The organism is Leifsonia sp. A12D58 (assembly GCF_047530025.1).
Lineage (GTDB): Bacteria > Actinomycetota > Actinomycetes > Actinomycetales > Microbacteriaceae > Cryobacterium.
Window position 1 is genome coordinate 458103 of sequence record NZ_JBLJAT010000002.1, and the last position, 56212, is coordinate 514314.

General features: G+C 62.8%; 57 protein-coding genes and 1 pseudogene (1 of these 58 running past the window's edge). 28 read left to right on the forward strand and 30 right to left on the reverse strand.

Annotated features, from left to right (window positions below; all coding sequences use genetic code 11):
* Together ACMT3I_RS08010 and ACMT3I_RS08015 are read right to left on the reverse strand one after the other, a co-directional pair.
* On the reverse strand, positions 1-1104 hold the 5' portion of the coding sequence (locus tag ACMT3I_RS08010) for an MFS transporter (protein WP_414803941.1). The gene continues 381 nt to the left of window position 1, outside the view; 1104 of the gene's 1485 nt are visible here — the first part of the coding sequence; its start codon is at positions 1102-1104; the stop codon falls past the left edge of the window.
* On the reverse strand, positions 1104-2141 hold the full coding sequence (locus ACMT3I_RS08015) for an alcohol dehydrogenase catalytic domain-containing protein (RefSeq protein WP_414803942.1): 1038 nt from the start codon (positions 2139-2141) through the stop codon (positions 1104-1106). The genes ACMT3I_RS08010 and ACMT3I_RS08015 overlap by 1 nt, the downstream gene beginning before the upstream one ends.
* A 141-nt stretch (positions 2142-2282) precedes the next feature.
* Between ACMT3I_RS08015 and ACMT3I_RS08020 the strand changes: the two genes are divergently transcribed.
* On the forward strand, positions 2283-2780 hold the full coding sequence (locus tag ACMT3I_RS08020; protein ID WP_414803943.1) for a DUF427 domain-containing protein: 498 nt from the start codon (positions 2283-2285) through the stop codon (positions 2778-2780).
* 53 nt (positions 2781-2833) lie between these two features.
* Here the strand turns inward: ACMT3I_RS08020 and ACMT3I_RS08025 are convergent, their stop codons facing one another.
* Complete coding sequence (locus tag ACMT3I_RS08025) at positions 2834-3436, reverse strand: DUF1349 domain-containing protein (RefSeq protein ID WP_414803944.1); 603 nt, start codon at positions 3434-3436, stop codon at positions 2834-2836.
* A 319-nt stretch (positions 3437-3755) separates the two neighbouring features.
* On the opposite strand from ACMT3I_RS08025, the gene ACMT3I_RS08030 reads away from it, so the two are divergent.
* Both ACMT3I_RS08030 and ACMT3I_RS08035 read left to right on the forward strand, forming a co-directional pair.
* On the forward strand, positions 3756-5966 hold the full coding sequence (locus ACMT3I_RS08030) for an NADP-dependent isocitrate dehydrogenase (RefSeq protein ID WP_414803945.1): 2211 nt from the start codon (positions 3756-3758) through the stop codon (positions 5964-5966).
* 103 nt (positions 5967-6069) lie between these two features.
* Positions 6070-6261, forward strand: a complete 192-nt coding sequence (locus ACMT3I_RS08035) for a TetR/AcrR family transcriptional regulator C-terminal domain-containing protein (RefSeq protein WP_414804039.1) — start codon at positions 6070-6072, stop codon at positions 6259-6261.
* A 31-nt stretch (positions 6262-6292) separates the two neighbouring features.
* On the opposite strand, the gene ACMT3I_RS08040 is transcribed toward ACMT3I_RS08035, so the two are convergent.
* A complete protein-coding gene (locus tag ACMT3I_RS08040) occupies positions 6293-6610 on the reverse strand; it encodes a carboxymuconolactone decarboxylase family protein (protein ID WP_414803946.1) in 318 nt (105 codons plus the stop codon).
* Between the two features lie 285 nt (positions 6611-6895).
* On the opposite strand from ACMT3I_RS08040, the gene ACMT3I_RS08045 reads away from it, so the two are divergent.
* From ACMT3I_RS08045 to ACMT3I_RS08055, 3 genes are read left to right on the forward strand one after another with little or no spacing between them, the layout of a single operon-like run.
* The gene (locus ACMT3I_RS08045) at positions 6896-7690 is read left to right on the forward strand and encodes a potassium channel family protein (protein ID WP_414803947.1); all 795 of its coding nucleotides are present in this window, start codon (positions 6896-6898) and stop codon (positions 7688-7690) included.
* Positions 7687-7884: a hypothetical protein gene (locus tag ACMT3I_RS08050; protein WP_414803948.1), complete on the forward strand. Its 198-nt coding sequence runs from the start codon at positions 7687-7689 to the stop codon at positions 7882-7884. Before ACMT3I_RS08045 ends, ACMT3I_RS08050 begins: the two co-directional genes overlap by 4 nt.
* A 25-nt stretch (positions 7885-7909) precedes the next feature.
* Positions 7910-8209: a DUF5652 family protein gene (locus ACMT3I_RS08055; RefSeq protein WP_414803949.1), complete on the forward strand. Its 300-nt coding sequence runs from the start codon at positions 7910-7912 to the stop codon at positions 8207-8209.
* A gap of 22 nt (positions 8210-8231) precedes the next feature.
* On the opposite strand, the gene ACMT3I_RS08060 is transcribed toward ACMT3I_RS08055, so the two are convergent.
* Positions 8232-8678: a MarR family winged helix-turn-helix transcriptional regulator gene (locus ACMT3I_RS08060; RefSeq protein WP_414803950.1), complete on the reverse strand. Its 447-nt coding sequence runs from the start codon at positions 8676-8678 to the stop codon at positions 8232-8234.
* Between the two features lie 172 nt (positions 8679-8850).
* Between ACMT3I_RS08060 and ACMT3I_RS08065 the strand changes: the two genes are divergently transcribed.
* Positions 8851-10485, forward strand: coding sequence for a DHA2 family efflux MFS transporter permease subunit (locus ACMT3I_RS08065; protein ID WP_414803951.1), 1635 nt, complete (start codon positions 8851-8853; stop codon positions 10483-10485).
* A 228-nt stretch (positions 10486-10713) separates the two neighbouring features.
* A complete protein-coding gene (locus tag ACMT3I_RS08070; protein ID WP_414803952.1) occupies positions 10714-11082 on the forward strand; it encodes a DUF898 family protein in 369 nt (122 codons plus the stop codon).
* Positions 11083-11172: 90 nt separating this feature from the next.
* Here ACMT3I_RS08070 and ACMT3I_RS08075 read toward each other — a convergent pair whose 3' ends face one another.
* From ACMT3I_RS08075 to ACMT3I_RS08090, 4 genes are all read right to left on the reverse strand, one after another.
* Complete coding sequence (locus tag ACMT3I_RS08075) at positions 11173-11379, reverse strand: hypothetical protein (protein ID WP_414803953.1); 207 nt, start codon at positions 11377-11379, stop codon at positions 11173-11175.
* 183 nt (positions 11380-11562) lie between these two features.
* Positions 11563-12000 (reverse strand): VOC family protein, encoded by a 438-nt coding sequence (locus ACMT3I_RS08080; protein WP_414803954.1) that lies wholly within the window; start codon positions 11998-12000, stop codon positions 11563-11565.
* 74 nt (positions 12001-12074) lie between these two features.
* Positions 12075-12572: a DUF1801 domain-containing protein gene (locus ACMT3I_RS08085; protein WP_414803955.1), complete on the reverse strand. Its 498-nt coding sequence runs from the start codon at positions 12570-12572 to the stop codon at positions 12075-12077.
* 212 nt (positions 12573-12784) lie between these two features.
* Complete coding sequence (locus ACMT3I_RS08090) at positions 12785-13720, reverse strand: patatin-like phospholipase family protein (protein WP_414803956.1); 936 nt, start codon at positions 13718-13720, stop codon at positions 12785-12787.
* A 345-nt stretch (positions 13721-14065) separates the two neighbouring features.
* On the opposite strand from ACMT3I_RS08090, the gene ACMT3I_RS08095 reads away from it, so the two are divergent.
* Positions 14066-14539 (forward strand): DUF1990 family protein, encoded by a 474-nt coding sequence (locus ACMT3I_RS08095; protein WP_414803957.1) that lies wholly within the window; start codon positions 14066-14068, stop codon positions 14537-14539.
* 136 nt (positions 14540-14675) lie between these two features.
* Here the strand turns inward: ACMT3I_RS08095 and ACMT3I_RS08100 are convergent, their stop codons facing one another.
* The 4 genes from ACMT3I_RS08100 to ACMT3I_RS08115 form a co-directional block, all read right to left on the reverse strand.
* Positions 14676-14996, reverse strand: coding sequence for a nucleotide pyrophosphohydrolase (locus ACMT3I_RS08100; protein ID WP_414803958.1), 321 nt, complete (start codon positions 14994-14996; stop codon positions 14676-14678).
* Between the two features lie 52 nt (positions 14997-15048).
* The gene (locus ACMT3I_RS08105; protein WP_414803959.1) at positions 15049-15822 is read right to left on the reverse strand and encodes a PspA/IM30 family protein; all 774 of its coding nucleotides are present in this window, start codon (positions 15820-15822) and stop codon (positions 15049-15051) included.
* Positions 15819-16436, reverse strand: coding sequence for a hypothetical protein (locus ACMT3I_RS08110; protein WP_414803960.1), 618 nt, complete (start codon positions 16434-16436; stop codon positions 15819-15821). Before ACMT3I_RS08110 ends, ACMT3I_RS08105 begins: the two co-directional genes overlap by 4 nt.
* Positions 16437-16663: 227 nt before the next feature.
* On the reverse strand, positions 16664-17602 hold the full coding sequence (locus tag ACMT3I_RS08115) for a patatin-like phospholipase family protein (protein WP_414803961.1): 939 nt from the start codon (positions 17600-17602) through the stop codon (positions 16664-16666).
* 753 nt (positions 17603-18355) lie between these two features.
* Between ACMT3I_RS08115 and ACMT3I_RS08120 the strand changes: the two genes are divergently transcribed.
* From ACMT3I_RS08120 to pdxY, 5 genes are all read left to right on the forward strand, one after another.
* Complete coding sequence (locus ACMT3I_RS08120; protein WP_414803962.1) at positions 18356-18742, forward strand: hypothetical protein; 387 nt, start codon at positions 18356-18358, stop codon at positions 18740-18742.
* A gap of 152 nt (positions 18743-18894) precedes the next feature.
* Positions 18895-19428 carry a hypothetical protein gene (locus ACMT3I_RS08125; RefSeq protein ID WP_414803963.1) on the forward strand — a complete coding sequence of 178 codons (534 nt, stop codon included), beginning with the start codon at positions 18895-18897 and terminating at the stop codon, positions 19426-19428.
* A 131-nt stretch (positions 19429-19559) separates the two neighbouring features.
* A complete protein-coding gene (locus ACMT3I_RS08130; RefSeq protein ID WP_414803964.1) occupies positions 19560-20027 on the forward strand; it encodes a VOC family protein in 468 nt (155 codons plus the stop codon).
* A gap of 127 nt (positions 20028-20154) precedes the next feature.
* The gene (locus ACMT3I_RS08135; RefSeq protein WP_414803965.1) at positions 20155-20508 is read left to right on the forward strand and encodes an iron chaperone; all 354 of its coding nucleotides are present in this window, start codon (positions 20155-20157) and stop codon (positions 20506-20508) included.
* Positions 20509-20664: 156 nt separating this feature from the next.
* Entirely contained in the window at positions 20665-21516 is an 852-nt protein-coding gene (gene pdxY / locus ACMT3I_RS08140) for a pyridoxal kinase PdxY (protein WP_414803966.1), read from the forward strand.
* A 278-nt stretch (positions 21517-21794) separates the two neighbouring features.
* Here the strand turns inward: pdxY and ACMT3I_RS08145 are convergent, their stop codons facing one another.
* Both ACMT3I_RS08145 and ACMT3I_RS08150 read right to left on the reverse strand, forming a co-directional pair.
* Positions 21795-22640: a CPBP family intramembrane glutamic endopeptidase gene (locus tag ACMT3I_RS08145; RefSeq protein ID WP_414803967.1), complete on the reverse strand. Its 846-nt coding sequence runs from the start codon at positions 22638-22640 to the stop codon at positions 21795-21797.
* A 201-nt stretch (positions 22641-22841) separates the two neighbouring features.
* Positions 22842-23498: a histidine phosphatase family protein gene (locus ACMT3I_RS08150; protein ID WP_414803968.1), complete on the reverse strand. Its 657-nt coding sequence runs from the start codon at positions 23496-23498 to the stop codon at positions 22842-22844.
* Positions 23499-23693: 195 nt separating this feature from the next.
* On the opposite strand from ACMT3I_RS08150, the gene ACMT3I_RS08155 reads away from it, so the two are divergent.
* From ACMT3I_RS08155 to ACMT3I_RS08165, 3 genes are all read left to right on the forward strand, one after another.
* Positions 23694-24278: a TetR/AcrR family transcriptional regulator gene (locus tag ACMT3I_RS08155; RefSeq protein WP_414803969.1), complete on the forward strand. Its 585-nt coding sequence runs from the start codon at positions 23694-23696 to the stop codon at positions 24276-24278.
* 79 nt (positions 24279-24357) lie between these two features.
* The gene (locus ACMT3I_RS08160; protein ID WP_414803970.1) at positions 24358-25029 is read left to right on the forward strand and encodes a type 1 glutamine amidotransferase domain-containing protein; all 672 of its coding nucleotides are present in this window, start codon (positions 24358-24360) and stop codon (positions 25027-25029) included.
* On the forward strand, positions 25026-25331 hold the full coding sequence (locus tag ACMT3I_RS08165) for a DUF1330 domain-containing protein (protein WP_414803971.1): 306 nt from the start codon (positions 25026-25028) through the stop codon (positions 25329-25331). Before ACMT3I_RS08160 ends, ACMT3I_RS08165 begins: the two co-directional genes overlap by 4 nt.
* A 125-nt stretch (positions 25332-25456) precedes the next feature.
* On the opposite strand, the gene ACMT3I_RS08170 is transcribed toward ACMT3I_RS08165, so the two are convergent.
* A complete protein-coding gene (locus ACMT3I_RS08170; protein WP_414803972.1) occupies positions 25457-26188 on the reverse strand; it encodes a TetR/AcrR family transcriptional regulator in 732 nt (243 codons plus the stop codon).
* Positions 26189-26271: 83 nt separating this feature from the next.
* Here ACMT3I_RS08170 and ACMT3I_RS08175 point away from each other — a divergent pair, with 83 nt between their 5' ends.
* From ACMT3I_RS08175 to ACMT3I_RS08200, 6 genes are all read left to right on the forward strand, one after another.
* Positions 26272-27453, forward strand: coding sequence for an FAD-dependent monooxygenase (locus ACMT3I_RS08175; RefSeq protein ID WP_414803973.1), 1182 nt, complete (start codon positions 26272-26274; stop codon positions 27451-27453).
* 115 nt (positions 27454-27568) lie between these two features.
* A complete protein-coding gene (locus ACMT3I_RS08180; protein ID WP_414803974.1) occupies positions 27569-28012 on the forward strand; it encodes a hypothetical protein in 444 nt (147 codons plus the stop codon).
* A gap of 2 nt (positions 28013-28014) precedes the next feature.
* The gene (locus tag ACMT3I_RS08185; protein WP_414804040.1) at positions 28015-28491 is read left to right on the forward strand and encodes a pyridoxamine 5'-phosphate oxidase family protein; all 477 of its coding nucleotides are present in this window, start codon (positions 28015-28017) and stop codon (positions 28489-28491) included.
* A gap of 166 nt (positions 28492-28657) precedes the next feature.
* On the forward strand, positions 28658-29488 hold the full coding sequence (locus ACMT3I_RS08190; RefSeq protein ID WP_414803975.1) for an endonuclease/exonuclease/phosphatase family protein: 831 nt from the start codon (positions 28658-28660) through the stop codon (positions 29486-29488).
* A 32-nt stretch (positions 29489-29520) separates the two neighbouring features.
* Positions 29521-30147, forward strand: a complete 627-nt coding sequence (locus ACMT3I_RS08195; RefSeq protein ID WP_414803976.1) for a hypothetical protein — start codon at positions 29521-29523, stop codon at positions 30145-30147.
* Entirely contained in the window at positions 30144-30713 is a 570-nt protein-coding gene (locus tag ACMT3I_RS08200) for a dihydrofolate reductase family protein (protein ID WP_414803977.1), read from the forward strand. Before ACMT3I_RS08195 ends, ACMT3I_RS08200 begins: the two co-directional genes overlap by 4 nt.
* A 136-nt stretch (positions 30714-30849) precedes the next feature.
* On the opposite strand, the gene ACMT3I_RS08205 is transcribed toward ACMT3I_RS08200, so the two are convergent.
* The gene (locus tag ACMT3I_RS08205) at positions 30850-31965 is read right to left on the reverse strand and encodes a hypothetical protein (protein WP_414803978.1); all 1116 of its coding nucleotides are present in this window, start codon (positions 31963-31965) and stop codon (positions 30850-30852) included.
* Between the two features lie 257 nt (positions 31966-32222).
* On the opposite strand from ACMT3I_RS08205, the gene ACMT3I_RS08210 reads away from it, so the two are divergent.
* The 4 genes from ACMT3I_RS08210 (at position 32223) to ACMT3I_RS08225 (ending at position 38831) form a co-directional block, all read left to right on the forward strand.
* Positions 32223-34124: an ABC transporter ATP-binding protein gene (locus ACMT3I_RS08210; protein ID WP_414803979.1), complete on the forward strand. Its 1902-nt coding sequence runs from the start codon at positions 32223-32225 to the stop codon at positions 34122-34124.
* A gap of 145 nt (positions 34125-34269) precedes the next feature.
* Positions 34270-34731: an SRPBCC domain-containing protein gene (locus ACMT3I_RS08215; RefSeq protein WP_414803980.1), complete on the forward strand. Its 462-nt coding sequence runs from the start codon at positions 34270-34272 to the stop codon at positions 34729-34731.
* A gap of 243 nt (positions 34732-34974) precedes the next feature.
* Positions 34975-37407, forward strand: coding sequence for a DUF262 domain-containing protein (locus tag ACMT3I_RS08220; protein WP_414803981.1), 2433 nt, complete (start codon positions 34975-34977; stop codon positions 37405-37407).
* 419 nt (positions 37408-37826) lie between these two features.
* A complete protein-coding gene (locus tag ACMT3I_RS08225) occupies positions 37827-38831 on the forward strand; it encodes a hypothetical protein (protein ID WP_414803982.1) in 1005 nt (334 codons plus the stop codon).
* 1425 nt (positions 38832-40256) lie between these two features.
* Here ACMT3I_RS08225 and ACMT3I_RS08230 read toward each other — a convergent pair.
* The 3 genes from ACMT3I_RS08230 to ACMT3I_RS08240 are packed head-to-tail and all read right to left on the reverse strand — an operon-like array spanning position 40257 to position 42002.
* Complete coding sequence (locus ACMT3I_RS08230; RefSeq protein ID WP_414804041.1) at positions 40257-41057, reverse strand: HAD-IIB family hydrolase; 801 nt, start codon at positions 41055-41057, stop codon at positions 40257-40259.
* A gap of 10 nt (positions 41058-41067) precedes the next feature.
* Positions 41068-41502 (reverse strand): riboflavin kinase, encoded by a 435-nt coding sequence (locus ACMT3I_RS08235; RefSeq protein WP_414803983.1) that lies wholly within the window; start codon positions 41500-41502, stop codon positions 41068-41070.
* Positions 41499-42002, reverse strand: a complete 504-nt coding sequence (locus ACMT3I_RS08240; protein ID WP_414803984.1) for a flavin reductase family protein — start codon at positions 42000-42002, stop codon at positions 41499-41501. The genes ACMT3I_RS08235 and ACMT3I_RS08240 overlap by 4 nt, the downstream gene beginning before the upstream one ends.
* Positions 42003-42106: 104 nt before the next feature.
* Here ACMT3I_RS08240 and ACMT3I_RS08245 point away from each other — a divergent pair, with 104 nt between their 5' ends.
* The gene (locus tag ACMT3I_RS08245) at positions 42107-42727 is read left to right on the forward strand and encodes a PadR family transcriptional regulator (RefSeq protein WP_414803985.1); all 621 of its coding nucleotides are present in this window, start codon (positions 42107-42109) and stop codon (positions 42725-42727) included.
* On the opposite strand, the gene ACMT3I_RS08250 is transcribed toward ACMT3I_RS08245, so the two are convergent.
* From ACMT3I_RS08250 to ACMT3I_RS08295, 10 genes and pseudogenes are all read right to left on the reverse strand, one after another.
* Positions 42717-43598, reverse strand: coding sequence for a ribokinase (locus tag ACMT3I_RS08250; protein ID WP_414803986.1), 882 nt, complete (start codon positions 43596-43598; stop codon positions 42717-42719). The genes ACMT3I_RS08245 and ACMT3I_RS08250 overlap by 11 nt on opposite strands.
* On the reverse strand, positions 43598-44953 hold the full coding sequence (locus tag ACMT3I_RS08255; protein WP_414803987.1) for an NtaA/DmoA family FMN-dependent monooxygenase: 1356 nt from the start codon (positions 44951-44953) through the stop codon (positions 43598-43600). The genes ACMT3I_RS08250 and ACMT3I_RS08255 overlap by 1 nt, the downstream gene beginning before the upstream one ends.
* 57 nt (positions 44954-45010) lie before the next feature.
* Positions 45011-45862, reverse strand: a complete 852-nt coding sequence (locus tag ACMT3I_RS08260) for an ABC transporter permease (protein WP_414803988.1) — start codon at positions 45860-45862, stop codon at positions 45011-45013.
* Positions 45855-46676: an ABC transporter ATP-binding protein gene (locus ACMT3I_RS08265; RefSeq protein ID WP_414803989.1), complete on the reverse strand. Its 822-nt coding sequence runs from the start codon at positions 46674-46676 to the stop codon at positions 45855-45857. The genes ACMT3I_RS08260 and ACMT3I_RS08265 overlap by 8 nt, the downstream gene beginning before the upstream one ends.
* A complete protein-coding gene (locus ACMT3I_RS08270; protein WP_414803990.1) occupies positions 46673-47782 on the reverse strand; it encodes an ABC transporter substrate-binding protein in 1110 nt (369 codons plus the stop codon). Before ACMT3I_RS08270 ends, ACMT3I_RS08265 begins: the two co-directional genes overlap by 4 nt.
* Before the next feature lie 2117 nt (positions 47783-49899).
* Positions 49900-49974, reverse strand: a pseudogene (locus tag ACMT3I_RS08275) (hypothetical protein); the annotation flags it as partial.
* 464 nt (positions 49975-50438) lie between these two features.
* On the reverse strand, positions 50439-51611 hold the full coding sequence (locus ACMT3I_RS08280) for a TIGR02391 family protein (RefSeq protein WP_414803991.1): 1173 nt from the start codon (positions 51609-51611) through the stop codon (positions 50439-50441).
* A gap of 85 nt (positions 51612-51696) precedes the next feature.
* Positions 51697-52662 (reverse strand): hypothetical protein, encoded by a 966-nt coding sequence (locus ACMT3I_RS08285; RefSeq protein ID WP_414803992.1) that lies wholly within the window; start codon positions 52660-52662, stop codon positions 51697-51699.
* A 1001-nt stretch (positions 52663-53663) separates the two neighbouring features.
* On the reverse strand, positions 53664-54215 hold the full coding sequence (locus ACMT3I_RS08290; RefSeq protein ID WP_414803993.1) for a hypothetical protein: 552 nt from the start codon (positions 54213-54215) through the stop codon (positions 53664-53666).
* Complete coding sequence (locus ACMT3I_RS08295) at positions 54212-55786, reverse strand: hypothetical protein (RefSeq protein WP_414803994.1); 1575 nt, start codon at positions 55784-55786, stop codon at positions 54212-54214. The genes ACMT3I_RS08290 and ACMT3I_RS08295 overlap by 4 nt, the downstream gene beginning before the upstream one ends.
* Positions 55787-56212: the final 426 nt, after the last annotated feature.

The following is a 56212-nucleotide window of genomic DNA, read 5'->3' on the forward strand; positions in this document are numbered from 1 at the left end:
AAGATAGTTGGCGTCGGGGGTGATGCGGCTCAGCCAGATCATGCCTATCAAGGTGAGTGCGATGCCCGTCACGAGCGGTGCTGCCTGGCCGACGCGTGCCACGATGCGCGGGATCAGCATCGCGACGGCGAAGTTCACGACGGTCATCGGCAGGAACCCGACCCCGGCCTGCAAGGGAGTGAACCCGAGTACGTTCTGCAGGTACTGCGTGGTGAAAAAGAAGAAACCGATCATCGCGCCCATGTAGAGCATCCGCCCCAGATAGCCTCCGGTTCGGAGCCGGCTGGCGAACAGCCGCAGGGGCAGAATCGGCTGCGCCACTCGTGACTCGTTGATGATCAACGCCACCAGCAACAGCAGGCCGATGATGCCGAAAACCAGGGTGAGAGGCGAGGTCCAGCTTGCTTCAGCAGCATGGATGATCGCGAAAACGATCGCCCCAACGCCGAGGGTGGCCGTGAGCGCACCGACGATGTCAAAGCGGCCCCTCACTCGGATCGTCTCTGGAAGAAAACGCGGGGCGAGCAGGATCATCGCGAGGCCGATCGGCACGTTGATGAAGAACCCCGCTCGCCAGGAGATGAGTTGGGCGAATGCCCCTCCGACGACCAGGCCGAGGCTCGCTCCGATCCCCGCGGTCGCGCCATAGAGCGCGATCGCGCGGGCCCGCTCCCGGCCGGCGGGGAACGTTGCGGTGATCAGCGAGAGTGAGGTGGGGGCAACGATGGCCGCGCCGATTCCCTGCAGGGCGCGGGCGCCGATGAGCCACCACGCCGAATCGGCCAAGCCGACGAGCAGGGATGCAACGGAGAAGATGATGAGCCCGGCCACGAACACGGTTCTGCGGCCGAGGAGGTCTCCGGCGCGGGCGCCGAGCAGCAGCAGGCCGCCGAACACGAGCGTGTAAGCATCCTGCACCCATGACAGCTCTCCCTGGCTCAAGCCGAGATCGGCTTCGAGGCTGGGCAGCGCGGTGAAGATCACCGAGTTGTCCAGCAGGATCATGAAGTAGCTGAGCAGGATGATCGCGAGGATCGCGCCCTTATGGCGGGCGACGCCGGCACCCTGTCCTGCGCCCTGTTGGATGGCCTGCTGCGTCGTCATCAGAAGCTCACAAGCACCTTGAGGGCTTCGCGCTCATCCATCGCACGGTAGCCGGCCGGCACGTCGTCGATCCCGACGGTGCGGTCGAAAACCTTGCCAGGGTTGAGGCGACCGTCAAGCACGTCACGGAGGGCGTCTTCCATGTACGCGCGCACCGGGGCGGGGCCGCCGGTGAGGGTCACGTTCTTGCCGAACAGGGAGCCGAACCCGATGGGGGCCTCTTCGTACTGCGGCACCCCGACGCGGGAGATCACTCCGCCGGGGCGGACCACACCGTAGGCCTGCTCGTACGCCGGCATGTGACCGACAGCCTCGAGCACGATGTGGCTGCCTTCGCCATTGGTGAGGTCTCTGACCTTGGCGATGCCTTCTTCGCCGCGCTCGGCGACGACATCCGTTGCCCCGAACTCAATGCCGAGGTCAGTGCGGGACTGGTGGCGGCCCATCAGGATGATGCGTTCAGCGCCGAGCTGGCGGGATGCCAGGACAGCGGAGAGCCCTACGGCGCCGTCGCCGATCACCGTCACCGTTTTACCGGCTTCAACACGGCCCATGTGGGCTGCGTGATAACCGGTAAGGTACACATCGGAAAGTGCCAGCAGCGACGGATACAGCGCTTCGTCAACAGGGCCGGGCACCTTCACCAGTGAGCCGTCTGCCTGAGATACCCTGACCGCTTCGGCCTGGCCACCACCGATGCCGTTGCTGCCGTACCAGCCGCCGTGGATGCAGGAGGTCTGCAGGCCTTCGCGGCAGAATACGCAGGTGTTGTCCTGGAAGGCGAAGGGCGCGATCACGAAGTCGCCCTTCTCCAGCGTTGACACGTCGGAGCCGATCTCTTCGACGACACCGATGAACTCGTGGCCCATCGGGATGCCGCCGGTGCTGTTTGGCATGCTGTGGAACGGATGCAGGTCGGAGCCGCAGATGCAGGCGCGCGTCACGCGCACAATCGCATCGGTGGGCTGCTGGATGACGGGGTCGGCAACGCTCTCAACGCGAACATCGCCGGCGCCATACATGAAGGTGGCTTTCATAAAATCCTCTGTGTCGGATGTCTCGGGGCGGCGGTGTCATCCGCTCCCCTATCCGTCAGACGTGCTTCTGGGATTCGGCGGGAGTCACTGTCGTATCAGGTACTCGCAGACCCTCCCAGAATCCGCGGCTAGCCTGAGGCCATGAATCCGCCACGTATGAAGCACAGCAGGATCGAGCCAGGGCCGGGACAGGAATCCGTCTGGGACTACCCCCGGCCGCCGCGCGTCGAACGGGTGAACCAGCGGGTCACGATTGATGTCGACGGCCAGCGCGTTGTCGACACGAGCGACGTTGTGCGCGTTCTCGAGACGAGCCATCCGCCGGTCTACTACCTGCCGCGCAGTGCATTTGCGCCTGGCGTGCTGCAGCCGGCACCAGGGCAGACGTTCTGCGAGTTCAAGGGCGAGGCGCACTATCTCTCCGTGGGCAGCGTCGACGGCGCTGCGTGGTTCTATCCGAAGCCGACACCGGGGTACGAGCACCTCGCTGACCGGGTCGCGGTGTACCCGGGTGCCATGGACCGTTGCACCGTGGACGGCGAAACAGTCACGGCCCAGGAAGGCGACTTCTATGGAGGCTGGATCACCTCGCGGATCGTTGGCCCGTTCAAAGGGGCAGCCGGAACGTGGGGCTGGTGAATCGCCAACGCGACATCACTGACCGGCGCTGACGCACCAGGCCCTGAGCTGAACTAGCTTCCGTCGCGGAAATCCGCCACGATCTGTTCCGACAACGTCACGTGGTCAAACGTGGCGATGCAGCGATCGCCGAATGGGGCCTGGGCGAGGAATCCCACCGAGAATGGGTTGTCACTCGTGAGCCGGAACAGCCGCACAAAGCGCCAGGTTTCGCCGTCGGCGGAGTCGTGGAAGACCCACCCGTCCCCGGTCCGCGTCACCCGCAGGTAGGCGGAATCCGCTGCCACAACGGATGAATTGCAGTCGTCGGAGTATCCGTTTGTGACGACGCTGACGATCATCCGCTCGCCCTGTGGGGAGTACTCGAAGCAGAGCTTTGCCCAGTGGTCGGCATCCGCCCAGATGGCGAGGGCGCCGGCATCGAACGTGGTGCGTTCGTGGTCGATGGTCACGCGTGCGGAGAGGGCGAATTGGGCCGGTGCGTCGAACGCGAGCGCCGTTGCCCGGTGCTGCCCTTCGCCACCCAACGCATCATTCGACCAGTCAACGCCCGCGGCGGCCGTCAGTTCGATCGCGCCGCTTTCGGTGTCGAGCGTCGCGATTCCTGGTTCGCCAGTCCAGGTCAAGGGCGGCAGAAAGGGATGAAAAGTGTTCACCGCGTGATACTACCGAGAGGCGGCCGCGTGACCTGGGTTTTCGCGCTGGCGTGTACACCGCGAACGTTCGCCCGAGGCCTCCACGTCAGGACGGCGCCGGCAGCGGAGGGTGGCCACAGCCCTGGGTGCCCCGCTTACGGTGAGCGCCTTGAGGATTTCGGCCTCAAGGGTGTCGCTCACGCGTAGTCCTCAAACTGCCACGTGAAGTGGCGCTCGCCGAGGCATAATCCCCAGCCCGTCGCCACCCCTTCCCGCCAACCCCTGTTATCTTGATATCGAGACAAGTTCGCCACACGCAACGCCAAGGAGCTGCCCCACGATGGCCAAAATCATCTACACGTACACCGACGAGGCGCCAATGCTGGCGACACACTCGTTCTTCCCCGTTATCAGCGCGTTCGCGGGCACCGCTGGTGTCGAGCTTGAGACGCGCGATATCTCCCTCGCCGCTCGCATCCTTGCTGCGTTCCCCGAGTTCCTGAGCGAGGAGCAGCGGGTCAGCGACGCGCTCGCCGAGCTCGGCGCCCTCGCCACCACACCTGAGGCAAACATCATCAAGCTGCCGAACGTCTCGGCATCTGAGCCGCAGCTCAAGGCCGCCATCGCGGAGCTCCAGGCCAAGGGCTACGGCCTGCCGGACCACCCCGATGACCCGCAGACCGACGCCGAGAAGGACATCCGCTCCCGCTACGACAAGATCAAGGGATCAGCGGTGAACCCGGTTCTCCGCGAGGGTAACTCTGATCGCCGCGCACCGGCATCCGTCAAGGCGTACGCGCGCAAGCACCCGCACCGCATGGGTGCGTGGACCACGGACTCGAAGACCAACGTTGCCACCATGGGCCACGACGACTTCTTCTCCAACGAGAAGTCGGTCATCATCGACGCGGACGACGTTCTCCGTATTGAGCACGTGAACACGGCTGGCGAGGTCACCACGCTGCGCCCCGGCCTGAAGGTTCTGGCCGGGGAGGTCATCGACGCAACCTTCCTTGACGTCGCGAAGCTGCACGAGTTCCTCGCAGAAGCCATCAAGCGCGCCAAGGATGAAGACGTCCTGTTCTCCGTGCACCTGAAGGCAACGATGATGAAGGTCTCAGACCCGATCATCTTCGGCCACGTCGTGCGCGCCTTCTTCCCCACCGTGTTCGAGACGTACGGCGCAGACCTCGAGGCCGCCGGTCTCAACCCCAACAACGGCCTGGGCGGCATCCTCGACGGTCTTGACGCCCTGGAAAACGGCGCAGAGATCCGTGCCGCGTTCGAACAGGGCCTGAAAGACGGCCCTCGCCTCGCCATGGTGAACTCCGACAAGGGAATCACAAACCTGCACGTGCCGAGCGATGTGATCGTCGACGCATCGATGCCAGCCATGATCCGCGCCTCTGGCCACATGTGGGGAGCGGATGGCGCAGAGCACGACACCATCGCGGTCATCCCCGACTCAAGCTACGCCGGCATCTACCAGGCCGTGATTGAGGACTGCCGCGCGAACGGCGCATATGACCCGACCACGATGGGCACTGTCCCCAACGTCGGCCTCATGGCCCAGAAGGCCGAAGAGTATGGCTCGCACGACAAGACGTTCGAGATCGCGGAGGCCGGTACCGTCCGCGTCGTGAACTCGGCCGGCGACGCTCTCATGGAGCACACCGTGCAGGCCGGCGACATCTGGCGCGCCTGCCAGACCAAGGATGTCGCCATCCGCGACTGGGTGAAGCTCGCGGTCAACCGCGCCCGCGCCACCGGGACGACGACTGTGTTCTGGCTCGACGAGCACCGCGCCCACGACGCCAACCTCATCGCGAAGGTCAACGAGTACCTGCCAGAGCACGACACCACCGGCCTCGACATCCGGGTGCTCGCACCCGCAGAGGCAACCACGCTGTCGGTCGAGCGCATCCGTCGCGGCGAAGACACCATCTCGGTGACGGGCAACGTGCTGCGCGATTACAACACCGACCTGTTCCCGATCCTGGAGGTCGGCACGAGCGCCAAGATGTTGTCAATCGTGCCGCTGCTGAACGGCGGCGGTCTCTTCGAGACCGGTGCAGGCGGCTCAGCCCCGAAGCACGTACAGCAGCTCGTTGAAGAGAACTACCTGCGCTGGGACAGCCTCGGCGAGTTCCTCGCACTGTCAGCAAGCCTCGAGCACTTCGCCGACGCGAACAACAACGAGAAGGCACGCGTGCTCGGCGCGACCCTCGACCGCGCCACCGGCACCTTCCTGCTCGAGAACAAGTCGCCCGGCCGTGCTCTCGGCACGATCGACAACCGCGGCTCGCACTACTTCCTCAGCCGCTACTGGGCAGAGGAGCTGGCGAAGCAGACGGATGACGCCGAGCTGGCCGCCGCATTCGCGCCACTGGCTGCGACGCTGCGCGAGAACGAGCAGAAGATCGTCGACGAACTGATCGCCGTGCAGGGATCGCCCGTCGACATCGGCGGCTACTACAAGGTCGACGAGACGAAGACAGACGCGATCATGCGTCCGTCGACGACGTTCGCCGAGGCCCTCGCCTCGCTGTAACACGACAGATACGAGGGGCCCGAACGGTTTACGCCGTTCGGGCCCCTCGTTTTTTTCTTGCGTCCGCTGCGATTGCCGCGGATGCGATCAGAGGACGGAGGCCATTGCCGAGTCAGGGCTGAGTTCCACGGACAGGATGGCGAATCAGGAGGATGCCGTGCATACCGCGGTGGTGACCGAGGAATTCCCGACCTTCGAGCGCGTCGATGCGACTGAATTCCACGTCAACCTGAACGAGCTTTTCGAGTTCGGCCTGCAGCGGCTGCTCGACGGGCTGTCCCTGATGATCGAGTAGATCCGCGGGCAACGTCGAGCAACCAGGGCGGCTAGACCTCGTCGTATTCCGCCTCGACCACGTCGATCACGATGTCGAATGCGTCGGCGATGCTCCCCGCCGCTGACACGACGCGCGCTGTGCCGACGACGGGGGCAACTGCGATCAGTACGCCTTGCACGTCCTCCAGCGTCACACCTGCATCGGAAGCCGTTCCGAGGTTCAGGAGATAGGAGGCTCCGGGTGCGCCGACTGCGATGAGCGCCGCCAGGCGGGCAATCATGTGCTCGCGCGCCTCCAGGGTGCCTTCTTCCACGGACACTGCAGTGATCGCTGCGAGGGTGTCGAGTACAGGGGTGTTCTCAGCCATGACGAATCTTCTCTCCGTGGACACACGCGACCCGCCACCGACGATGGCGGCCGGTGCCCAACGACCTGAGTGTGGCCCCCGAACCATGAGCGGGCAATGCGTGATCCCGCACAGGCCTGGTCAGCAGAGTGCCGATGAGCGGATGCCGCGCACGAGCTGGCGAGCGCACAAATGTGTTGCCAACCACGGTCGGCAGGATAAGGCTGACGGTGGCGTTCGACAGGCCAGCCCGCCCCTGCCGCTTCCACTGCGCGAGCCAAGAGCGAACCACGGCTTGGAGGTGAGATGGTGGCAACCAACGCTGAGAATTCGCCCCGACGGCGGCGTTGGGAGAATACGACCCAGACTCCGCTGCTAATTGGGTCGGCGTTGTTTCTGTTCGCCTATTCCGTGCTGATCCTCGTGCCGCAGCTGGGCACGGTGTGGCGCGTAGCCGTGATTCTCACGCTCAGCGTGGTGTGGGCCGCTTTCATTGTTGATCTCATTGTGCGTGTGGCCCTCACGGCGCCCGGCCACCGGTTTGAGTTCATGCGCACACACCCTGCAGAAACGGCTTCGGCGGTGATCCCGTGGGTGCGGCCATTCCAGCTACTGAGACATCTGTCGCGCATCCCGTGGTTTAGCAATGCCAGCGGCGGATCGATCCGCGGAAGAGTTGTCGTCACAGCCCTGGCCTACACGGCGCTGTTCGTCTACGTGATCTCGCTCGGTGTGCTTGCCGCTGAGCGCGGCGCCCCCGGTGCAACAATCCTCACGTTCGGGGAGGCGACATGGTGGGCAGTCGTGACCGTGGCCACGGTTGGTTACGGTGACTTCACTCCCGTCACCGTGGTCGGCAGGATCCTGGCGGTGGTGCTGATGGCGGGCGGCCTCGCAATTATCGGCACGGCGAGCGCCACCATCGTGTCGTACCTGAACGAACGCATCAAGCACGCGCACGAGCAGCACGACGCTGAGCAGCACATCAATGATTCGCACGCCGCTGACGCGCACGTAGACGCGCATGCCACCGATACGCACGTCACCGACGAGGCGAATCGCCCACCCTCGCCTCCGGCCGAGCCCGACCGGGAGGCGTGACGACCAGATCGACGACGGCGGCATCCGCTCACCGGCATCCGCTCTCCGGCACCGGCACCGGCACCGGCACCGGCACCGGCACCGGCACCGGCGAGAATCGCCCGTTCCACCGAGCGTCGCCGCTACAACAGCGACTCTCGGCACATTCGGCGACTCTCGACGGATGCCACGGCACGACTTCGGCGGTAGGTTGACCACATCCGACCGATTGGATTTCCGATGACAACCCACTCGAAATCGCACAAGCGGCACCCCGCACCAGCCCCCACCGTACGTGCCGCCGTGGGCCTCGCCGTGGTGTGGACCCTGGCCTGGAAGTCTGCCTCGCTGTGGCGCGCTGCGAAGAACGACAGCAAGCCGTGGTTCGGCGTGCTCCTCGTCACCAACACGCTGGGCCTCCTCGACGCCATCTACCTGTTTGGCGTCAACGGCGGGCGCCGACGTGAGGCACGTACTGAGCGAGAAATTCTCGCCGATACCGGCGAGCCGCCGCAGCTCGCAGACACGTACGAGATCTGACCGCGGCCCGCCAGCGTCGCCCTCAGACGCGATCGGCAGCCGAAAGATCCTGCATATAGGCGTCCATCGTGGACCGCAGGTCGCCCAAGAACGCTTCAAATTGCTGCAGCAGTTCATCGGGATACGCGTTCATCATCGCATCCACGTGACCCTGCAGCGGTTCGAAGAACGCGCCCGCGATTTTCTGCACGTCGGGGGTGGAGTGAAGGGTAACGACGCGCCTGTCCGAGTGCACCCGACTGCGCTCAATGTGCCCGGCTTCCTCCAGCCGGTTCAACAGTGAGGACGTCGCGCCAGACGTCAGTCCGATTCTCTCGCTCAACCGTGCGGGAGAGAGCGACTCACCGCGCTCTTCTGCATCAAGAATCGCAAGCAGGGCGGACGCATCCGTTGAGTGCAGTCCCAGGCTCGCAGCGAACCGTCTGCTGAGCTCGACGGACACCGCCTCGTACCCACGAAGTCCGTCCATCAGTCTTTCACGATGGCGTTGTGTGTCCGGTGCAGTCTCGTCATGCAGATCGTGGCCCACTCGGCTTCCTCCGTGGTTCCTCCAGCGAATACGACATTTGACAAGCTATCAGATAGCAAAGTATCTTCACCGTGTAACTATTTAAGCATGAAGGTATTCCGGAGGTTCTTGGATGTCACCACTATCGGTAACTGCCCGTCGTTGGTTGGGCTTGATCGCGATCGCGCTGGGCGTGGCGTTGATCGTCGTGGATACCACGATCGTGAATGTGATCACCCCGTCGGTGATCGAAGACATCGGCATCGACTCGACTCAGGCGCAATGGATCCAGGAGTCCTATGCGATCATTTTCGCCGCCCTGCTCCTGCTCGTCGGGCGCGTTTCTGACCTCCTGGGAGCACGCACCGTGTTCATCTCGGGTGTCGTCGCGTTTGGCCTCACCAGCCTGCTGGCCGGTTTGGCGCCCAATGGCGAGGTCCTGATCCTCGCTCGATTCCTGCAGGGTGCTGCGGCCGCGCTGATCCTGCCGACCTCGCTCGCACTGTTGAACCGGATGTTCACGGGCAAGGCACGCGGTCAGGCCTTCGCGATCTGGGGTTCCACCATCGGTGCGGCAACAGCTCTCGGACCGGTCATCGGCGGATGGCTCTCCGAGCACCTCTCCTGGCGCTGGGCGTTCGGCATCAACATCCCGCTCACCATCGTGATCCTCATCCTGTCGGCGTTCTTCTTGGTTCCCACGCCTCGCAAGCAGGGCCGCGTCGACGTGTTCAGTGCGATCATGTCGGTACTCGGGCTCGGGCATCTCGCCTTCGGACTGATCGAGGGCCGCACCTACGGCTGGATTCTCAGCGAGCGTGCCTTCGAGCTTCCCGGCTTCACCTGGGACTCTGGCTTGTCGCCAGCGTTCGTTGCCCTCGTGCTCTCGGTGCTTTTCATGGCCGTGTTCGTGTGGCGTCAGATCGTGTCGAGCCGCTCCAGCAACACGCGTGAGCCATTCATGAATACGAAGCTGTTCTCCATCGCTTCGTTCCGCAACGGCAACATCGCAACCACGATCATCGGGCTGGGCGAATACGGAATCATCGCGGTCATTCCGCTGTGGCTCGTCTTCACCATGAACTACACCGCGCTTGAAGCCGGCCTCGCTCTCGTTCCGATCGCCATCGGAAGCTTTGTCGCCAGCGGCATCAGCTTCCCGCTGATGGCGAAGATCTCGCCACTCGGTTTGGTGCGCATCGGGCTGGTGCTCGAAGGTGTCGGTCTCGCCGGTCTCGGTGTCGTGGCCGCAGTCACGGATGCCGAGTGGTGGCTCATCTCGCTCGTTCTGTTCTTCTACGGTGTCGGGGTCGGCTTCGCTACCTCCCAGGTCACGAACGTTGTGCTGGCAGATGTGCCTGAAGACGAAGACGGCCAGAGCTCTGGCATCCAGAGCACCTTCCGCCAGCTCGGTTCCGCACTGGGTATCGCCGCTCTCACCACGGTGTTCTTCTCCACGCTGAGTTCGAACCTGCGCGAGCGACTCACCAATGCCGGACTTCCCGCCGATCAGGTGGCCTCGTTCGGTGATGCCGTCACCGACAGCGCGGGTGCCGCCATCGAACCGCTCGCAGCCAACCCTGCGACGGCCTTTGTAGCGGATGCGGCGCGTGAGGCCATGACTCACGGCCTGGCCCTGGGTTCGTTCCTCGCTGCGGGATTCCTGGTTCTCGGAGTGATCGCGACAGCGCTCATTCCCAACACGCAGAAAACCCGGCCAGAGGTGACGGAAACACCGGAAGACTCACAGACGGCAACTCGCTCGTAGCCCGGGCGGACGGGCCGGGGCGCAGAAGCGGATGCGACCTCGGCCGCTCTCGGCACCTCTTCGGAGTGCGGCTGTACCAACCTGTCGACTCCGCACACCCGAGAGCATCCGACGTCTCCCGAACTGGGGTCGTCAGCTGCGGGTCAGGGTCCCTGGGATTCGTGGGGGCCTCCACTAGCCTTCAACAGTTCCACCCTGACCGCACCCTCGATAGACAGGACCACCCCTTTGGCTAAACAGTCTCGATTCACGTTCGACGGCGGTGCAGGTACCTACCTTGGCACCGCAATCCTCGGTGCACTGATCACGATGGTTACGCTCGGCATCTGCTATCCGTTCGCGCTTGTCCTGACCGAGCGCTGGCGCGCCAAGCACACCTTTATCGATGGACAGCAGCTGGTTTTCACCGGCTCTGCAACGGGGCTATTCGGCCACTGGATCAAGTGGTTTCTGCTGTCCGTAATCACGATTGGCATTTACCTGTTCTGGGTTGGTCCGAAGCTCCAGCAGTGGAAGACGGTAAACACGGAGTTCGCTAAGCCAGTCGCACCATTGCAGTCGTGGGAACCCGGAGTGGCGCAGCCAGCTCTCGTCTGATCAAAGGCCCCATAAAGCTGCCCCGCCACCGTCCTGGTGATGGGGCAGCTCGCGTTTTAGCGGACTACCCGTTCAGGGCGCGGCTACTCGCTAGCCGATGTGAAATCCATCCTCATCGGTGTACATCACGTCGACCGGACGCTGGGTAATCTGACGACAAATCTGCCAGTAGTTGTCGATCCAGATCGGCGAGTCCGGATCCGTGACCTCCTCGAGTATTACGAGGAGCTCCGACTTCGTGAAGTGCTGGTGACCAGCAGGAAGCCGGTTCTTCAGCGGCCAAGGGTGTTCGACCATGATGTGGTCCTTCCGGTACAACTCCCGCCCGGGGGGGCAAGGTTGATTCGGAGGCCACGTCATACAGCGAGCATAACGATTGCGGCCACCGGGGCCGGCTCCTCCGGAGACAATCGCATCGCCCAGCAGAAGATCATCGGTACGAGCCGGCACGAACGCGGCAAATGTGGGCCAACTTAAGTGTCAGCCTTTGGTCAGTTCCTGGGCCAGCATCACAATGATTCCGCTAGGGCCGCGGACGTACGTCAGCTTGTAGACATCCTGATAGGTCGCCACGCCGCGCAATGGATAGCATCCGTGGTTCGCGGCTATCTCAAGAGCCGTGTCGATGTCGTCGACCGAGAAAGCGATGCGGTGCATGCCGATGTCGTTGGGGCGAGTGGGCTCCGACTCGATCGCTTCCGGATGGATGTACTCGAAGAGCTCAATGCGACCGCGACCGTCTGGGGTCTGGAGCATCGCGATGTTGGCGTGGTTGCCATCCAGCCCGACGGCGGTGTCGGTCCACTCGCCGCTGACCGTGTCACGGCCGACGACCGTGAGGCCGAGGTCGGTGAAGAAGGCGATTGTTGCTTCGAGGTCGCGCACGGCGATGCCGACGTTCTCCAGTTTGATGGTCATGCGCTGAAAGCTACCAAGGCGCATCTCTCAAATCCAGTGGTGAGGTGCCGATGCGGCTGCCGCATCCTCGGCGGTCACTTGTGCTTCTTACCCCCGACACCCGGCACGGATGCGACCTGTGTCATCCATGCCGCGATCTGGTCTTCGTCGATGTCTCTCACCGACTCGAGTTCCACGCCCCGCGTCGACTTGCCCATCCCTACCGGTGTCACCGGCGGTACCGGTTTGAGGTCCGCACCATTGATGAACATGAGCTTGACGTGGCCGGCGAATCCGCCGCTGCTGAAGCACCATCCGTCGCCGACGCCGTAGTACGCCATGCCCCACTTCACAGAGCGCTGGAGACCCGGCAGCGTCTTAGCCGCGAGCGCATCGACGGCTTCGGCGATGCCGCGCTGCGGCTGCGGCAGGCTGGCGATGTAGGCGAAGACCGGTTTGTCGCCGACTGCCGCTTTCGCGGGGCTTGCCCTGCCGGTCATGGCGTCCGGCAGCGTCCAGGCGGCATCGCCGTGTGCCTCCGTGCCGGTGCCCGGTTTTTGGACGTCGCTCTTACCGTTCTCGGTGCTGTCCATGGCGAGATTTTACTCCCGACGGGCAGCGCGGGGAGTGCGGCGAGGTCGGCACCGAGCGCCAACTCGACAAATGCCACCATCGAGAGCCTGGCTAGTCGAGAAGACATGAACATCCATCGTCAGACGGGAGAGCGGATGCTGGCGCAGCGCCCGCGCCCCACCCTAGAGGAGGCGACAGGCCCGCGTCAGGACCGTCACGGGCACCGCTGCCGTCAGCTCCAGAACTGGGCGAGATGGTCGACAAGCCCTCTGCCTTGGTCGTATCCAGCTCGCGCTGCGGGTGGGCGCAGCGACAGATCCATGGCATTGGCGCCAAAGAAATATTCCGCGTCGCTCTCCGGGAAGATCAGTTCGACCCTGCTGCCGCCTGCACGAAGCGTCTCGACCTGTGCCGCAAGATTCATGCCCCAGTCCGGCGGAGTGAGCGATTGACCGCCGAAGGGTGACAACACCAGCACCCGCTCGTATCCGGTTGCCAGATCGGCATTCTCGGCGCTCGAGCGGTAGCCACCGTCAATGTACCGGTTGTCGCCGATGCTGTAGGCAGGTCCGCTAGAGCAGCTGGCGGCCACCGCGTCCACCAAATCGATCCCGCTGTGACGGTCGAACACGACTGGTTCACCTGTCTGGGCATCGACTGCCGTGATGAGCATGCGCCGTTGCGGCCAGAGCTGACTGGGAAGCCGCTCTCCCACAATGGCGCGCCATCTTTCGGAGTTGTCCGAGATCGCGGCCATCTCAAGCGCCGCCGCACCGAATCTACGGCGCATATCGGCAGCATTCGCAGACGCAGCGATCATTCGCCTCGATCGCTCCAAGTGGTCGGTCACCGCCGCGATAGCACCGCCTCCCCCGCCGGAACGGACCGGGCTCGTCCGTTGCGGGATCACAGCGGATAGGGTGCCGGCGAAAAGTTCGGTCGGGGTCGCGCCCGCGAGCTGGGCCGCGGCGGTGGATCCGGCCGACGTCCCGACAACGAGGTCGGCCGCAGTCACGTCCATTCCTGCATCGCACAGACCGGCGATGACGCCGATCAGCCATGCGTTGCCTGTCGACCCGCCACCGCCGAGCACCAACGCAGTGCGGGAGGGATGCTCCGGGAGGCCGTTGGAGGTGGTTTCAGGGTTGTGCTGAACTGAAGAATTCATAGTCGTAGCTTTCTGAGAGTGCGTGCTGCGCTCCCCGCGACGGCTATGTCAGTCGCGCGATCGTGAACTCAAAGGAGCGCCCAGAGTGGACAATGTGTGCATCGGGCTCACCTCCTCGAATCGTGTCACGTTCGCCTCGATGGTACTCCTGAATATGGGACGGGAATTCAGCAACGCGCCGAGGGTCGGGCTCCGCGGATGGGTCCTCCGGGAGCGTGTCGCACTCGAGCGCTCGACGTGCGCTGCGGGTAGTCTGACCGACGGACGTGCCTTGCCTCACGGGCGTTTGCCAGGGCGGAGAACCGCGCAGCACGCCGACCATCATTGAGGAAGGCGATCAGAGGTATGACCCATCCAGAGCTTGAAAGCTGGCCGCCGAGCGAACGCAAGTACCGCCGCTCAGCGGTGTCCGCGGTCGTGGGAGCTGGAGACACCACATGGGAGCGCGTTGCCCACGACGTACTCCGGTGGCGGGTGAAGACGGCCAGCGGGTTTGCGGTGAACTCAACTGGTCCAGTGTCGCGTGGTGACCGCGTGGACGTCACCGCCCAGCTGCTCGGAACGACCATCATCGAACCGGTGGAAGTCGTCTCCGTCGTTGAGCAGCCGAATCGAGTGGGGTTCGCGTACCGCACGCTGCCAGGGCATCCCGTTAGCGGTGAAGAGGCATTTGTCGTTCACCGCCTCGGCGATGAGATTCACCTCACTGTTCGTTCATTGACTCGGGCCGCGCCACAGCAGCCCTGGCGTGTTCTCTACCCGCTGCTGCGAATCGCGCAGCACGTCGTGCGAAAGCGATACCTGCGCGCGCTCCGTTGATTTAGCCTCGCGCTCCCGCAGGAATTACGAGTGGCGCGGCAGGAACAGCGTTACGTACGCCGGTTAGCTGATGTTGCGATTGTCGCGCGGCGCCCAATCATCGACGGCTTCTCGCATGAAGTCCAACCGCCTTATCTCAGAGGGCGTCATACTTCGCGCTGCTCCCCCGTGCCTTCTCGACCGGATACTTCTGACGCGTCACGGCGAGTTTGTCGAGGATGATCTGGTTCGGGTCGGCCCCGATTCGGTCTGCAAGCATGAGGCAGTAGGTGAGCACGTCAGCGAGTTCTTCTCGCACACGCGCATCGTTGGCGTCAGCGTTCCATTGGAAGCACTCAAGTAACTCGCCGGCTTCGATGGCGATGCTCTTCGCGAGGTTCTCGGGTGAGTGAAATTGCGCCCAGTCGCGCTCGGCAACGAAGGCTGCAATCTCAGCGCTGACTGACAAGTTATTCATTCGGTCAACGTATCAGCGCTGGGATCGAAGCTCGCGGGCGAGCGCCCTGCCACTAGGGCGTCGGCGGCGCCTGCCCGATGCTGAGCCATCCGTCGGGGGCGTGCACATTCATGCCGGAGCTGCGGCTTTCGTCAGCCTTCTTCATCGCGTTGAGCTGGCGTTCGATGTCGGCTCGTGACGCGAGCTCGGCCAGCTGGCGCTCGATGTCGGCGTCCGGTGCCCCGGTCAGATCCTGCAGGGCACCGCTCGAGAGCAATTCGTCTGTCGCCTGCGCGCGAGCCTGCATCTGGGCGACGCGATCGCGCGCGCGATCGAGACTGGCGCCGACATCGTACATGTTGGCGCCAATGCCCGCAACCGATTCATTCGCCCGCACCTGCGCCTCGGATGCGCTGTACGTCGCCTTCATCGTCTCCTTCTCAATGCGGAACGCGGCGATCTGCTCTGCCAGACGACGCTCCCGCTCTTGCAGCTGAGACGTCTGCTTCTGCAGCGAGGCGTGCTGCTCCTGCAGCTTCGTCACCTGGCTTTCGAGCGCGGCGCGGCGTTGGAGGGCAGCGCGCGCGAGGTCTTCGCGCCCCTGCGCCATCGCTTCAGCTGCCTGCTCACCGAGACGGCGGTGGCGCGCACCCATCTCCTCGCCCTGCAATTCAATGCGCTTCTTTGCCGTTGCAACCTCGGCGACAGCCAGGCGTACCTGGTGCAGCAGCTTCACCTGCTGCTCGTAGCTGTCGTCGAGGGCATCGCGTGGGTCCTCCATCCGAGTGAGCGCCTTGGATGTCTTGGTGCGAAAGATAGTGCGCATCCGTTGGGTGTTGTCACTCATGACTGGACTCCTTTGGGCTGGGGCTTGGTTGGTAGGTATTGAGTGGCGGCGTTTTCGACGCGGTCGTAACGGTTAAGGTTTGCCAGTTCCACCAGTCCCGCGTGCAACGAAGCCACCTCCAGGTCGACCTCGGCATGGAGGGCCGAGAGCGCGTCTCCGGTTGGGTCGCCGAGACCGGCAGAGACGGATGCCCTCAGCTCGCGGATCATGTCGGAAATCTGGTCGACCGACAGGCTCGCTGCAGCAAGCGCATCGGCCAGCGCGGCGGAATCCGTCTCGCTCTCCATTAGGCGCAACTGCGCCCGAAGAATTGCCGCTTCGTCCTCGATGCGCCGGAACAGCCGGGGAAGGTCGCCACGACGTCCATCGCTGCGAACGGCGAGGTCGATGGCAGCCCGTCCGCTGTCGAGGGCCTGATCGAGTTGCAATTGCAGCGCGAGCACCTTGCGGCGCAAACCCCAGCTGAGCTGCGCACGACTCTTCAAAACTGCACTGTTCACCGCACGACTGCGCCGGACACGGCGATACAACGCCCGCACGATCAGGAACACAGCGGCCCACGAGATGACCGCGAATGCCAGGAGCGAAAGCAGAACCCAGATCAGGGCGTCCATAGCCGACGCCTCCCGTTTCGAGTCGAATGCTTCGAGTCCATGAAAATGCACCTCCGTGATTCTCCGCCGCAGCCTCACTACTGCAAACGCGATATATCTCAACCTACGCGTGCGGGAGCGTAACCGAAAGAGGTTTCACCGGATCCCCAGATAGACAGTGCTCCCTTCATCCTGCTGGCCCCGTCGCTGTCGTTGTCGCCGATGAGAACGGTTGGGTTCTGTCAGCGTCAGCGCCAAAATTCAGTGAGCTGCGCGGCCCGATCTCTGCCCTGGTCATAACCAGCGCGGGCAGCAGGCGGACGCAACGACAGATCCATCGCATTGGTGCCAAACAAGTTCTCGGAGTCGCTATCCGGACAGATCGTTTCGACTCTGCTGCCGCCTGCGCGGAGCTCGTCGACTTGTGTTGCCAGGCCCATCCCCCACTTCAACGGATGCCGTGACCTGCCGCCGAATGGCGACAGCACCAGCGCCAGCACTCGTGCGGATCCGCCTGCCAGATCGGCATTTTCGTTTCGCCGGTATCCGCCGTCGATGTATCGGTTGTCACCGATTCTGTACGCGAAGCCACTCGCACAGCTCGCGGCCACCGCGTCCACCAAATCCACCCCGCTGTGACGGTCGAATACGACCGGTTCACCGGTATCGGCATTTACCGCCGTGATGAGCAGCCGCCGCTCAGGCCAAAACTGATGAGGCAGCCGAGCGGCGACGGTCGCGCGCCACTGCGCCGACCGAGGGGACGCCGCATCCGTTTCGAGTGCCCACGCACCCATCCGGCGACGCATGTCGGCGGCATCAACGGCGGCAGCGATGATCGCGCCCGTTGTCTCAAGCTGGTTGCCGACCGACCGAATCGGCGCAGGGCCACGAGCGGATCCGCCCGCTCCAGCTAGTGGCGCAGTTGCAGCGGCGAGGATGTCGGCGAGCAGGTGGGCCGGGGTCGTACTGGTTATTTGCGCAGCGGCCGTCGATCCGGCCGACGTTCCGATGAGTAGATCGGCCGCGGTCGCATCCAGGCCGGCCTCACACAGACCGGCAATCACGCCGATGAGCCAGGCATTGCCCGTCGATCCGCCACCGCCCAGCACCAGTGCTGTGCGGGCCCGGGGTTCCGAGGCGTCGTGAGAGGTCGTTTCCAACGAGGTCTGAGTTGATTGATTCATAGTCGTAGCTTTCTGAGAGTGCGTGTGGCGCTCCCTCGCGACGGCTATGTCAGTCGCGTGATCGTGAACTCGAAGGAGCGCCCAGAGTGGACAGTGTGTGCATCGGGCTCACCTCCTCGAATCGTGTCACGTTCACTGATGAATTTACCGGTTCGGGTTGCGTCTGCCAACCTCCGAGTCCGGACGGATCTGCCCAAATCTGACCCCGAAAACTGCCGCCCGAACAGTTGTTTGATGCCACGATGGGTACCTTCAGAGCATCAACGCGGGCCGGTCATCACCCGGCCACGGGAGTTGCTTCAAAAACAGGCGTCACCCTCTGGGAAGCGGGGGCGGGATTCAAGAGCCCTCCGGAGAGTTGATCGTCAGGAGACGAGGCGAAGGACCATGGGTGAGAGGCGACTAATGAAGACATTGGACGATGGAAAATTGCAATCAACTCGGCTTCCTCCAGCACGCAAAAAGCGACGCAATGTTCACGTCCTGATAATCGCCGTCTTGCTAGCAACAGCCAGCCCGACGCTCATTCCTCTTGCACGTGGTGCTCAGGGACCAGTGTCGTTGTCGCCACCACGGTCCCAATTTCACCGCAAGCACGCCATCCCGTGCGACTCAGGCCGCTCAACAACGAAGCGTTTGCAGTCGTTGTGAGCCGATGGCAAGGAAATGTGGCAGCAAACCTGCCTCGTGCTGCTACGCCCGGGGACGCGTCGATCCAATCCGGAAGGTTCACCACTTCGGGAGCATCGGATATTGGCTAACAGGGGAACACGCCACAAGGAACCAACGGGTTTCAGCAAATCAGTCAGACACCTGTTCTGGACTGTGCCGCTAGCGCTTCTGATCGGATATCCGCTCTGGTTTGCGGCCCGGCTGGGATGGTGCGGTTACGGTGGCTGCTGGGGAACGGACGCAAATTCTCAGCAGGTCGAGTATGCCTCTGGAGTCATTCTGGCGAGTCTGTGCGCGCTGCTCGTGTTCGCCGCGATCATGGTCCCACCATGGTTCCGCCCGTGGTGGGCGCGACTGATCATGGCGGTCGTGGTTGCGGTTGTAGTCTCGTACATCTTCGGGTGGGGGCGCGCGCCGTCGGTAGTCCCCTTCCTGCCCACGATTCCGTTCGGCGGCGTCCAGTTCTGACTGCGCGCAGATCTTGCGGGAGTCCGCGACACTAACAGGCTCGAGAGAGCTCAGCTTGCGCAAGATCGCCGCCTTCATCAATTTCTACCTGGCCGCTGATCTGGGTGCAGCGAAGCCTGAGTGGCGTAATCCGGTACTAGTAAGTTCAGACCATGAGCTCCAGGGGAATTCGGCAGGCAAGTGCGGTTGTCATAACAATGTGGCTGGCGACCACGATGGCCGGATGCGTAGCAACGCCGCCGCCCGAGACCGCGGCCGCTGCCCCAACGCCAACGGCGACTGCCACCAACACGCTGGCGCCTGAGCCGGAGGAGGAAGTCCAGCCCATCACCTGCGACACTGCATTCACTGCTGAACGCATGGAAATGATCCTCGATGACGGTCTGACCTTTCGCGGTGCAGGGTCGACCGGAGACATCGATGAGTTCGTCGGAGCTGACGGCTTGCGATGCCAGTGGACCAGGCCGGGCACCGATGCCGTGGTCAGATATGCAAACTGGGAGCGGGATGCGACGGCATGGGAAGCACTGAAAACACAACTCTTGACTGAGGGCTACGTCGAGACGGAGCCCTCATCTATCAGCCGCGAGACGCCGGACCTCGATGGCTCCTACAGTTTCCGAGACGGCGTCGTGCACTATGTGCGCCCATGGAACTTCATCGGCTGGGCAACAGCACTGCAATAAGCGCCCCCGATATCGCGACAACGGCACCGGGCTTCAGTAAAACCGCGATGGGGCACCGGTGTGCCCTCGCCAGCGCCGCTGCATCCGCGTAGCGTGGACGCACCGCAACAGTGCGAACGAGGAGGTTTCCCATGGCCGAGCTCTCACCCATCCAACCGTGTCTGTGGTTTGACGATCAGGCCCGCGAGGCGATGGAATACTACGTCGACGTGTTCCCGAATTCCCGAATCCTGTCGATCGACGAGTATCCCAACGAGTCGCTCGATGAGCATTTCGTCGGCATGACCGGCAAGGTGCTGAACGGCCAGTTCCGTCTGAACGGTGTGGACTTCGTCTGCCTCGACGGCGGGCCGGACTTCACCTTCAGCGAATCCATCTCATTCGTCGTGTCCTGCAAAGACCAGGAAGAAATCGACCACTACTGGTCACGGCTCTCACACGTGCCCGAGTCGGAGCAGTGCGGGTGGTGCAAGGACCGGTTCGGCCTCAGCTGGCAGATCATCCCCGCGAACATGGGCGAGTTGATGCGTCGCCCGGAGCAGATCCAGGTGATGATGCAGCAAAAGAAGATAGTGATCGCCGAGCTCGAGAACGCGTGATCGGCGCCAACCCAGCCAGCGCCCACCTTCAGCATCCACGATGCCGGGGTCGCGCACTTCATTGTCGAGGTCGATCCCGGCGAGCGCTGGGCTGTTGCGGCTCAGGCTGCGGTGGCAAGGTATAGCCATGGGTACCATCGATGACTACCTCTCCTCACTCGACCCGGCCGATCGTGACGTGATCGCCCGGCTCTATGCGATCGCCTGGGAGGAGGTGCCCAGCGCCGAGCAGGGAAAGGGCTACGGGATGCCGGCGCTCGTGCACAACGGCAAGCCGCTGCTGTCGGTGATGCGGGCGAAGAAACACATCGGCGTATACCCGTTCAGTCCCGAGTCGGTGGCGGCTATCGCCGATGATTTAGCGAGTCATCCCGGAATCGGACTGGACAAAGGGACGATCCGTTTCCAGCCCGAGCATCCACTGCCGGATGACGCCGTCCGTCGTCTCGTCGCCGCCCGGAAGGCGCAAATCGAGCTCTGAGGTGCGGTTCGACGAGAATACTGAGGTTCTTCGAGAACATCCAGAAAGCTTCATGAAGACCGCGCGGTTCCGTTACAAGCATCCGCTCCTCTGATTCACCCATATACCGGCGCTCCTCGGCGGCACTGACCCTCCGACAGTAGGAAGATTGATGTCGTGAAGATTCTCTCAATTCAGTCCGCCGTCGCTTACGGCCACGTTGGCAACTCGGCGGCCGTGTTCCCCCTCCAGCGCATCGGAGTCGAGGTGCTGCCGGTCAACACGGTGAACTTCTCCAACCACACGGGGTATGGCGCGTGGCGCGGATCCCTCATCGCCCCCGAGGATGTGCACGATGTGATCCTCGGTATCGAGGAACGTGGCGTGCTCCCCCAGATCGACGTGGTGCTCTCGGGATACCAGGGCGGCACCGGAATCGGCGACGTCATCGTGGATGCCGTGCGGCGGGTGAAAGCGGCGAACCCCTCGGCCATCTACGCGTGTGACCCCGTGATGGGCAACGCGAAGTCCGGGTGCTTCGTGGCGCCAGAGATCCCACACCTGCTGCGGGATCGCGTGGTTCCCGTGGCCGACATCATCACTCCGAACCAGTTCGAGCTGGGATTCCTCACCGGAACCGAGCCAACGACGCTCGACTCGACACTCGAATCCGTCGATCTCGCCAGGGCCATGGGACCTGGCACCGTTCTCGTAACGAGTGTGGAGCGCCCCGACCGCGAGGATGGCACCATCGAGATGCTCGCAGTGGATGCTGCGGGAGCGTGGATCGTGCAGACTCCCCATCTGCCTTTCAAAGCAAATGGATCGGGTGACGTCACCGCGGCGCTCTTCTCGGCGCACTACCGCGCGACAGGTGACGCCGCTGCGGCGCTGGAACGCACAGCATCCAGCGTGTTCGACCTCATCGAACTAACGCATCAATCGGGTGAGCGAGAACTGCAGCTCGTGCAGGCTCAGGACTTCTATGCCCATCCGCGCATGCAGTTCACCGCCCAGCGCGTGCGCTGAGACATCGATCTCAGCGCGGGTTCCTCCAGCTTTCGTTAACTCCTCGGCAAAGCATCACGATGGCCATTTCTTGCAGCGAACCGGGCCGCGAGGGCGATGTCAAGGCGGAAACCATTGGGAGCCACATCGCGCTCCCGGCCTGCTCAAGAATGATCATGTGTGGCAGGTGAATTGCTGCGGTAACGACGGACGAGGTCAACAAGCTCCGACCGTGGCGGCTACGACACCGCGGCGATAGGGGCTTGTCAATTGGTGCCAGGCTCGCGCCGAAGCGCTTCCTATCCTTCGGATATCCGCGCGGAATCGACCAGCCCTGAACGATTTCGATGACCGGCACGACTCTCGGTAATGATGAACACAACCAACAGCACCACCCCAACGAGGATCAAGACGATGTTGCCGAGCTGGGCGAACGACGAGAGGGAGCCCGTCGCGGGGTAGGTGCCCTGCATGAAGATGCTGGGATCCGTGCTTGCGTGCAGAAGGATCGGCGCGATGATCGTTCCGGTCACCCGCAGGGCGAGGTACATGCAGAAGCCGAAGAAGAATGTGTAAAGCATCTGCAGCAACGTCGACACGAACGGCTGGCCGGTGAAGAAGTTGAATCCATGCAGCAGGGCGAACAGCCCCGCAGAGACCAGACCGACCGCGATTTCGGACTTGCCGGACGAACGCATGATCCGCACGACATAGCCGCGGGTCAGCACTTCCTCCGAGAAACCGATGAACAAGCCCGCGAGGAGCCATGCGGCAACCCAGTCGAAACCCGCAGCGGAGTAGTCGATGCTGGCGAATCGCAGCACGTTGAACAGCAGCACGACCGCGATGGCGATCCACATCCAGCCGCCTCCGCGGATCGATTGCCTGGCGAACAGGCTTCGTAGCCAACGGAGGCTCGCACCGAAGCCGACCAGAATGATGCAGCCGATCAGAACCGGGATCGCGATGAGAACTAGAACATAGCTGGCTGATCCCGCATCGCCGATGAAAGGCACGAAGGGCGCCATCAGTAGAGAAGCCGGCTCATAGAGCGCGAGGTAGCCGACCGTAAGGATCAGCGCCTTCCACCACCGCCCGTTCTCCCAGAAACGTGCCCATCCCGAACGTCTATCGGTGCTTTCCATCGCGAATTCCCCTTCAGATATCACTTAGTCAATTATCAGGCTCGGTGAACCACAAAATCGAATCCCGCCTCAACGGAAGTCGCCGTCGGAGGACCCGAGCGGTGACGTGATCAGGAAGCCATTCGGCGCTGACCGCGAACGCAACACCGTTCACCGCTCAGCGCGTGCGCTAAGAAATCAGACCTCAGCTTCGGTTGCGCCTTAGGACTCTGAGGGCACCTTGGGCAATTCGGGTCCGTAGTTCCACGACAAGATGGCCGGCTGCTCGCGGTAGTAGCTGAGCACGGAGACCGACCCAGCATCCAACGTGATTTGAGCACCGAATCGAGGGGCCAACCTGAGGTACACGGCTGTCAAAATGCGCAGGAAATGGCCGTGTGCGATCAGGGCGACATCGCCGTGCTCCAACACGGGCAGCACACGCGTGAGCACCCTCGATGCGCGGGCGGCAACCTCCTCGACCGTCTCACCAGGCGTGTCACCACGAATCACGCCGTGGGTGAATGCGCTCCAGTTATAGCCAAGCTCGCTGCGGATGTCACGTGTCGTGCGCCCCTCGTATCCGCCGTAGTCCCACTCAACGAGAAACGGATCAACCTCGGCATGAAGACCCGCGAGCTCGGAGGTGCGTCGCGCACGCTGCAACGGCGAGGTCAGCACGAGCGAGAAATCGTAACCGGCCACTAACCGGCCCGCGCCGCGGGCGAGTTCCTCTCCCCTGGCCGTGAGCGGAATATCCGTGAGCCCGGTATGTTTGCCACTCTTCGACCACTCTGTCTCCCCGTGACGCAAGAGAATCAGCTTTCCTGACGGGTTATCCGGAGCGGGGTGGTTGGGCAGCGGATCGTTTGTGAGCATACGGCAACAGTAGTATTGCGCCCCGGTTCTGATGAAAGTTCCTGATCATCGAAACGGTTCACAGCCAGGCGTGTGATTGTCCGATGCCAGCGCCCTTCAGGCTTGCAATGGATGCTCAGGCGTCGCGTGCCGCGGCAGTCAACCGATAAACATTCGGAAGTAGACGACCGGTCTAGTACCTGTTAGGTTTTTGGGATGCCCACTGAAACCGACAGCCGCCGAAGCATCCTCGATGCGGGGCAGCGCACGATTGCCCGCAAGGGCTGGGCCGCTGTCGGCCTCACCGAGATTCTCACAGTCGCTGGCGTACCGAAAGGCTCGTTCTACTACTATTTCGGCTCCAAAGACGCATTCGGCGAGGCAATGCTCCAGGAGTACTTCACCGAATATTTCGCCGAGATGGACGAGATCTTCGGGCAAGCCGACCTCGATGCACGCACTCGTCTGATGCAGTACTGGGAGAACTGGCGTGCAACGCAGGGTCTCAGCGACTGCGAGGGCAAATGCCTGGCAGTCAAGCTCGGCGCCGAGGTCGCCGACCTGTCCGAAACACTCCGCGTCGCCCTCAAGAATGGCACGACCGGTATTACTGATCGCATTCAGTCAATGATCGATTTGGGCCTCACTGACGGTTCGCTGTCGATTGACTCCGCCCCCGACGTCGCCGCGCAAACGCTGTACGATCTCTGGCTCGGTGCCAGCGTCATGTGCAAGATCCAGAGGGACATCACCCCGATGGACAACGCTTTGACACTGACCGAATATTTGCTCCACCACTAAAAGCTTCCTCGGGGCCCACCGGCACCCTGAGGTTCGTACCACCAACTAGTCGACCGGTCTACTAAGGAGTTTTCACACAATGAAGGTTCTCATGGTCCTCACCTCCCACGACGAGCTCGGTGACACCGGCAAGAAGACCGGGTTCTGGCTCGAAGAGTTCGCAGCCCCCTACTACCGCTTCGTCGAAGCCGGCGCCGACATCACCATCGCCTCGCCACAGGGTGGCCAGCCTCCCCTTGACCCGACGAGCAACGAGCCGGCAAACCAGACTGATGCAACCCACCGTTTTGAAGCCGACACCGAGGCCCAGCAGGCGCTAGCGACAACGGTTCGTCTCGACTCGGTCGACGTCGCGGACTTCGACACCGTCTTCTACCCCGGCGGACACGGTCCCCTCTGGGACCTCGCCGAAGACCAGGACTCCATCACCCTGATCGAGACGTCCATCCGCACCGGCAAGCCCATTGCCCTCGTCTGCCACGCTCCCGGTGCCCTCCGTCATACCCGCAATGAGGACGGCACTCCTCTCGTCGCCGGCCGTAAGGTGACCGGCTTCACCAACTCCGAAGAGGAAGCCGTTCAGCTCACCGATATCGTCCCATTCCTGGTCGAGGACGAGCTCACCAAGCTCGGCGGCGACTGGGAATCGTACGTCGTCGAGGACGGCCTGCTGATCACCGGTCAGAACCCGGCATCATCCGCTGCTGCCGCCGACGCTCTGCTGGCGAAGTTCGCGGCGCTGAGCGCGTGAGTGCCTACGTCGTCATGCTCCGAGAGCGGGTCACTGACCCTGCGGAATTTGACGTGTACGCCGCTGCCGCTCGTCCCTCGAGAGCCGGACATCCCCTCACTCCGGTGATCGGGTACGGCGAAATCACAACGCTCGAGGGTGAGCCTCTGGACGGGATTGTCGTCAACGAGTTCCCCACAGTGGCGGATGCGCTCGCCTGGTACAACAGCCCGGCGTACCAGGCCGCACTCCCGCACCGACAAGCAGCAGCCGACTACCGAGTGCTGATCGTCGAAGGCGTCGACGCGCCCACGGGCCGCTGACGGATGCCCGGCACCTTCGGGTGCCGGGTGCCCGCCGGCCCGAATTTCGGGGGCGGTGAGCGGATCGCCTTTTTCGCTTATTGCATTGTGAGACTCTGGTTAGCCCACGAGTTGCTCCCTCTCCCTCACCGTGCCGCAACCAGTGCGGAGATGCCTGCGAGTATTCGCTCGATGCCGAACGAAAGAGCGTCGTCCTGGGCACCCTCCTGCGCGGCCTCTGCGAACGCAGCCGCCGTGTGGGGGTAGTCCTGGGCACGGGCAGCGAGGATCGGGGCGAGACCCGCGGCGAGAGCCTCTTCCGGTGCCGCCGTTGCTGCGAGCTGCCGCACGAGCGACATGACGTGCCCCACGAGCAGGGCCAGCAGATCGAGCTTCTCGCTTCCGCGAAGTTTGAGCGGCGACATCGCTCCCAGCCCGGCCTCGAACCACGCGAGCTCTCTGGGCCCTGGAGTGTGCGGGCGTTGGGCGAGTTCGACACTCCACGGGTGCGACAGCACACGGCTGTGCATACCGTGGGTCCACGCCGTCAGCACGGCACGCCAGTCTTCGCCCCGCGGTTCCTCAGGCTCGCCGAGAACCCGGTCGAGGATGACCGCATCGAGTTCGGCGCGACCGGGGACGTATCGGTAGAGCGCCATCTTGGTGGTACCGAGACGATCCGCGACGTGTTGCATCGTGACGGCGTCGAGTCGCTCGTCATCGGCGATGGTGATCGCCACCTCGGCGATGGCATCGAGTGAGAACTTCGGCTTGGGCCCGCGCCTCCCCTGCGCCGGCTGCGCCCAGAGGAATTCGGATGTCTCGTCGCCGAGGCCGACGAGGCTCTCTGCCTCGTCGTCGTGCACCGAGCTGGTCATGTGGATCCTCCAGTCAAACAATTGCGTCCATCGTACGCTAATGTTACTGTTTCCAGTGGACGCAATTCGCGAAGGGAATGACCATGGCCGTAGCAAAGATCCTCATCTCGGGTGCCAGCATCGCCGGTCCCGCACTCGCCGGTTGGCTCGGTCGCAACGGCTTCGACGTGACGATCGTCGAGAAGGCGCCCGAGATACGACCCGGTGGCCAAGCCGTCGACTTCAAGGGGCGTACTCACCACGACGTGCTCACACGAATGGGGATCCTGGATGACGTTCGTGCCGAGCAGACCACCAAGACAGATTGGCGCATGGTCGACGCAGACGACAAAGTCAACGCCGTCATCCCGGGCGAGTTCATCGGCGGCGACGTGGAGATCCTGCGCGGCGACCTCGCCGGCATTCTGCACCGGCACTCAGTCGCGGACGCCGAGTACGTGTTCGGCGACGAGATTACCGGGATGACGGAATCGGACACCGGTGTCGAGGTCACCTTCGCGCGCCGGGATCGCGAGTCCTTCGATCTCGTCATCGGCGCCGATGGTGTGCACTCCGCCGTGCGCCGGCTGGCATTCGGGCCGGAGAAGAATTTCGTCGAGTCATACGGCTACTACTACGCGGTCCTGAGTGGCGAGGCACCGCTCGGCGACCTGCCCACCCAGCTCCCCGACGGGCGAGGAATCGCCTACGGATACAACACACCCGATCGACTCGCGCTGCTCGGCGGCCAGAAAGCACCTCAGCTCTTCGTCTTCCGCGCCGACTCGAAGGACTACAACCGCCATAACCTCGAGTCACAACGCGCCCTCCTCGAGTCCGCATTCACAGGCATCGGTTGGCGGGTGCCCGCCGCGCTCGAGGCATCCCGAGGCGCATCGGACTTCTACCTTGATGCCCTCACCCGCACTCGCATGACATCGTTCACCCGCGGCCGCACCGCTCTCGTCGGCGACGCCGGATACGCCAACACGCTCGGCGGGTTCGGAACCGGGCTCGCCCTCGTCGGCGCCTACATCCTCGCCGGCGAACTGGTCACCGCCGACGGAGACCACACCGCGGCATTCGCGGCGTACGACCGCCGGATGCGCAAACTCACCAGGATAGCCCGCAGCGGCCACGCCGGCCCCTTCCTCGCCCCGCCATCCGCCTGGCGCATCCGAATGCGGAACCTCACTTTCACAAACCGTCTGATGCTCAGCACGATGATGTGGATCACGGACAGATTCGCAACAGAGGACAACATTCCGAACTACCCCATGCGCTGAGTGGCCGTGATCTCCTGCCTGGCACCCACAGAAACGGCACAGTCCTGCCGCACGGCTCCAGAGGAACTTCACCGACGAACACTTTCCGCACTTATCGAAAAGGAAGTTTGAACCCATGGCCCCGCTCATCGTTCTGATCGTTGTCACCGGCATCGCCCGGCTCATCGGCTTACTCATGCCTCTCAGCCTGTTCGACTCCTGGTCGTCGGCGACCGCCTTCGGACTCGCCGCGATGTTCCTCATGACGGGAATCTCACACTTCACGTCCCGTCGACGCGCAGGACTGGTCGCAATCGTCCCACCCTGGGTGCCCGCGCCGGCCATCGTGGTGAGCGTGACAGGGGTGCTCGAGATCGCGGGAGCAATCGCTCTCCTGCTTCCACAGTTCAGGACGTTCTCTGCCGCCTGCCTCGGGTTGCTGCTGATAGCGATGTTCCCTGCGAACATCTACGCTGCGGCAGACAAGCGGCACCCCGATGCGCCCCACACACGACTTCTCCCCCGCACCCTCTACCAATTGCTCTACCTGGTCGCCATCGCCGTGACCATCTGGGGGTGACGATGCTGCCCGCATCTGTAAAAGCCGACGATCTTGCCAGCGTCGTCGAGTTCATTAGCGCCGCTCGAAGCGGCATCGTCGCCACAGTCACGGCCGTCGGGCGGCCTGAAGCAGCATTCGTCGGACTCGCCATCCTCGACGACGCCACATTGATCTTCAACACACACGAAGATGCCCGAAAGATCGCAAATCTGCGTGCGAGTGAACACGTCGCGGTCGTCGTGGGCACAGCAGGTGCGGTCACAATTCAGATCGAAGGTGTCGCTCGGATCGTCGAAGGTGACGAGCGAGAATCGTATGGTGCGGAGTACATCCGTCAGCGCCCCGGATCCCGCGCACGATCAACTGGATTCTCCGTCGTCGTCATACAACCCACCTGGATTCGGGTCTACGACACGACCACACACACCCCCACCGTGACAGAAGCCACCATGCTCCGCACTGTCAAACCTGTGGCCGCCGAGCCGCACTCGGCGTAGCGTGGGCGGAGGTACCGCGACCGCGGTTCCTCGTCGAAGGGCGGCCATGAACCCCTGCGCTTGGCGCGACACCGCGACAGCACTCACAGTGATCCATGTCGGCTCGATTCATGTCGGCGCAGCGGCCCGATCTCTTCGCCGGCACCGCGAGGGCTGAGGCGATGTGATGTCCGCCAGCGTCCCCTTTATCGGCCCGGTGGCCGCGCCGTGGCTTCACGTGATGACGCTCAATGTGCGCCGTCCAACGCTGTGGCCCACCCGTGCCGAACAGCGATGGAGCACTCGGCGCCCGCTCCTGCGCCGCGTGCTGGAGGCCGAGCGACCGAGCATCCTGGGCCTGCAAGAAGTGATGCCTGCGCAGTCGGACGATATTGATCGGATGCTCGGGCGGCGGTACGCGATGGTGGGCAGCGGTCGAGGCGCGAACCACGACGGCGAGCGCTGCGAGATCCGATTCGACATCATCCGCTTACGCCTTATCGGCTCGCGAACATGGTGGCTCTCTGATCGCCCCGATGTGCCCGGCTCCCGCTCCTATGGCAATGTGTTGCCCCGGATCGCGGTGCAGGCAGAGCTGGAGGACAACGAGCTGGGCACGCGATTCCACGTCATCGTGACGCACCTCGACCACCTCTCCGCGCGGTCGAGGCTGGCGTCGGCCCGCCAGATCCGCCGGGTCGCGAGCGCCCTCGACGTGCCCCACATCGTGATGGGCGACTTCAACGCCGGACCCTCGTCTGGCGTGGCCAGCGAGCTGTGTGCAGATCGTCTTCTCGCCGACACCTGGCTCACGGCCTCCCAGCGGCTGAGCCCGGCGTGGGACACCTACTCGAATTACGGACCTCCTCGGCAGGGCGGCCGCCGGGTCGACTGGGTGCTCGTGAGTACGACCGCCCGAGTGGAGGCTGCCGGGGTGAACCCCGTTCGGTTCGGTTCCGTGGCCGTCTCCGATCACGAACCGGTGCATGCGCTCATCCGCTGGGAGGCGAACCCGTGAAGGTCGATGCGCGCCGTTCGGAGGGAGCAGCCGTGATCGCAACGTTTCTGCGACCACCCGTGCGGCCCGGCGAATACGTCGCGGACGGCATCCGCGTTCTCATTGCACTGAGCGTCGTCGTGGCTGGATGGGGATGGGGCGCGGTGCAGGTCGCGATCTTCATGCTTGCGCTGCTGGGGGCGTTGGTGCCCCGGGCGCTCGGTGTGCGTGCGGCGGTCGACGTCGCCACCGGGCTCGTTGTGCTCGTCGCAGCGTGGAGCAACGTCTTTCACCTGTACACCGAGGTCTTCGGCTGGGACAAGCTCATCCATTTCCTCCTCGCCGGGCTCCTGGCCGCTCTGGCTACGATCACCGCGCAGCGCAGCGGGCTGCTGCCGGCCGGGACAGGCCATCGCGGCGGGCTGGTCGTGGTCACTGTCGCATTCGGGGTGGCGGCGGGGGCGCTCTGGGAGGGGCTCGAATGGGCCGGATACACTCTCGCAATCGCTCCTATTTATGTCGGCTACAGCGACACGATCGGCGACCTCGCCGCCGATGCCCTCGGGGCACTCGCTGCGGGCCTGGCCCTGCCGTTCCTTGCCGCGAACCGCACCACTCCCCCGGGAGCATCGGGCCTGGCCGACTCCGGCGCAGCCGTTGTAAGGAGAGCAACGAGATGAGACCACTTCGATACTCGATCAACGTCACGCTCGACGGCTGCTGCCATCACGAGGCAGGACTCCCCCCTGACGACGAGTCGATGCGCTACTGGACCGCTCAGCTGGAGCGAGCCGATGCCCTGCTCTTCGGCCGGGTGACCTACGAAATGATGGCGTCGGCGTGGCAGAAGCCGGCCACGGGCACGTGGCCTGACTGGATGGATGACTGGCAGATCCCGTTCGCCGAGACCATCGACCGGGCGAAGAAGTACGTCGTGTCGAGCACGCTGAGCGAGGTCAATTGGAACGCGGAACTGGTGCAAGGCGACCTGAGGCAAGCGGTTCAGCGGCTCAAGCAGGAGCCAGGCGATGGCCTGTGGGTCGGAGGCGTGACGCTCCCCCTGGCCTTGGCAGATCTAGGACTGATCGACGAGTACGAGTTCCTGGTGCAGCCAGTCCTTGCCGGACACGGGCCGACCCTGCTTGCCGGTCTGCGTGAGCGCATCCAGCTCGAACTCGTGGACCGCCATGAGTTCCGGTCGGGGACAGTCGCCGTGCGATACCGGCCCAGGCGAGTTATGGCTTGATGCGATCTGTCCTGATCGATCGGCTCTCGGGACGAAAACATGGTCAGCGACTGTGACTACGACTGCGACTACGGGGAAGAGCGTGATCGGAACTTCTCCTGCTGTCGCCGCCCGCCGCTGTCGCCGCCCGCGACTGTCACTCTGGGTATGCCGCCCCCAAAAACTGACGCGGGTCGCCGAGGTAGTCGACCCGTTTGTAGCCAGCCCGGTTGAGCGCGAGCTGGCCGGTGCCTGTCGCGAGTGGCGCGGTGAGGGCAGCGGTGAGCGGTGACGCGAGGTCGGCGGTGCGGATGACGGCGTAGACGTCGCGTGTGAAGACACCGCGCTGCGTGCCCGGCGGGTACGCCCCGCGCCCGAACAGCGGTCCCGGCATGAGCGGAGGTTGGTCCGGGTTGTACCGATCGTCGATGGGACGTTCGCCGTTGATACTCAACAGCGTGTGCACGTCGACGGTCATCGTACGGTTCACCATGTTGTTCTTCTGAGCGATCCACTGCGACGCGAGGAACGGGATGATCTGCCCCTGCACGCTCAGCACTCTCGCGTCGTTCTCGGGCGTCGCCGAGCCCCCGCGGACGCATGCGCCCGGTGTCGTCACACCGATGGCGCGGAGGAAGAAGGCCCGCACGTCAGTCCCCTCTGCCGGTAGCTGCGGGCGCAGCTGCTGGAGGATGTACGCCCCGTCGTCATAGACCACCACAGCGTTCGCGCCGAAGACCGAGGTGCGGACATTGCCCGCCGAGGTGCAGGTGTAGATCGCGGTGAGCTCCTCCCGTGTGAGGTTGTCCAGCCCGGGCGCCAAGCGGAAGCCGGCGACGCTCACCGCATCGCGCCCGGTCGGCAGGTACGTCACAGCGTCGTCGGCGACGCCCGCGATGTTCACCGGACGGTTCGCGGAACGCACGAAGTCCACCTGTTCCGGCGAGTCACGGAGCGCCGCAAATCCCGCGGCCTCTGTCGTCGGGCGCGAGATCGGTGTGGCGCCCGGCTTCGTGACGATCGTGGGGCTTCCGACGGGGTCGAAGGATGCGACATCCGGAGCCTGGGGCACACCGGCGGCGATGTTCGCGCGCCCGTTGGTCAGCACATCCCAGAGGACGGATGTGGATGCGGCGCCCACCCCCGCGTATTGGCGTGCGCCCGGCTTCCACGGGTCGGCGCTCGCGGGCGGTGGCAGAGCGAGCGCGAGGGCCGCCACCGTCATCGCGGCGAGGAGCCCGCGGGCGAGCTGACGTGTGTTGCGACTGGACAATGGGCACCCCCGACTTGCGGACGCCGGCCGTCGGGGTGCCGCCGGGCGTCTCCACGGCGGGCCTGAGATGCCGCCGACTCCTCTGAGTTTTGCGCATCGGGCAGCGTTGTCGAGGAGGACACGCGGTGGAGGACAGCCCGGTACCCTTCACCCGAGCTCGCTTGTTTCCCTCGCAGCCGGCCTCTCGCTCGCGGGCCCGCCCGGCACGACTCGTGGCGCCATCTAAGCTTGACCTTCTGCCCACGGAAGGAACCCCAATGAGCATGGAAAGCGCGGCTTGGAGCTCGCTGTACAAGATCTCTTCCGCCAGGGACGGCAAGCACGGCTTCTCCCGTGAGTCCGTTCGGCGGATCCTGACGTTCGCGGTGCCATACCGGTCCAAGCTGCTGATCTTCATCACCCTCTCAATCGTGGGAGCTTTCCTCGCGGTCGCGACGCCGGTACTCGCCGGCCAGGTGGTCGACGTCATCGTCGCCCAGGGCGCGGTCAGCACCATCGTGTGGCTCGCCGTCGTCATCGCCCTCGTGGCCGTGGCCGACGCCGGCGTGTCACTCCTGACGCGCTGGTACTCGGCGCGGATCGGCGAAGGTGTGATCCTGGACCTTCGCACCGCCGTCTTCAACCACGTGCAGAAGATGCCGATCGCGTTCTTCACCCGCACCCGGACGGGTGCCCTCGTGAGCCGCCTCAACAACGATGTGATCGGCGCTCAGCAGGCCTTCAGCGGCACGCTGTCCGGCGTGGTCACGAACCTCGTGGCGCTGATCCTCACCCTGATCGTCATGCTCAGCACGTCCTGGCTCGTGACGGTTCTCGCCGTGATCATGCTCCCCATCTTCCTGGTCCCCGCGCGCCGCATGGGCAGCCGCCTCGCCGCGCTGCGCCGCGAAGCCGCCGATCACAATTCCGCCATGAGCACGCAGATGACCGAGCGCTTCTCGGCGCCCGGCGCCACCCTCGTCAAGCTGTTCGGCCGGCCAGACGAGGAGGCCGAGGAGTTCCGCGTCCGCGCCGCCCGCGTCCGCGACATCGGGGTCCGCACCGCGATGCTGCAGTTCGTCTTCTTCACCGCACTGATGCTCGTCTCTGCTCTCGCCCTGGCGCTCGTGTACGGGCTCGGCGGCTCCCTCGCACTCGCCGGCCAGCTGAATACCGGTGACGTTGTCACCTTGGCGCTCCTCCTCACCCGCCTCTACGCGCCGCTCACCGGCCTCGCAAACGCACGGGTAGAGATCATGAGCGCGGTGGTCAGCTTCGAGCGCGTCTTCGAGGTACTGGACCTCGACCCGCTCATCAAGGAGAAGCCCGACGCCATCGCCATCCCCGAAGGCCCGGTGGCCGTCGAGTTCGACAACGTCCGCTTCGCCTACCCGTCAGCAGACAAAGTGTCCCTCGCCTCTCTCGAGGAAGTTTCCACGCTAGACACCCGCGGCGGCGAAGAGGTGCTGCACGGCGTGTCCTTCAGGATCGAGCCGGGGCAGACCGTTGCCCTCGTCGGTACCTCCGGTGCCGGCAAGTCCACAATTGCGCAGCTCCTCTCGCGCCTGTATGACGTCGACAGCGGCGCCGTGCGCCTCGCGGGAACGGATGTCCGCGATGTCACCTTCGCCTCCATGCGGCACACCCTGGGCATGGTGACGCAGGACGGCCACCTGTTCCACGAGACCATCCTCTCCAATCTGCGCCTCGCGAGGCCAGAGGCGTCCGACGACGAGGTGTGGGACGCCGTCCGCCGTGCGCGGCTCGAGCCGCTCATCCGGTCCCTGCCGGACCAGTTGAACACCATGGTGGGAGAGCGTGGCTACCGGCTGTCCGGGGGTGAGCGCCAGCGGATGACCATCGCGAGGCTGCTGCTCGCCCAGCCGCGCGTCGTCATTCTCGACGAGGCGACGGCGGCGCTGGACTCGACGTCTGAGGCCGCCGTGCAGGCGGCGCTCAGCGAGGCGCTCAAGGGACGGACGGCGATGGTGATCGCACACCGCCTCTCCACCATCCGCAGCGCAGACCTGATCCTCGTGGTTGAGGACGGCTCGATCGTGGAGCGCGGTACGCACGAGGAACTGCTTGCTATGGGTGGGCGGTACGAAGAATTGCACCGGACCCAGTTCGCCGTGCAGAAGAATCTTGCGGCCGATGAGGAAGCGCTGATCCAGACCTAGTCGCTCGGCTCCGACATCCCACGAGCCGACCGCCGATGCGTTGCTCGTCGCAATGATGGGTACGCTCGTTGAGGCGCGTTGCATTTCACGTGCCGCTCGGCGGGCAATGTTCCGTCGCGCTCAGATCGAACGAGAAGGAAACACCGTGTCTGATCACGCAAGAATCAAAGGCCACACCGTGACCCGCACCGTGCGCATCGAGGCCTCGCGCGCGCGCGTCTGGACGGCGCTGACCGATCCAGAGGTGATGGTCAAGTGGTTCGGAGACAGTGTGGAGTTCGCCGCGCTCGAGCCCGGCGCTACGGGCAGTATCGACTGGGAGGGCTACGGCAGCTTCCCGATCGAAATCACCGAAGTCGTGCCCAACGACTCGTTCGGCTTCCGCTGGTCGGGAATCCCCGCCGAACAGCTCGACGAGTACTCGACGCATGTGCGCTTCACCATCTCCGATGCTGGCACCGGAACGGATGTCACGGTGATCGAATCGGGCTTCGACACGCTCCCCGGCGGCACCCGCTACCGTCGCGCACGTCTTGAGCAGAACCGAGAGGGTTGGGACGTCGAACTCGACGAGCTCGCGATCCTACTCGAGGGTGTCACCCAGTAGTTCACGATTGGGGAGCGGCTCGACGAGTTGGCCACCTTGCTCGGCCGGTAGAGGGTTATTTGGCAGAGCGCAGTGGATGTGCGCGAAGGTGCCGAAAAATCGTCCAGTGATTCAGCGGCCAGTGAGTTTTAGGAACAGCCCGCCACGACGGCCGGCGAGCCCCAATTTGTTGGTCACGGCCGATTGCACCTGGGTTGCGGCTCGCCTGGCCAAAGTATCTGCAGCAAGCGCCAGTATTGTCTTATGAAGACCGATGTACAGACGCCCATGGAGGTCTTCTACCTCCCACAGCACTTGGTGGTACCGCTGTTTCAACGCCCATATGTGTGGGACGAGGAAGATCAATGGGCGCCGCTGTGGCAAGACATCCGGCGGATGGCGGAGTTGCGCGTACGCGAGCCCAACGGCGTCGTGTCTCACTTCCTAGGTGCGGTGGTGCTTCAGGCACACGAAATTCAGCAGGGACACATCCCCGTCAGCAACATCATCGATGGTCAACAACGCCTGACAACCCTCCAGATCCTGATGGACGCCACGGCGGCGGTACTGGATGAGCTTGGCCTGGAAGCTTTGGCTGGACAGCTCGTGGTACTCACCCACAATCAGGCAAACTTCGTGCCCGACGGAGAAAGCCTGCTCAAGGTGCGACACACCAATCGGGATCTCGCCGCATTCGCTGAGGTCATGAACGCCGAGCCCCCGGTGAATCACTCCACGCTCCATCACTCGGGTTCCTTGATCGTCCGGGCCCACAAGTTCTTCGCAAGCTCCATCACCGAATGGCTCGGTGACCCCACAACTGACGGGCATGCTGAGCGCGCCGACGCCCTAGTCGTTGTGCTCACGCGCTGCCTGCAGCTTGTCGTGATCAACCTCGGTGCGAGCGAAAACTCTCAAGAGATTTTTGAAACTCTGAATGCGCGCGGGACCCCTCTCACCGCCGCGGACCTGATCAAGAATTTCGTTTTCCAACGACTGGCAATCGATGGCGTGGACACGAAATTGGCCTACGCGCGCGACTGGCCATTCGACACCAAGTTCTGGGAAACCGAAATCAGCGTCGGCCGCTACTTTGTCAGTCGCAGCTCTCTATTCCTGAATCAATGGTTAATCTCACGAACAGGCGATGAGATCGGCCCACAATCGACGTTCACGCGGTTCAAGTCATACGTTGAGCAAGACAGCAAGCAACGGATGAGCGAGCTGCTCCCCGTGGTGAAGCAGCAGGCAGACCAGTACGAGGCCTGGACAATTGCCGCGGCTGACAAAGACCGGCAGCTCACTCCTGTGGAAATGGCTATCTATCGGATGCAGGCCAACAGCATTGAGGTGCTCAAACCCCTGCTCATCTGGCTCAGTTCGCCAAAACGCGCGATCCCTGAAGCCCAGATCAATGAGGTCGTAGCGGTGGCCGAGAGCTGGGTAGTGCGCCGCCAATTGTTGCGACTTACTGGATCTGACCTTGGTCGCATCGTTGCCGACATCATCCGTACCCATCGGGATGCTCCAGCTATGGAACTCCCCAATCGCGTACGTTCACATTTGACGCGCCTGAACGTGTCAAGCACCTACTGGCCGGGTGACGACGAGATCCGCACGGCACTCGCCACAGAGGCGGTCTACATTCGTTTCAAACGCGGGCGTCTACGCATGATGCTAGAAGCCGTTGAGAATCGCTTCCGGATGCAGACAGACCAACCTCAGGTCCCCCGGCGAGGCTTCCCCATCGAACACGTCCTGCCCCAGAAATGGGAGGCGAACTGGCCGGTCGACGGGCTAGAGGCCGAACAGGCCCGAGCCACCCACGTACACAGACTCGGCAATCTCACCCTCCTGACGGGCCCCCTGAATTCAAAGGTTTCGAACGGGCCCTGGACAGCCAAGCGGGAGGCGTTCAAGGAACATGACACGCTCCTGCTCACGAGCCGATTATTGCGGAAAGTGGACGGCGGCGACTGGGACGAGGACTCAATCGACGCCCGCACCGAGGCTCTAGTCGACGAACTTCTGCAGATTTGGCCTGCTCCCCCCGGGCACATCGGCGTGGTGGTCAACCCCGAGGCCAAGGAAGCGCAAGGGATTGAAGTGAAACACCTGCTGATCGCCGGACTTCTCACACCCGGCACGCGCCTCGTTCCTCGTCCTGGGAAATGGGCGTCTGCCGAAGCAATAGTGCGCAGAGATGGACTACTGGAAATAGACCAGAAGACGTTCGATTCGCCATCCGGAGCCGGCAAGTATGTCAAAGGATCCACCACGAATGGGTGGTACTTCTGGCGGCTAGAAGACGGCAGAACCCTTAGAGACGTCCGCACGGCATACCTTGGCGAGGGATCACTGAATGGCGACCTACCATACGATTGGTCTCCCCTCCACACAATCCTCGAGTCCCTGCCCGAAGGGCACTGGACGTCGTACGGAAACCTCGCCAACGCGATTGGAACCGCGGCCCAACCGCTTGGACAGCACATCACGAATTGTCCGCAGTGCACCAATGCGCATCGAGTGCTCAAGAGTGATGGCTCGATTGCGCCCAACTTCGTCTGGGCAGATCCGTCTGACCAACGGCGGCCTATCGAAATGTTGCGAGGCGAGGGAGTCAGAATCACCAACGGACAGGCGGATCGTGATCAAGAGCTATCGAGCGACACTCTGGTGTCCTTGTTCGCCAAATGACGGTGCGACGGGGCTCTCGCGATCTACTTCGTTACACGCCTGACCGAGGAAGAGGAAGTGTTCGTACGGGTTGGGAGATGACCACGCGGGAGTTCCGCTAGATTCGCACAGCGTTGCGAGCTTCCAGGAGGTGTGCATGACGATCCCGGACGATCGGGAGGGACCGAGAACGACGTAGGCACCCCGGACGACAGGGCCAGCTCAGCGGCTGTGGAGCGGTGAAAGTGATGGCGTAGTGATGGGTTAATTAGATCTCTTAACCAAAAGTCCCGGAGACCCTTGGGCGGATTCAAACGGTGGAAGCAACAGGGGCTAATTCCTTCCTCGAGGTTAGCTTGCTGAGCAGATCGGCCGGGGTGCTGCGAGTGCCGAGTCCATAGGTCAGACATTTTTTGCGACCAGATAGGCTCATTCACATCATGTCTGCGTCCCGACTGTCAGCGACCACCGCGAACACCCTGGCACTGGTCCAGCGAGCGCTCGACGAGTTTGAGGACGTCTCGCTTGAAGCCTCGATCCGTCGAGCGATCCGAATTGCCAATCTAATGGGCGACACGTATGCCGCCCTTCGGCTCGCGTTCGAGATCAAGCCATCAGGCGGTCACCCGCCAGCAAATGCCGACATGACCCGCCGCCTGATGGCTGATCCAGGCACATGGGAAGACAGGGACGGATTGGCGGAGCGAGCACTCGAGGAGTACATGGCGGAGCGCCGCCTGTCGGACGACCTGATCAGCGCCCACAGCATTGAGCTCATTGAGTTCTGGCAACGCGAGCAGACCTCGAGTGATGCGCTGTCACCTAATGAGCACAAGGAAGACCTGAGCCGCCGCCTGACGTGGGTGGAGCTCATCTCCCGAGCCCGCCACAAGACCTTTACGTACTTGTGTGCATGGGAGCGGCAACTCACCTTCGAGTCCCATGGCGATGACGCGTTCGCCACCGCAAGCCAGCGCGTGGGATCAGCCTTGGCCAACTGTGCACCCGACGTTCTAGACCGATTCAACGTCGCCTTTCGTCGATTGCGCGAGGCAGCAGATCGCGACTCCCAAATTGAGGCCAGCGAAGAGTTATCGCAAGCGTTGGCTTCCTGCCGGAGGATTCTCAAGGCGATCGTGGATCTCGTTCATCCAGCTGATCCGTCTCGCGCGTCTACCAAGCACGGTCACTCGCTGACGGACGAGAGCTACAAGAACCGCTTGGTCGAGTTCCTTAAGGCCAACGTCGATTCACGGTCATTTCGCGGTGCACTTGAGAAGCACGGAGAGTCTCTCTTCACTCGATTCAGTTCGATCGACTCCCTCTCAAGCAAGGGCGTGCACGCCGAGGTCGCAGTCGCTGAGGCAGAGTTTTGCGCGCTCAGCACCTACACGCTCGCAGGAGAGATCCTAGCCATCGCCGAGGTAGAGTCGCCGAGTCGCTGAGCCAGCCCCAGGTTTTCGCGGCGGAGGCGTGCGCAAAATTGTGGCTCGGACATGGGTCGACTCACGGGCGGGATACACGTGACTTCGCACGAGTACGCGATTGCCACCCTTGCTAATGTCCGTCACCGCGGTCCGCCGGCCATTTAGAACCATGTTGATCCATCCTCCGTATGAGTGGACCGAGATCGACCACCGTCCTGACGACCCAGCTTCGGTGGGCTATGGATCCACGACGCCCACAACCCTCCGCTGAATGTTCAGCGCCCGAATAGGGATCCCTCAGCGGGCGCTTGACCCGCCGACGGTTCCGTCCTACTCATCGTGTCTTGTTCACGCTCGCCCACGGCCAAGGCCCGCGATGAGCTGGATTGAGTCTCAGGGCTCAGTGATGCGCGCGCGGCTGGCCACATAAGGGATCATGGTCCTGTGACCTCAGACCTCCGCAGACGCCGCGACACGAGAAGGACTGGTGGATTCGCGAAGCGCCACGTTACTGGCTTGGTTAGCATGGTGGGAATCTCTGTAGCCGGCGCGCTTGTCGCAGTCGTCGTCGGCTGGACGGGCATCGGTGACTGGCGGCCGTTTTGCGACGGCTTCCGCTGGTGCGTGGCTTCACCGCAGGATTCTTACGACGGCTCTAGCGACCCCAGTGTTCAATTGTCTCCGAACCTACCCTCGCCTTTGGCTACCACGCCAAGTCCTACTGTTTCACAGATGCTCGTTTCTGATCGCCCCACAGAGTACCTAGCTCAGGGCACGTTGACGCTATCGGAGGCGTCCTCGAGCTTGGTAGGTGATCGGGGATTTCGTGTATCGACTGGCTACATCTTCGACACTTTCGCTCGAATTAGCGCGTCCACAGATAGCGGGCCATGCGAGTCGTTGTTGGACGTCGGCGATGCCCTTGTCCTGAGCAATCGGCTATCCGGGGAGAATGACTACAGCGAATGGTACGCCGTGGTGCTTGCTTCGATCATCGACGGCCAGGCGTCGCTCGACTGGTCCGTCGGCAGCGGCGCAGCGCCAGATACAGCCTCCTCAAATTCTTGCGTCTGAGGTCTTCGTGCGGAGCCCGCGAGACGGTCCTTTGCGGGCTCGTACGGATCCCTAGCAGGTGCCGTGGTGCACCCCTACCCTCCGGGTATCGAAGTCGTCGTAGCGCTCGGTCACTCAAATATCTCGGTAGTTGCGCCAGGAACGCCTCAACACCTTCGACTCGGCATCTTCGACTCGGCATCTTCGAAGCCACGACGCCAACGGTCGGCGCAGCCTGGATCCTGCAGGAGCACATTAACCCGCGACTGGATGACACCTGTTCCTCCACACATGTTGTTCCGACGCGATGAACCGCAAGCAACACGGAGGCGGAGCAAGCTCAACTACCTGCTCACCTCGGATTGTCGACGTGCCAGCGCACCGACGGCCTTATAACTCGACGGGCACCAGCCGGTCGAGGGCGTGCGCGACGCCCTCCTCTTTGCAGCAGAGCACAACGTCGTGCGCGATCGCACGAACGCTCTCGTGCGCATTCGCCACCGCGTAGGCTGTGCCGGCCCAGCCGAGCATCGCGATGTCGTTCGGCATGTCGCCAAAAGCGATGACGTCGCGTGCAGCGATGCCGCGGCGTTCACAGAGCCGTGCCAGAGCCGAGGCCTTGGAGACTCCCGCCGCGCTGATCTCGGCGAGCCCTGGAACAGACCACGTTACCGTCGCCCGATCGCCGACAACAGCCGCAACCCGCGCTTGAAAAATATCGGCGTCCGCCGCGGAGTGACGAACGAGCAGCTTTGCGGCCGGCTGATCCCAGATCGCAGCCAGCGCGCCTCGGCGGACACTCCCTCGTGACGTGCCGAGCTCCGGATAGTTCGGGTCGAGGCGGATGCCATCAGTGCACTCGATCGCGAAGCTCGCACCGGGGATTGCTGCGGCGATCGAGCGGCTGAGTTCCAACCCGGGCTCTGCGTCAATTCCCGTGATGGAGATCACCCGTTGGGCGTGCGCATCGAAGGTGATGGCACCGTTCGAGACGATGGCGAGGCCGTGCTTGCCCACGTGCGGCCAGAACGGGCTCATCCACCGCAGCGGCCGGCCGGTTACGAACACCACCGGCACTCCGGCATCATCCAACCGTCTCAATACCCGCGCCGTGAACGCTGGCACACTCATGCTCGCGTTGGGCACCAGCGTGCCGTCCAGATCTGTCGCGACCAACACGGGCGCTTTCATCACGGGTCGATCACTCCTCAGTGCGCAGAGTCAGCGATTGTAGCGGCGCGTCCTGAGGTGCAATCGTTGCGAGCAGGCGCTCTGAGACGATCAGATCGTCCGCGGTCCGCGAGATCAGCATTTCGACATCGTCGAAGGCGGTCATCCCACGAATCAAAGCCACGAGCTGTAGCTCCACCCGCAACCCGTAGAGGTCGCCAGCGAAATCGTGGATGTGAGCCTCGACCCTGGTCTCCGTGACATCACCGAAGGTGGGATTGTCGCCGATACTGGCGGTCGCCTGCCTCCACCGCGGCTCATCTCCGATGCGGGCCCATGCCGCGTACACGCCATCCGCGCATCCACTCGCGTGCACATCAAGGTTCGCCGTCGGAAACCCGAGCGCGTTGCCGCGCCCGTCTCCGTGAATGACGAGCCCGGACAGCCACGAGTTGTGTGCTGTCATGCGCTGATTGAGCGATAGCGGCTCTGGTGGAAGACGAGCGGCTCAACGTCGTCGAAGTGCGTCAGATCGTCGATCGCCAGAATCACAATCGCGTGGTCGCCGGCCTCGATGGTCTGCTCGAGGTGGCAGCTGAGCCAGAGTGCCGAGCCATCGAGGTGAATCGCACCGCCCTCCTTCGCCGACCAAGACAGCTCTCCGAAGCGATCGCCGTCCCGGGCGGACAGGGAACGGCTCACGTGTTCGTGGCCACTTCCGAGCACGCTCAGGCCAAGCGATTGCGACCGAGAGAGACCCGGCCAGGTTCGCGAGGTGTTCGCGACGCTGATGGCAACCAGTGCGGGCTGGAGCGAGATCGAGGTGAAGGAGTTGACCGCCATTCCGATGGGCGTCACACCATCGGAATCCAGTGCGCACACGGCCACCACACCCGTCGGGAAGGTAGAGAACGCGCGCCGCAGGAGCACGTCCATTGCGATTTCAATCGAGTCATTCCGGATCATCGTCGATCCCCCTTCATGATTAGTCAAATTTGTCTAGATGCAAACTAACACGCCGCGAACTGGTTCATCAACAGATAGTGCCGCTCAGTCCATAACATGGAGCCATGCGCACATATACGACGTTGATGGTCCTCGGTGCGGTCAAACAGTTTCAGCCCGTCCACGGCTACTTCCTGCGGCGCGAGCTCGCTACCTGGCATGCGGACGAGTGGGCCAACACGCGCCCTGGTTCGATATACAACGCCCTGAAGTCACTCGTTCGAGACGGCTATATCACCGAGGTCGACACCGAATCCGACGGCAGTTACCCGGCGCGCACCCGATACAGCATTTCCCCAACGGGCGAGGTGGAGTTGCTCAGGATGCTGCGCGACACGCTCTGGGAAGTCGAGACCTTCGACACCAGGGCCGCCCTGGCGCTCACCTCGTTCATGTTCTTCCTCAGCAGGGAAGAAGTGGTGGCTGGCCTGGCCCACCGAATCAGCAAGATCGATGCACTCGTCACCAGCAACGGCTTCCACATTGAGGACACGATGCGCTCGGAGACGACCCCGAAGTACGTGCGCGAGGTCTTCGAACTGGCCTCGGCGAGGCTCCGCGCGGAACAGCTCTGGGCTCAGCAGCTGGTCTCGCGCGTCAAGGCCGGAGAGTACGCATTCGCAGGCGACGCTGGCGCCGGCGGGAATACCGACGCCAGAGACGCGGAGAGCCCGGCTACGCGCTGACCCGCTGGTCCACCAGCCGACGCACGGCCTCGTAGCTGAGCGCGCTGGTCTGCGCGCCGCGGTGCTCGGCAACGACCGCCCCGGCGGCTGCCCCCTCGCGTGCAGCCTCCTCGAGACTCACGCCACGGGCCACAGCCGCGACGAATCCGCCGCAAAAGGCATCGCCAGCCCCTGTCGTATCGATCGGATCGATCGCAAATGCGGGCACCTCGATCACGCGCCCGCCACGCTCATAGACGGCCACGCCGGCAGCGCCGCGCGTGTACACGACCGTCACCTGCTGCCGGAGCGCATCCAACCCTCCCAGCGACGCCGCCTCGGTCTCATTAACGATCAAGATGTCAACGTCCGGAAGCATCTCCCAGGCGGCTGGGTGGGCGGGTGCAGCGTTCAGCACCGTGATGGCGCTGTACTTTCTCGCCTCACGGAGCGCGGTCGCCGCGATGTCTGGATTGGTCTCGAGCTGCGTCAGCACGACGCTCGCCCCGCGCACCGCCGAGACGACATCCGAGGCGGCCAGCTGTGCATTCGCTCCTTGTGCCACGACGATGCTGTTCTCGCCGTCTGGCAGTGAGAACACATATGCGGCGCCGCTCGGGCCCTCGGCGGTCGCGACATATTCGCCACTGATCTCAACGACGGCAAGGGCGTCGCGCAGGAACGCCGCCTCGATATCGGAGCCAACGGCTCCGCAGAAGCGCACGCTGGCCCCGCACCGCGCCGCAGCAACCGCCTGGTTGAGCCCCTTTCCGCCCGGGTACAGGCCGAGGTTCGAGCCGAGCATGGTCTCGCCCGGTTGCGGTACGCGGGCGAGACCAAGGTAACGGTCCGCGTTCATGCTGCCGACGACGCAGACGGTTGCTGTAGTCATTACGCGACGGCCACCGTTGCCCGGTAGCGTGCCGCCGGGTGGTTGTCGGGCAGGGTGGGGCGATCCGAGCCGACGAGGCGCTCGCGCAACGAGGCGCCGTTGCTCTCACCGACGACCCCACGCTCGCGCAGGATGGGCAGGACCCGCTCGACGAAGTCGATCGTCGACCCCGGCTGGATCACCGGTGCGAGTAGGAAGCCGTCGAGGTCGGCGCCCTCGGCAAGCTCAATGATCCGGTCGGCGATTTCCTCGGGGCTACCGATGAAGGCCTTTGACCCGGCTCCGTGCTCGTGCCAGTCCTTCAGCACATCGCCAACGGTCTTGCCGGCAAAGCGCGAAACCTGAGATTGCGAGAGTTCGGTGTGCAGATCCGTCATCGGAGTCCGCGGGTCGTAGGACGAGAGGTCCAGACCGGTGAACCAGGCGTAGGACGCGACGGTCACGTCGGGAGTCTGCGAGTCGAGCACCACCTGGTACAGGCGCTGTGCATCTTCCTTCGTCTCGCCGACGACGCATCGGAACTCGGCCATCACCTTCACAGAGTCCGCGGTTCGACCGGCGTCAACGGCGGCGGCGCGGATGGCGCGGCTGTGCTCGGCGAGCTGTTCGACCGAGCCACCACCGACGAACATGCACTCGCCGTGGCGGCCACCGAAGGTTCGCCCGGCGGGAGATGACCCGGCCTGGAACAGCACAGGTGTGCCCTGGGGTGAGTACGCGGAGTTTCCGTACCCCTCACTCTTGAAGTACGGGCCATCATGCGAGATGGCATGCACTTTTTCTGGGTCGGCGAAGTTACCGTTCTTGTCTTTCGTCAGGGCGTCCGGTTCCCAGGCCCCTTCCCACAGCTTGTACACGAGCTCGGCAAAGTCATCGGCCATCGCGTATCGTTCGTCGTGCGCGACCATGGGAACACCGAAGGCCTTAACCGCGGTGTCCGCCGTGCCTGTCGTGACAATGTTCCAACCGATCCGGCCGCCCGACAGCTGGTCGAGGGTCGCCATTCGTCGCGCAAACGAGTACGGCTGCTCGAGCAGGGTCGACCCGGTCATGACCACGCCGAGCGAACTCGTGCGCGCCAAGATCGCGGAGGCCACGATGAACGGATCGAGGCGAGGCAGATCCAGCCCCTCGATCGAGGCCACGTCTGGACGGACACCGTCTACCTCGGCCCACCCCCAGGCATCCGCGAGAAACAGAAAGTCCAGGCCGCCGTTCTCGCAGACCTCGGCAATCTTTGTCCAGTACTCGAGCGTGTCGTAGTTGACGCGCTCGTTATCGGGGTGGCGCCAAGTTGCCCTGCCGGTGTCATTCGCCTGTGCGTTCTCGAACAGTCCGAAGTGAAGCTTCTTCACGGTGTTTTCCTTTCTCTGGCCCTCTCACCGAGGGCCGAATACATTGTTGGCCGCGAGTTATCGCGCGGTGACTTCTCCGTCGCTCCACCACAGGACACGCTTGCGTACGATCGCGAGCACGACGATCAGCAGGATTCCCATCAGGCAGAGCATGAAGATGGCTGCCCAGGTGACCGGCAGGTTAGCTTGCGCCGCTGAGGTGGTCACCAGTGATCCGAGACCGGCCGCAGTCCCCGCGGCAACGAACTCCGCGACGGCCGCACCGACGACGGCGAGCGGCAGGCTGATGCGCAATCCGGCGAAGAAGTACGGCATCGAACCGGGGAACCGCAGATTGCGGAAGGTCTCCCACCGGGTGGCGTGCAGGGTGCGGAACACGTCCATTGCTCGTGGGTCGACGCTGCGGAGCCCGGCGAGTGAGTTCACCAGCACCGGGAAGAACACCACGATTCCGGTCACGATGTACTTCGGCATCATGCCGAAGCCAAAGGCCACGACAAGCGCAGGCGCAATGGCAATGACCGGTGTGACCATGATGAGAATGATCAGCGGCATGATCGCCCGCTCGACGATCTCGAACTCGCTCATGATCACCGCGAGCAGATAGCCGAGCACAATCGCAGCTCCAGCGCCCACAACCACCTCCTGCAAGGTAATCAGGAAGTTCTGCCAGTACATGCCCGGATCCTCGAGAAGACTTACAGCCACCTCGCCGAGGGAGGGCAAGATGTACGGGTTGGTGAAGGCGACGACCTGCCAGAGCACCGCTACGACCACGAACACGACCGCGGTCGGCCCCCACACGCGCGGGTTCAGCCAGCGGGCGACGCTTCTCGTTGACGCACTTGCGCTGCGCCCGCTCTGGGTGGCGATTGCCCGGGTTGCCGACGTTTCGGTGTGACTAGTCATTGGAGACCTCCTGCATTACTTCGGAGAGACGACTGCGCACATAGCCCTCGAGCTCTCGGAAGGCGTCACTCGCGTAGGCATCTTCGGTGCGCGGACGGGGAAGGTTGACGTCGATGATCTCCGCGATGCGCCCAGGGCGTGCCGCCATCAGCACGATGCGGTCCGAGAGCACGATCGCTTCGGGCACCGAGTGCGTGACAAACATGACCGACTTGCGGTGCGTCTGCCAGAAATCGAGCAGCCCGAGGCGCTGCTGGTCGCGGTTGATCTCGTCCAGCGCGGAAAACGGTTCGTCCATCAGCAGCAGCGCCGGATCGAAGGCGAACGCACGCGCGATCGCGACCCGCTGCTGCATGCCTCCGGAGAGCTGCTTCGGAAACTTCTCCAGGGCATGGCCGAGGCCGAAGGACGTCAACAATTCGTCCGGATCGCGCAGTGCCCGTCCGGCGTTGGCGTTCGGGTTGATCTGAAGGGGAAGCCTGACGTTGTCGCGAACCGAACGCCATGGCAGGAGCGCGGGCGCCTGCGGCACCAGTCCGATGAGCTTGCGCTTCGTCGCCTCGCGGACGGAGTCCGTCCCAATCGTGACAGAGCCACCGTCCGCTTCAAGGAGGCCGGCGACCACCTTAAGCAGTGTCGACTTTCCGCAACCGCTCGGGCCGATGACCGAGACGAACTCACCAGCTGCGACGGTCAGGTTGACGTCATCCAGCGCGAGCATCTCCTGCCCAGGCCGGCCGAACTTCTTCACGAGATGGGAGATCTCGACGCCGTGCCCGGTCGCGGTCACGTTCTCGACGACACGCGCGGTCACTTGGCGTCTCCGGGCCAGATCAGCTCACCGTTCGTGCCGTAGAGGTCGGCAACGATGTCGATGTCAATGATGCCCTCGACCGGCGGAATCTCCTTGACGGTGCCGTACTGCTTCACGATGCCGGAAGCGCCGTTCCACTGCTTGATTGTCTGCACGCCGGGAGGACCAGCCTGGCTGTCGCGCACCCACTGCGATTCGATCGCCCAAGTGCGTGCTTGCTGCTCACGCGGGAATGCTTTGCCCTGGCCGCCCTCCTCTGCCAACTTGGTGATGATGTCCACGCAGTCATCCTCGTCTTCGAGGCAGTGCTCGAGGGCCTTGAGGCTTGCACGCATGAAGGCGGATGCTGCCTCCGGGTGCTCCTTCAAGAACTGGGCGTTGGTCTCCATGACGTTGTAGGTGCCCGTCACACCCAGGTCCGACGGCAAGAACTGCGAGAACTCCTCCCCCATTGCCTCGAGGGTCGCGCATTGGTTCGACGCGTATCCAACGACAGCGTCGACCTGGCCACGGAGCACGACGGTCGGGTCGTAGTTGGTCATCTTGATCAACTCGATCTGATCGACGTCTGCGCCGGCGGCATCGAGCATCGCACCCGCGGTCGGCGTCAGGTTGATGAAGTATCCGAGCGACCCGCCCTCGAGATCTTTCAGGCTCTTGATGTCCTTGTTCGCGAAGATGCAGAACGGCGAGGTGGTTCCGTAGGTGGCGACGGCCGTGAGGTTCTTGCTGTTCGCCGCTGCCATGAGCACGTCCTCTGCGGAGCCGAGTTCCGTGAACTGCCCCTTGCCAGACGAAACGAGTTGCTGGCCGTTGCCGCCCGCAGCATTGATCTCCACGTCGAGGCAGAGGTCGTCGAAATAGCCGAGCTCGTCAGCGATGAACACGTCCAACTGGCCGGCGCTGGCCGAGTATCCGTAGCCGGAGATGTAGGTGATGGGGCCGGCCTCAGAGTTGCGATCACAGGCCGCCTTGCTGATCACAGCCTCGTCGTAGTCGGGCGCAGAGCCAGCGGCTGCAGCGCTGCATCCGGCTAACGCTGTCGCTCCAAGAAGAACACTGACAAGGGCCGCAGCGCGGCGCCCTCCCGCTTTCGGATTGATCAAGATCTTTCGCCTTTCGTCATTGATGGCTTGGTTTTCAAAATACTAGTCAAGGTTGACTGCTTGCACAACGACTAGTCCAACTGGCGCGTATAACGTCTCGGTCACAGAGCAGATCGGGTTGGAACTGTCGGTTCGTCGGCACTAACCCGACGGGTCAGCAAGGGCATTAATCAAACGTCGAAGCTACAGCAGTCCCGAATCAAAGACGCCGCCCGAAAGAACTCATTCGGCGAACCCACCATCGCTACAGTCCGCAGCCGCGACCGCGAATGGCACAACCCGTACACCGATACATACCCTGTGGGTGTCCTCCGACCCGACAAAGTGAATCCGGCACCATCCGACGAGACCTGCGGGCCACCCGTCAGGACCTAGCCGCCCAGCGGTTCACGGACACAGCCCGAGAGGGCAAAACCCCAGGCGCACCGAAGACATCGGTGCGCCTGAAAGGCGTTAACGAGCGGGAAAGCGCACTGCGAAACCGCCCAGAAGATGACGCCGAGCTCCAAAACCGACGAAAACGCTCCGGAAAACAAAAATCGCTCCTGATTCTCATCAGGAGCGATTTCTTTGCGACCGTTTCGTGAAGAGTTTCGCGAACGGCCCTTCGGTGGGCTGTTCGCGAAACCCGTCAGGGCGCGGATCGCAGGCCGCCGCGAAACATGTTTTCCTCCGCATCCCGCGACATTTTCCTCCACAGTTGTCGGACGGCCACTTGCCGGTGGAGACGCCGATCGAGTCGCCAACCCGATCTGCGGTTCACCTCTGGCGGAATGGTAGCGGGAAGTCACCAAGCCTGATTCACATGACGACGCCCGCGGAGTGAAGCGACCCGCAAGCCAAATCTTCCGATCAGCCCTTGGCGAGAAACACCGGTATATCTTCGCGCAGCGTTTTGCCTGCCCCGGCCGGGCCCGCGCGATATGCGGAATCGCCACGTGGCTCAAAGACCGCTGCAACCACCGCCAGCTGCACTCCCTGACGGTCAAGGCATAGGCCTATTGGCATGGCACCTCCCAGGGGGTCGCCTCAGAAGGCTGAGAAACCGTTTGTGCCCGATCACTCTCTGCTCCCCATAACCGTCAAGGCGGTGAGTTTTCATTGACTGGATGCTGGGCGGCTTGCCTTTCGCTTGGGTCAAGCTCAGTAGGGTTTGGTGTTGGTGCTGACTTCGGCGTTTCGGCCGACGCCACTATCTCCAATCAGCCCCCCAGGCTGGTCCGTGGGAGGCAACTGTACTGTGGCGATGAGCCCGATTGGAGCTCGGTGGCATTGGAGACGGCCCACTTGGTACTCAGGGAGCGGAATATCGACCGGTGCAAAGTTTGGATATGCTGCAATGGTGAATTACTCGTGGTGACGACCGGGTTGGTCATGTAATGAGAGAAGCGATTCTGAGTTCGATCTCAGGGGCCGCCATACTCGCAGCGGGGATCCTGATGATCGTGTTCCGAACACCCATATCTCGGCGGATAGCGAAGAAGCAGCGTGAATTCTTCGGGAGATCTGCGGAGAGTGTTGCTCGAAACTCCACACCCAAAAACATGTCTGCTGTCGGATTCATTAGCGTATTTGTAGGCCTTTTCCTCCTGGGAACAAGCCTTTCGAAACTCCTCTGACGGTGATGGGCGGTCCACAAACCGCTCCCTACGTCAGACGTGTGAATCTTGGCGGAGGCTTTGTTTGTTCGCTTCTTTCCTGCTGCGGACGTATCGAATGACGAAGACCACTTCGACGATAGCCCCGAAGAAGACGCCTACAAATGCACTGGGCGTCCCGGAGAGGGCGAGTACGAGAGCAAGGGTCAGTAGGACGCCACAGAACGCGATATTGAAGATGGAAGCGCCTGCACCAAGAGAAGGCAAGCGTTCGCGCTTTGTTCGGCTTTTCATGTCTTAAGTGTGGTTGATTGCATTTAGTATCTTCCTGTTCTGTAGGTATTTTTTCAGACGAGAGCGACCGAAATTTGGCTCGGTGAACGCGATCAGCGGGAGTGGGCGGTGATCCCCAGGTACGTCTCGTCACCGCCGACGTGTTAGCGGCCATGCCAAACTGCCCACCGTGCCGTTTCACGGCGTCCGCCGGGCACGCATCAGCGTGATCGATGATGCTGGTACTCACTTCTCCGGGCAGATCCCCGCCAAACCCAGCCGTTTCATCGTTCTGGCGACAGTCTTGCGGGAGATGGTCTCCCCATCCGCGCGGGCCTACGAGATGCGCCACAACGCCCCTGAACCCAAAAATCGCTCCTGATTCTGATCAGGAGCGATTTTTTGCGACCGTTTCGTGAAGAGTTTCGCGAACGGCCCTTTGGTCGGGCTGACAGGATTTGAACCTGCGACCCCCTGGAGGATCCAGATGTCTGCCGGTCGCCTCCGAAAATCTCCGAAAACCCGCGGGATTCCTTGTGTTTACAGGGAACCGAGCGGTTCGCTGGTTCCAATTGCACCCCGATCGGTTGGGGTCACTCACGGGTCAATCTGATGGGTAAGAGATGGGAATACACGCGTCAGCTGGTAGTCAAGTATGTATTACAGGCAACTAACCGAGGGCAGCCCGTTGGAACGACACGATCGCTGTCGCGGGTCGGCCGCCCTCACCGCTATCCCGAGCTAAGTCGAAACGCACATCCCTCTCGTCCAAAGGCGAGAGCTCACTAGCGGTCGCAACCGATCCGATCATCAGCCTTGGGCGAGATCGTTTCGGGGTACTTCTCCTTCATGTACTCCAAGAACGCGACTGTGCCGGCCTCTTGGCTGTATCCATTGGCGTCGACAGTCGGCAGATCAAGCAAGGAGTCGACGTCGGCCAGGCTCAGCGCGTCGGCGACTACCTCAAGGCGCATCAGTACAATGTTGCTGTGATCGAAGCTGCGCGTAAAGTCAGCTTCCATGAGCCACTTCTCCTTAAGAACTCGACGCACCGAGGGCGAGGCCAGTTCGCCGGGAAGCTCAACACTGCTCAGCCACCGCCCTCCTTCGAAAACGCGGTAGAATCGCGACGCGGAGTACGACTGTCGCTCCTTGGCGATGAGGTCCTCAATCTTCGCGATCAGCTCATCACTCACGTACCTCGTGATCAGGTCGTAGGAGAGGCTCGCGAGCGAGATGTAGTGGAGCGCGAGGTTGCGCTCGAGCGAGGTGGCCAACGTGTGAGATTTCTCGTTGCGGAGGAACTGGATGGCCATGTTGAGGTACTTCACTCCCTCGAAGAAGTCCTTCTCCGCGGGGCTGGTCGGCGCATGGCCAAAGATGGCCGGCTGATTCTCGGGCTTGAACGCGTCGGTGGCCTTCTCGCTACCGGTCTTTTCTCGCAGCGCTTCCCGCACAACCTTGTACGACTCCTCGACCGCGTGAAAGTAGTCCTCGGTCGCAAGGTATCGGTTGATATGGGCATAAATGTCCGCATGGATCTCAATCTGAATCTTGTTGGCAGTGACGGTAGCTTCCGTCGTGAAACTCACCCCCGCAGGCGCCGCGCCAGCCGGCTGAGCGACCGTCAGTCCCGCGGCCACACCGCGTACTCGTTCCATGCTCGCTTCGTTGATCTCATAGCTCAACAATCCTGTTAGGCGCTTCGCCTCGATGTAGTCGATAAGCGCGCGCAAAGTCATTGCGACCTCCTCATCGGTTCCGTTTCGCCATAGTGCCCGGAGGCGGTGAGCCTTCGAGCCACCAGACCCCGGATATCGCTCGTCGTCGTACACGTCGATGCTCAGGTCGCGGAAGAACTCAGCGAACGAGTCGTTAGTGAAGTCGAGCACATATCCGCCGGACATACCGAGAACGGCCTCAAGGATGACCTTGTCCGCCACGCTCAGGTTACTCATGGTCGTTCGTTCTCCCGTCTCGTACGCACCAACTTCAATCGTCCCCTAGGTCTGAACCACCGCGTGCCCGCGGCGTGCAAGAAGCTCACGCGTCCATCGCCACACTCCAGGTCGCGCGGATGTCCCGCGCGAGCAAAGCGACATCAGTCGTCGCTTTGATTAGTTCGCGTTCATGGCCCGAGAAGCCAGCGAGCTCACGATCGACTTCCCGATCCTCGGCCGCATAAGCTTCGCGCGTTCTTCTGGGGCGGGAAGCGCGCAGCTCGTCGAGGTCGTCTCGGAGATCTTTCGTGTGCTCGGCCGCTTCGAACATCACGTCGTCAGTAGCACGCGGCACCTGCGACTGCGTCGTTTCAGTCGCAACTTCATCCAGGAACGCCTCGCCGTCCAACACGTCGGACTCCTGGCCGTCCGGATTCGGAATACCTCGTCGAATGTTGGCAGGATCGAACGTCCATCGGATGTGGAATCCGGGGTCGCCCGCCTGTATCAGTTGATCGGGCCCAACGAAGATCGTACTTCGCAGAAGTGATCCGCGATAGAAGCGGTCGTATAGCTCCTGCTTCTGCCATGTGCTCGGACATGCGTAACTTATCCGCGCATCGCGACCGAGGTCTATTTGAAGTTTGCGAAGCGCGCGAATCTGATCAAACCGGAGTGCGGGATCAGGATTCTGTTCTCGCACTTGAAACGCGAGGTGTGCTCTATTGCTTGACCAGACCTTAGATCGATGTCCTACCGCGAAGTATTGCGGCCGTTTGTACTGCAGAAAGACGTTCAGCAAGCGCGTCGCCTTCGATACCGGAATCTGGTTGGCGACCTGGGCTGCGGCCGACGCACCGACCGCCCCAGGCGCAGCCCCGAACAACCGCCGATACAAGGAGCTGCGGGGGTCAATTCGTGTAGCAAAGTCGTATCCGAGGATCTTCTCGAGAGCCTGTCCGGGGCTGAAAAGCCGAACCCCTCGACCGCTGCGGGCCTGCTCGATAATGAGCGCGGCGTTCGCGAGGGTCTCAAACTCCTTCTCTTCGAACTCTGCCCAAACTCCCATTGCACTCCTTCGGTATGCCGTGCCGCGGACCCGGCGAGGCCGAGTAGATGCCGCGGCCGAGACTCTTCTCTAGGTCGACTTTGCAGTTGACGACCGCCGTTCAAGTTCCCAGCGCAGCTCGAGCAGCCAATGGACGGCGTCGGTGTTTTGCTCAGCTCCCTCGTCAACCAGATTGGGAGCGTCGCGCTAGACGTCGGTCATTGAGATCGGTTACCACCCCACTCTGAGCGCACGGCTTGCGTTATCGCGATCGCAAAGTGTCGGAGCTTCGTCATGGCAGGATTGTAGCGAACCAGGCCCTAGGCTTGGACTCCGCCGCGCCAGGCCACATCCTTCAGCTCTTATATTGGAATCGGCCTGGGTGCAGTTCGGATCGGGTTCCCTGTACGACGTCGGTTCTCAGCGCTTTCGGCGCCACCGATCGCGCTCGGAAGAATCCAAGATGGCCCGGTTCAACTGTCCAGCCGTAGTGTGCCCGACTGGACCGCGCCAGTCAGACCAGACAGGACGTTGGTGACCGCACGAGGCGATCCGCAGATCCGTCGGACGCACTCGATGATGTCGTGGCCCTCGTCGAGGGTCCGGATGCTCTCCACCCTCTCCACGATTGGGCTCTCAACGGTGCGAACTCGAAAAGCCTCTGGCTTCCGGGCCCGCCTGTCGTCGTACGCTGCCTTGCGGCAGCCGGTGCCGCAGTAGACCCGCGGGCGCCCAGTGGTCGCGGCAGGCGGCAATGCCGCACCGCATCGGAGCACCGGGTCTGAGGGACCTGCCTGAAAGTGGTCTTCTGCCGGACGCTCATGCTTCGAAGGTGCGCCAATCAGCCCCGTTTCGTCTCCGACGAAACAGCGAACTCCTCGATCTGCAAGAGGCGTGGCTACTAGCACGGGCATAATCACGGAGCAGTACTTGGTCTTTACGACCATCCTCGTGCCTTCGATCGCGCACGCACTGACTCGCCCGAGAGCACAAGCGGCCGCGTTTGCAGTGCTGTCACGACGTCAGGCCCCGCCGGGTCGGTATCGTTCCGTTGCCCACAGCCACTTGTCGAAGTCCAACATGGTGACAGACTCGGCGGTCGAGGGGGGCGCGTCTCGCCATCTCCGAATTGTGTCGATTGCATGCTCGATGTATTCGTCAGCATAAGTGACCCACTGGTAGTTATACGGCTCGAGTTCGGAGTCCGCAAGCTTTGGAGTCTGGTCTGAGAGGGCGACGCCGCCAATTGCTTCGCCGAGTGCCGAGCGGACACTGCGCTTCAGATGACTCAGACTAAGTGGCATCAGATGGCGTGCGTCATCCAGCGCGTCATACGCGGCATTCGCCGTGATGGCCCATCCCTCCTTAGACCGCGAATGCTTGACGGCGCGCAGCATTTTCCGGAGCTCAAGGAGTGGGACGAGGACGCGTTCGCCGAGCGCGTATCTGCGTTTGTCCTGTTCCGCCTGGGCTTGGTGTTTGTAGCTGAAGCGACTGCTGGCAAAGGCGCCGATGAAAGCCCCGGCAATTGTCGTAATCAAGGTCGCTGTTAGAAGAACCAGCTGTTCGGTCATTGTTCGTCCCCGATGATAGCTTTCAGGACGGCGGAGATGTGGTCGAGAGTGTCCGAGAGCCGGGAAGCTAGATAGTCGACTGCATCGGCGGGATACATGCCGGCTATTCCGACGCTCTCGAAGACTTTGAACTTGCTGTCGCCCACAGCATGGGCAATGCCCCCGCCGGAGCGGAGTCGCTGGATGTCTCGCAGTGGCGTCATCATCAGCTTGTCTCCGCCATGACTTGTGATCAGCTGCTCTAGGGAAGCGAGGGATCGCAGATCGGTTTGCCCCAGGAAGGCATTCAGTCTCGCGATATCGATTCCATCGACGAGCGTTTTAGTGAGGACAAGGACCGGCGTGTCCAGAGAACGCATACTTTTCGAAGTGGGGGGCTGCAGACGATTGAATGTCGCCACATCTTCACCTTTCGGTGGGCGAAATAGGGGCCATCCGAGTGTGACGTTGGACTGTTCTACGACTGTCGAGTAAGAAGCCCGGAGGCGGTCTAGCGGGTCAGGTCTGCCCACCCAATGTCCGAGGAAATCGCGTCTGTAGCGCTCCTCATTGCCCTCACTACGCGGCTGGATGTTGTGGGAGCGCCAATGAGCGAGCTCCTGCCAGGGAAGATCGCGTCCGATATCGCCCAAATAGGCCTCGACGTCTCCCGAAGAGGTGCGGCCGATGGAGATAGACCACATGTTCGGGCCGGCGACGCTTGTACTTGACACTGCGTAGTGATCCGGGTCGTCCTGATAGCGGTCGAGTAGACGAGCGTCGAAGTGAACGTTGGTGAGGTAGTCGGGGACCGCGGGTGTGTACTCGAACCTGTTTCCAAGCTTGGTCGGATCGCACGAGAACGACATCGGCTGTCCCGTCTCCGCGTCGATCGCGTAGATGAATTCGGGGTAGGGAATGGGCAATTCTTCAAATGTCGGTGGTGAGGGCTGGCCGACGAAGCCTGTGACTATATGATTTCCGTGCAGAAACGAATGCGATGTCTTGGGCCCTATGGGCGAGTCCGAACGGGCATTCCACGCGATGTTGCACCAGCTGGAGTGATGTTCCGAACGTTCATGTCCGAACGATTCGGTATCGACCCATCGGATGTGGTTCCGGTGGATGAGTCCGAGCATGTCGCGTTGACCGAGATACCTGCGAAATTCGAGCGCCCTCACCTCGACGGTGTGGCCACCATCGTCACTGAGTGTGGTTCGAACCAGAGGGTGTTCGATGCCAGCACCGTCGTAGTAGAACCAGTCGTCGCCATCGCGAATGGCATCCCAAAACCATATGAACGGCTGCGACACCTCAGTTGCCGTCTTCCGGCCACCGTCCACTTTTTGGAAACGGCAGAAAAACTCCGCAATCCCAGCACCAAGCGGTTCTGATAGCCCAAGCAGAACTTCGTCGCCATTCCGCATGCTGAACGAGCCCAGGGTGTCGTGCGTGCCGTCCGGGGTAGCCATAGCCGATTCCCGCGCTTCGGGCGAGATGAGCGTAGTCGAGACGCCGTCAGAATCTGATCCATTTATGACCGACTGCTCAACGACCAGCCAGCCGGCCGGGAATTGCTCGATTCTGGCCACGATCGAGGGAAAGAGCCCGGAGCCCGCGGACGGCATCTCCGTCCATGCGTGGGCGAGGGTCGTGGAGGTGTATCGGTCGGTGGCTGGCAATATATTCCCTTCGGCAAGTAAAAATGATCATCTCCCATACCTGCGACATTGACGAGTGCTGCACAAGAGAGTCGGTGAAGGTCCGCAATGTGCTGGCGAGCACCGGCAAACTCGATCCGGATCCTTGAACCTGGTATATCTCGTTGCGGAACTCTGTTGCCTAGGCATAGAGAATCGCGCCGATTGCGCGGCGACTACTGGCACGGTTCGAGATACTTCAAGGAGCCCTAGAGAGGGCCACCTGTCGCTGCATTGCACTCGACAGACCGTCCAGTCGCGGCGGAGCACATGAGGCTCCACCGACGCCAGCTTCGCGCTTGGCCGCTGACCTAGCGC

Coding starts and splice junctions, on each gene's coding strand:
- ACMT3I_RS08015 (WP_414803942.1), bottom strand. CDS start 2,141: ATGAAAGCCACCTTCATGTATGGCGCCGGCGATGTTCGCGTTGAGAGC.
- ACMT3I_RS08020 (WP_414803943.1), top strand. CDS start 2,283: ATGAATCCGCCACGTATGAAGCACAGCAGGATCGAGCCAGGGCCGGGA.
- ACMT3I_RS08030 (WP_414803945.1), top strand. CDS start 3,756: ATGGCCAAAATCATCTACACGTACACCGACGAGGCGCCAATGCTGGCG.
- ACMT3I_RS08040 (WP_414803946.1), bottom strand. CDS start 6,610: ATGGCTGAGAACACCCCTGTACTCGACACCCTCGCAGCGATCACTGCA.
- ACMT3I_RS08045 (WP_414803947.1), top strand. CDS start 6,896: ATGGTGGCAACCAACGCTGAGAATTCGCCCCGACGGCGGCGTTGGGAG.
- ACMT3I_RS08055 (WP_414803949.1), top strand. CDS start 7,910: ATGACAACCCACTCGAAATCGCACAAGCGGCACCCCGCACCAGCCCCC.
- ACMT3I_RS08060 (WP_414803950.1), bottom strand. CDS start 8,678: ATGGACGGACTTCGTGGGTACGAGGCGGTGTCCGTCGAGCTCAGCAGA.
- ACMT3I_RS08065 (WP_414803951.1), top strand. CDS start 8,851: ATGTCACCACTATCGGTAACTGCCCGTCGTTGGTTGGGCTTGATCGCG.
- ACMT3I_RS08075 (WP_414803953.1), bottom strand. CDS start 11,379: ATGGTCGAACACCCTTGGCCGCTGAAGAACCGGCTTCCTGCTGGTCAC.
- ACMT3I_RS08080 (WP_414803954.1), bottom strand. CDS start 12,000: ATGACCATCAAACTGGAGAACGTCGGCATCGCCGTGCGCGACCTCGAA.
- ACMT3I_RS08085 (WP_414803955.1), bottom strand. CDS start 12,572: ATGGACAGCACCGAGAACGGTAAGAGCGACGTCCAAAAACCGGGCACC.
- ACMT3I_RS08090 (WP_414803956.1), bottom strand. CDS start 13,720: ATGAATTCTTCAGTTCAGCACAACCCTGAAACCACCTCCAACGGCCTC.
- ACMT3I_RS08095 (WP_414803957.1), top strand. CDS start 14,066: ATGACCCATCCAGAGCTTGAAAGCTGGCCGCCGAGCGAACGCAAGTAC.
- ACMT3I_RS08100 (WP_414803958.1), bottom strand. CDS start 14,996: ATGAATAACTTGTCAGTCAGCGCTGAGATTGCAGCCTTCGTTGCCGAG.
- ACMT3I_RS08105 (WP_414803959.1), bottom strand. CDS start 15,822: ATGAGTGACAACACCCAACGGATGCGCACTATCTTTCGCACCAAGACA.
- ACMT3I_RS08110 (WP_414803960.1), bottom strand. CDS start 16,436: ATGGACGCCCTGATCTGGGTTCTGCTTTCGCTCCTGGCATTCGCGGTC.
- ACMT3I_RS08115 (WP_414803961.1), bottom strand. CDS start 17,602: ATGAATCAATCAACTCAGACCTCGTTGGAAACGACCTCTCACGACGCC.
- ACMT3I_RS08125 (WP_414803963.1), top strand. CDS start 18,895: ATGAGCTCCAGGGGAATTCGGCAGGCAAGTGCGGTTGTCATAACAATG.
- ACMT3I_RS08130 (WP_414803964.1), top strand. CDS start 19,560: ATGGCCGAGCTCTCACCCATCCAACCGTGTCTGTGGTTTGACGATCAG.
- ACMT3I_RS08135 (WP_414803965.1), top strand. CDS start 20,155: ATGGGTACCATCGATGACTACCTCTCCTCACTCGACCCGGCCGATCGT.
- ACMT3I_RS08145 (WP_414803967.1), bottom strand. CDS start 22,640: ATGGAAAGCACCGATAGACGTTCGGGATGGGCACGTTTCTGGGAGAAC.
- ACMT3I_RS08150 (WP_414803968.1), bottom strand. CDS start 23,498: ATGCTCACAAACGATCCGCTGCCCAACCACCCCGCTCCGGATAACCCG.
- ACMT3I_RS08155 (WP_414803969.1), top strand. CDS start 23,694: ATGCCCACTGAAACCGACAGCCGCCGAAGCATCCTCGATGCGGGGCAG.
- ACMT3I_RS08160 (WP_414803970.1), top strand. CDS start 24,358: ATGAAGGTTCTCATGGTCCTCACCTCCCACGACGAGCTCGGTGACACC.
- ACMT3I_RS08170 (WP_414803972.1), bottom strand. CDS start 26,188: ATGACCAGCTCGGTGCACGACGACGAGGCAGAGAGCCTCGTCGGCCTC.
- ACMT3I_RS08175 (WP_414803973.1), top strand. CDS start 26,272: ATGGCCGTAGCAAAGATCCTCATCTCGGGTGCCAGCATCGCCGGTCCC.
- ACMT3I_RS08180 (WP_414803974.1), top strand. CDS start 27,569: ATGGCCCCGCTCATCGTTCTGATCGTTGTCACCGGCATCGCCCGGCTC.
- ACMT3I_RS08185 (WP_414804040.1), top strand. CDS start 28,015: ATGCTGCCCGCATCTGTAAAAGCCGACGATCTTGCCAGCGTCGTCGAG.
- ACMT3I_RS08190 (WP_414803975.1), top strand. CDS start 28,658: ATGTCCGCCAGCGTCCCCTTTATCGGCCCGGTGGCCGCGCCGTGGCTT.
- ACMT3I_RS08200 (WP_414803977.1), top strand. CDS start 30,144: ATGAGACCACTTCGATACTCGATCAACGTCACGCTCGACGGCTGCTGC.
- ACMT3I_RS08210 (WP_414803979.1), top strand. CDS start 32,223: ATGAGCATGGAAAGCGCGGCTTGGAGCTCGCTGTACAAGATCTCTTCC.
- ACMT3I_RS08220 (WP_414803981.1), top strand. CDS start 34,975: ATGAAGACCGATGTACAGACGCCCATGGAGGTCTTCTACCTCCCACAG.
- ACMT3I_RS08225 (WP_414803982.1), top strand. CDS start 37,827: ATGTCTGCGTCCCGACTGTCAGCGACCACCGCGAACACCCTGGCACTG.
- ACMT3I_RS08230 (WP_414804041.1), bottom strand. CDS start 41,057: ATGAAAGCGCCCGTGTTGGTCGCGACAGATCTGGACGGCACGCTGGTG.
- ACMT3I_RS08235 (WP_414803983.1), bottom strand. CDS start 41,502: ATGACAGCACACAACTCGTGGCTGTCCGGGCTCGTCATTCACGGAGAC.
- ACMT3I_RS08240 (WP_414803984.1), bottom strand. CDS start 42,002: ATGATCCGGAATGACTCGATTGAAATCGCAATGGACGTGCTCCTGCGG.
- ACMT3I_RS08245 (WP_414803985.1), top strand. CDS start 42,107: ATGCGCACATATACGACGTTGATGGTCCTCGGTGCGGTCAAACAGTTT.
- ACMT3I_RS08250 (WP_414803986.1), bottom strand. CDS start 43,598: ATGACTACAGCAACCGTCTGCGTCGTCGGCAGCATGAACGCGGACCGT.
- ACMT3I_RS08260 (WP_414803988.1), bottom strand. CDS start 45,862: ATGACTAGTCACACCGAAACGTCGGCAACCCGGGCAATCGCCACCCAG.
- ACMT3I_RS08280 (WP_414803991.1), bottom strand. CDS start 51,611: ATGAGTAACCTGAGCGTGGCGGACAAGGTCATCCTTGAGGCCGTTCTC.
- ACMT3I_RS08285 (WP_414803992.1), bottom strand. CDS start 52,662: ATGGGAGTTTGGGCAGAGTTCGAAGAGAAGGAGTTTGAGACCCTCGCG.
- ACMT3I_RS08290 (WP_414803993.1), bottom strand. CDS start 54,215: ATGACCGAACAGCTGGTTCTTCTAACAGCGACCTTGATTACGACAATT.